Raw genomic sequence first — 49,942 nt, 5'->3', positions numbered from 1 at the left:
TCAACGAGTTATCTGCGTGACGCGCTGCGTGTTCAGTGGCGTTCCGCACGTGCGGAACGCCACTTGCGGAACGCCACTACACATTAGTTCTTCCGCCACTGATCTTTAGTTTTTTCGGGGCGCGCACGCGCTGGCCAGCGGCTCAGCGTGGCCTGCAGGAGCACACAGAACTTACGGCGAAAGGCTGGCGCTGAATCACCATGCAGCCTTGCGGGCTGTGCCCGAACCTCGCATCGAGGGCACCCCTGGCCGTGGGGCTAAGCGCACCCAGGATCAGCCAGCCGTGCAGAGTGACTGCCCTCGATCAGGCGCGAACGAGACCGAAGCCCCGGCTGGTGACCTCTGTGGAGTCAGGGAGGGAAGCTCCGCCTTCGTGGCGCGATGACGGGGGCCTGACCAGGTCGGGGACGGATGAGGAGCGGAGCCGCTGGCGATGACCTATGCGGCGTAGTTTCGAGTGATCGACCGCCCTGCCTCAGCGGCGCGATGAGGGGTGAGCATCGTTTGAATAGCTCAAATCGAGCCTGAGTGGCGCGCTCCCGGGGATGTCGCGGCCACCATGCCCCACGCTACAGGGAGGCTTATGCGCGACACCAGGGTCGCTTAGCGCTCCGTAGAAAGGCATGCCCTCGCACAAGGACAGCTGTCGGCTAGGAGCGGTCGGTCGAGGCGCCCGCCTGGCCGACAGCGTTAGGCTGTGAGCGGTCTGTCGCCGGACGGCAGACTTGATGGGGCAGCGCGACAAACATGAGGTACCTATCAGCGGTCGTTCGCGTTAGCTACGCCTGTCGCTCCACGGACGCTCCAGTTGGAAGCGTCCCAGCCTGTTTCGGTAAGGTGTGGCGTTTCCCGAAGTGTAGCCTTCGGGACGGATTACTAGAGATTTTTACTGATGCACCGGCACAGTGCACAGTTCAAAGTGGTTTCATGCTTTTGTGTATTTGGTCGCGGTGCCCGCTCTGTCAAGGGCGGTCCAGAGCCTATCTGCTGGACGGCGGCTCTCGGCGTCACTATTTCTGCCCCTCTTGTGGCGAGTTTGAGATGACGAGGGCTGCGCTGTCGGCCATCTGTCGTGCGGCCGCGCCCGTACGTGAGCAACTTTTGATCAAAATGAGAGCAGTTCATTGCAATCGCCTGGCCGATATCAGGCTGGCGGACGAGAGCGATTTTTTGGAGCGCTTGGAGGTGGCTGTCAAAAAGCGCCGCGCCTGAGGACGTGCTAGATCAGTGCCGAGAACCCACTACTGGACGCACGCGCGTGGTGAAGGCGTAGAGTGTTCTGGTCAGCACTGCTCCCATGTGTCGGGTGCACGGTCTGAGTGAGGTGCCAAATGCCAAAAAAGTACAAAGCTCTTCTCGAACGGAAGGCGGCCTTGGATGCTGAGATCAACGTGCTTGATGCCGGAAAGCCGAAGGCCATCCAAGCGGCTCGTCAGCTTGTACGTGATCACCACTTGGAGAACAGCGACTTGTTTGCCGCCGGCCAGCTGAGGCAAAACACCGCACGCTACCGCAACCCCAAGACTGGCGAGACATGGTCAGGCCGAGGGCGTCCGCCTCGCTGGATCGAGGGACGTGACCGCAAGCCGTTTGAGGCTTGAGCGGGAGGTGGCTACCTCAAATGCGCTCGCCAGCACTCCAGCTTTCTCTGGTGCATTGGGGAGCGTTGGGCGTGATCGGCAGAGATGCTTCTGCGGTGGACGATGCCATTCCAATAGTTCGGTGAGCCCGAAATGAGGCTTGCGGACGCTTGGAAATAAGCCATATAGCGGCAATGATGATCAGCGTTCCCAATAGCAAAAAACCCAACGTGGCATACGGACTCCAGGAAGATCCGACGTTTGGGCCGTAAGGGGCGTCTTCCAAATGGTCATCCTGCATTGGGAGGTGCCGCCCTAGCTATCGATGACCAAGGCTTCTGCCGCCCTGCCTGCTGACTGTAGGGTTGCGTCATAGTTGCCGCCGCTCATATCGTGGAAGTTAGCGGATGCTACGCTTGGTTGCCGCCTCCACCAATATGTAGCTTCTCCCAGGCTGTGAGGCCGTACAGGTGGCAAGCGACGTGCCCGCCATGACTAGGCCAACCCCCTATCTCGTCATTTCGTTTTGGACTGCATAGGTCGGGTACAACAGGTTCAGCGTTTCCCTCGCTCGGTCCTTCGTCAGGGTGCTGCCATGCCAGATTCATTCCAAGCCCCATGCCCCTTGTGCAACCTCCCCTGCACTGCGTTTCTTGAAGATTACGGGAAGTGGATGCACTTTTCCTGCCGATGTTGTCGCGAACTAAAGGTGAGCAAGATGGTGATCGGCAGGCTCCGCGCTGAATCTAATGACGTGCGCGAGCAGCTATCGCAGCAGGCTCGAGCGCTGGTTGAGGGGGAGTATTTGCACATTGCTGCTGCCGATCAGGGGTCCCTCCAACCAAGGGGGCTGTCAGCTTGGATTGAAGAGGTGCGGCGTTCCTTATGACTGAGAGCGTGCAACCCCACATTTTTGAATAAAATGAGATTCGGTAGCACACAACCAAACGAAACGCCATGACACTTGATTACAAGACGCTTCTGCAGCAAAAGGCAGAGATCGAAGCACGCATTGCGGAAGTCCTGAAAGCCGAAAAAGGCGGGGCCATCGCCAAGGTTCGCGAGCTCGTCCAGCAGTTCCAATTGACCGAAGAAGATTTGTTCAGAACGGGCAAGCGCAAGTCGCCCGTCGGTGCAGGCGTGGCCAAGTACCGCGATCCGTCCACCGGCGCGACGTGGACCGGCCGGGGCAAGCCGCCTGCGTGGATCAAAAGCGCAGTGGACCGAACGGCCTTCGAGATCTGACCAACAGCCCGCAATCGCGGGCTTTGTCTTTTCTGCCCCATCCTTTCACCAGTGGCTTCAGCACCCCCAGCAGAATCGAGAAAGCGGACGAGCTCACGGTAACGGTTGGGCTGGTGTCGTCATCAGGGAGTCATCCTAATCATGCTGACTCGCTTGCGTGAACATGACCAAATCGATTGGAGCCGGGCCAGCATTGATGGCTCCTCGGTACCAAGCCCCCGGGGGGCCAGGAAACGGGCCCAAACCCCACGGACAGAGGCAAGCTCGGCTCCAAGCGGCACATCGTCGTAGATGCCAGAGGCATCCCACTGGTGATCTTGGTCAGCGGCGCGAACCGGCACGACTCCAAGATGTTCGAGAGGTGCGTGGAAGCGATTCCTGCGATTGCTGGCCTGCCAGGACGTCCCCGTAGAAGACCGGCAAAGCTGCACGCCGACAAAGGCTACGACTTCAAGCGATGCCGAGCCCACCTGAGGCAGCGGGGCATCATTGGCCGGATTGCCAGACGAGGCATTGAGAGCAGCGAGCGGCTGGGCAAACACCGGTGGGTGGTGGAGAGGACGCACAGCTGGTTTGTAGGCTTTGGCAAGCTGCGAATCCGCTTTGAAAGACGACTGGATATCCACGAAGCGCTGCTGAAACTGGCAGCGGCGATCATCTGTGCGCGCTTCGTGGATCGGTGGTGTTAGCCACTCTTAGGGCAGGCATTCAACGGGTGCAGGCCGTCGCCAGTCGGCCATAAACGGTCGCCCGGCGCGAGGACTCGAACGGCAGGTTCAGGCTGGTTGCAGTCATCCGACGTTGCGCGGCTTGAAGTCCGGTCTTGCCCTAGAGCGAGGCGCTGCTTTTGGTAGGCCCAACGTATCGACGAGAACTTACTCTATGGCGCGTGCAATCTACAGGCCAAAGCTATCAGAGCTGCGATAACTGCATCGACCTGACTTTCTGCGCATGTCACCTCGGCGGAATCGCTCACCTATCCTATGAAGACGATGCACGGGTCGTTGCCGGGCGTCAAGATGGTCGTGCGAAGCTTGCCGCGAGTGATGCTCACCCGCAGGTTCTGTCGGGCCTGTTCATCCAGATTTTCCCTGGTGTTTCCACGAATGATCCTGTCCGGATTCCCGACGATCTGCTTTTTGAAGTAACGCGGCCAGCCTTCGAAAATGACGACTTCGTCGAACTGCTTTCCTTTAGCCTTGTGCATGTTCATGACGAAGACGCCTGAGGCAGGGCTCGCTTGAGTAGAAAAGTGCTCGCGAACGAACGCCTGACGCGTGATTTCCAGAGCGTTTTCGTAGTGGCCAAAGGTTCGCCATTCCTCCGAGAGTTCCAGACGTAGCTGGGTGCCGCGTTCAAGCAGGCGGATGTTTCTGGCTTCAAGCCCAACCTCCTTACATCGCGGACAAGGACTCGCATCGAGCACTTGTCTAATGGCGCGCCAATCCGCGTCAGGATCACCTGATAGAGCTACAACCCGGGCTTGCTCGTAGGTCTTCAATAGTCCGACCATGATGCTCTTGGCGGGCAGAGCCTTTCCGGCTGCCTTCCTCTGCGCCGACATCGCAAATGCCTTGCGGATGTTGTCCGCCTCCTGCAAATCACCTTTTGCAGGAGCGTCGCCGCCCTTGCCTTGGTAGAAGTTGCAGAGTAGATTGATGAAGCCGTCCAAGTGGAGCAGCGTTGTCGGCTGCATCAGATAGGAGACAACTTCGGCCGCCAGGATGGCAGCGTCGAGTTCGACCGCAGCGGTATGAGATATTTCGGTAAGTTTGCCTGGCGGCTGCCTGAAAAGATCCGACACATTACGCGTCATCTTCTTCGTTGGAACGAGCACTGCAAGGGACCAATCTGCCTTCTTCAAAGCGACCAAGCGTTTGCGGGCAGCGTAAGTCGTCGTGATGAGGGCGACGGCAGCTTCGTTCTCGTTTGCGGGGTAGCCTTTCAGCTCGATACCCGTATACCCGTCGGCCTTCCGGCTGAACTTGCCCTTGAGAACTTCGTTTGCAAACAGCAGGATGTCCGTGCCAGAACTGCGGTGGTTGTCCCCCGTCAGCGGGATCTCCTCCGCCTTGAACACTCCGAGGAACTGGTTGAGTCGCTCGGGGTCCGCGCCAATCCAGTCATAGATGCGTTGCTCCGGATCCGCCAGGGCGAGCAACGTGCTGGTACGACCAAGTTGTTGCACTACTGCCCACTGGTCGCTATTGGTATCTTGAAATTCATCTAAGACAATGAACGGATACCGCGTGGCAACGAGCTTACGCAGTCGCTCGCTGCGCGACAGAAGCCCGGCGACCAGGCTGGCGAACAGGTCGAAGCACACCCGTCCATCTTCCGTCGCGAGTCTTAGGCGCTCCTTGCTCTCTCGTCCTTTCTTTTGGGATCGTTCTTCATCCGTCAGCTTGCTGGCCGGCTTGTAATCCCTGCGGATTGTCGATAGCGCGATCGCTTCGTTGGCGGGCGTCAAAATGGACAGCTTTCGGGGTAGCCCCAATAGATAGCCGTGCGTCTTCAGGATGCGCCAGAAGAAAGAGTGATACGTCTCCACCGTAATCCGGGCACGGACATGCCGAGGAATGTCGTGCTCGTTCTCGATGGCTTCCATCACGCGACTGATGGTCGCGCGGGCGAAACTCAGAAACAGGACCTCCTGTCCCGGTCGCGCGGCCACGGCTACTTCGGCAGCTTTCAGAATCGAGATCGTCGTCTTCCCCGAGCCCGGCCCGCCCGTCACCAACAGGTGGCCGGAGGTCACGAGGACGTCCTTCTGCTTATTGGTGAGTTTCATCAAGCGGCGCCCGGGTCGGTCGCAAGTGCCGCGACCACCGTGGCTACAGCGGGCGCCGCAGCCGCCGGCTGGCACAGAGCTTTAAGGTGCACGCAGGCTTCCCTGATCCACTGAGGGACTTCGGCCTCATCGCATTGAGCGATGAACTCGGCGATCCCCATGTCTCCCTTCTTTTTCGCAAAGTAGGCCATCAATGCGTTGACGACGTCAGCCTTCGGATCCTTGAACTTGTCCAGCAGATCCTGAGGCCAATCAAGCAGATCCGAGAAACGATCCAGCGCCGCCTTGGATGTGTTCTTGAGTACCAGGTTTTCGATGCCCTTTTCGCCGTGCATGAACATATGCTCGACCTGGGCGTTGATCAGCGCTTGGGCTTCGGGTGATTGCAGGTCGCACAATGCGAAGGTGCGCTTGCCGATGCTCCGGTACATCTTGGCCATGTCCGGAATGCTCCCCTCGCCGCCAGCGTCTACTACGCAGACGCCCAGCGATTCGAGCGAGGCATATACAGCCGGGTTCAGTTCGGCTAGGCGCCGGCAAGCTGCGGGGAAAGCGGAAGCCTCGGTTGCACCCTCCGCGATCAGAATGCGGCGCGCCAAAAGGCCCTCGCAGAACCGTGTCCTGAACTCCTGTCTGTACCGCTTAAGTTTCACGCTGTCGGGAAGCGTGACGCCGCTTTGCTTCAATGACCCGGAGCCGTCCCTCGACAAGATGATGGTCTCCGGCAGCGAGAACTCCTCCAGCACATAAGGCGAGTGCGAAGTGAATAGCGTTTGCGATGCGAGCTTGCGAACCTCGTGAATGATGCGCTTCTGTGCGTAAGGAGGGATCGCCGTCTCGGGCTCCTCCATCGCAAAGATGACGTTCTGCTTATCTTCGGCGATCTGCGAGAGCATCGCCAACACCAACATGTTTATCGTCCCTGTGCCCTGACGGTAGAAGGGGGCGGCGTGCGTGCCGTCGCCGGTGGCGATGAACGCCGTGATTACCTTACGCAGATGCTCGCGCGTGAGGTTCGACACCTTCAGATGTGGCTCGATCCCCCACTCCTTAGGCACGTATTTCTTCAAAGCAGTATTGATGCTCTCCAGCACACCGGAGATGCCCAGGCTGGGGTCTTCGGCTACGGAGATCGCCGAGATTCGGCCGATGGCATCCTTCCACATCTTGGGCCGAACTTCCTTGAGGCGGAGGATGATGTCCAACAAGCTGCCGCGCTCCAGGCTCAACGCCCTGGAGCCCGTTCGCACTGAGCGTAGGTATAGCAATCCGCACACCTGTTTGTCCTTCTTCGTGAAGGGCACGGGGGCGTCATCAGAAAGGGTCAACGTGTAGAAGGTCTTTCCCTCAAAGTCATCCTCCTCGGGGTCGTATTGCCCGATGAACGTGACGCGCAAGGCCGGCGAGACGGTCGCTGCGTCAACACCTTCGGGAGCCGGGTCCTGATACAGCTTCTTCTCTTTGCTGTCCCAGAACTCGATGAAGTCGCCAAAGCGCCCCTGCTGTTCTTCCGACAGGTTAGTGATGGTGACTCCAATTCGGATTTGGGGCACATGCACGTCCGGTTCGCCGGTAGGTGCTCCCGCACCCTCAGTTTGATCCCCCGTGACCGGGATGCCCTGTTCCGGTACCTGTCCCGCTGCAACCTGTTGAATATCTCCAGTGTGGTCAACTAAGTCTTCACCAGCTTTGTCTTCCTCGCCTCCCACCGAAGACTGAGGTAGATATCGGCCAAGAAAGAAATCGTGTTCGTCTACTGGAGGCGTGCGATTAAGTCGGTCCGGTCCAAGCACGAGGTCCATCGCTTCCAACACCGTTGTCTTCCCGGTGTTGTTGTCACCGAGCAGTACGGCATGTTGAACGAGTTCCAGCGTGGCTTCCCTTATTCCGCGAAAGTTGTGGATCTCGATACGGGCTACTTGCATTGAATCCCCCTCTTGGGTCTATGGCTCTTGTCACGGAAGTTTTCAGCACTCGCGACTCAACTGTCAAGTGCACGCATAACGTGTTTCCTCATGGTCATTGAAGTCGTTCGGGCCAGAATAGCTGAATGACTGCTCCTAGACACACCGTACATTCCAGAGCGCACGGCGAACGGCCGCTCCCGCTGCGCAGCAGACAGGGGTGATGTCATGCAGCTTTGGTTCTTTGGGCTGTCGGTACGGAAGGTACGCGCAGAACCAGCCAAAGCGCCACAGCAATCAGGCCCCCGCCAACCCCATGGGCCCAGCCTACCGGCTCGTCAAGCACCAGCCATCCCCAAAAAAGGCCGAAGAGAGGGATCACGAAGGTCACTGTGAGCGCCTTCAATGCGCCCACATCGTAAGCGTTCCGCGAACGACACCCTTGCGCCGTCGATGACGGCGTGTTGAAGGATGGTTCTACGCGGCGGCGGCGAGCGCCGCGTTTGGCACGGCGATGTCGGTGGCAGGCCGCCAGTTGTGCGGCAGCAGCTGCGCGAGGTCGCGCTGCTTGAGCGTGGGCAGACGCTCGAAGACGTCCTTGAGGTAGGCCCAGGGATCGTGCCCGTTTAGTTTGGCCGACTCGATCAGGCTCATGACCACGCCAGCGCGCTCGCCGGCCTGCTGCGAGCCTACAAAAAGCCAATTCTTGCGGCCAACGCACAGCGGGCGCACCGCGTTCTCCGCCGCGTTGTTGTCGATTGGGACGTCGCCGTCGTCCAGGTAGCGCGTGAGCGCGCGCCAATTGCTCAGCGAATAATCGATCGCCTTGGCCGTCACGTCGGCATTGGCCAGCTTCTGGCGCTGCCCGGTCAGCCAGAGGTGCAGGGCCTGGACGATGGGCCTGGAGCGTTGCTGGCGCAGCAGCCACCGTGCCTGGGGTTCGAGTTCGCGCGCCTCGCGCTCGACCTCGTACAGCTTTGCGATCAGCGCCACCGCCTGGCCGGCGATCTGGCTGGCGTTGAACTCGTGCGCCTCGAACAGCTTGCGCCGCGCGTGGGCCCAGCATAGTGCGGCGCTGACGCCTTGCGCCTGAAGCCCAAAATAGCCGCTGTAATCGTCGCTGACCAGCGTGCCGCCGAAGCCTCGCAGCACGCGCCGCGGATGTTCGCCGGCGCGGCTGGCGGTGAAGTCGAACAGCACCGCGCGCTGGGCCACGAAGTTGGTCGTGCGGTAGACCCAGACGTAGGCCCGTTTGGTCTTGCCGCGCCCCGGCGCCAGCAGCGACACCGGCGTCTCGTCGGCGTGGATCACACCGTGGCTGAGGATGAAGCCCTTCAGTGCATCGGCCAGCGGTGCCAGACGCACCCCGCAGATGCCGATCCACTGGGCCATGCTCGAGCGCGGGATGTGCACGCCAGAGCGCGCGTAGATCTCTTCCTGCCGGTACAGCGGCAAGTGATCGTCGTGCTTGGCCACCACCACCTGCGCGAGCAGGCCCGGCGCGGGGATGCCTTTGTCGATGATCTGCGCGGGCATCGGCGCGGCCTGGATCGTCTGGCAGCACGTGCAGGCGTACTTGCCGCGGATATGGCGCAGCACGAAGAATTGGGCCGGCACGCAATCGAGCTGCTCGCTGACTTCTTGGCCGATGCGCTTGAAGGGCTGGCCGCACTCGCAGTGGGTCTGCTCGATCTCGTGATGGTGATCGATGCGCGGCAGGCTCGCCGGCAGCGCCTGGCGCACCGCCTGGCCTTTGGCCCGGGGTGGCGCTACCGGTGGCTTCTGGTCTTGCTGGGCGGCGCGGTCTTCCAGCGCCGTGTCGGCCAGGATCTGATCGAACAGCACCGCCTGCGTGCTCGTCTCCAGGCTCTCGCTGGAGGAGCCGAAGCGCCAGCGCTTCAGCCGCGCGATCTCGAAGTTCAGCGCCTCGATCCTGGTTTGCTTGAACTTCAGCTCGCCTTGCATGCGCCCGATCACATCGCGCAGCTCCTGCATCGAATCCAGTGCGCCCGGCGCATCGATCGTGTGGGTGTCCGGGCCTTCGAGCATGGCCGCCATCATGCCTCGCGCGCGCGTGCGCGCGAGGCATGACTTTCTCCAATAGACAAACGCGCAAATCCCGACCTCGAATCGAGCGCATTCAGACCACCGTGATCGACTGCGGCTGCGCGCTGCCCAGGCGCTGCCACGGCAGGCCCGCGACGAGCCAGTCGAACTGCTCGCGCGTGAGTTGAAGTGACCCCGTGTCCTGGCGCGGCCAGGCGAAGCTGCCCGCTTGCAGCCGCCGGGTGCACAGCCACATGCCCGCGCCGTCGTAGACCAGCACCTTGAGCCGGTCGGCGCGGCGGTTGGCAAACACGTAGGCGTGGTGGGCTTGCGCGCCCAGCGCGAAGCCGCGCACCACTTGGGCCAACAGCGTGTCGATGCCCCCGCGCAGGTCGGCCGCGCCAAGCGCCAGCCAGATGACGTCGATGCGAATCATCGGCCGAACTCCCGCAGCAGCGAAGCGAGTTCACGCGTGTGCGCCAGCGGCCAATGCAGATCGAGCCGGGTGCCTCCCACGTTCAATTCGACGCGCACCGATGTCGATGCGGCACCAGGCGCCACGCGGGCGGCCACGAAGCCGCTCGGCCTGGCGGCTGGCGAGGGCTCAGGGCTGACGCCGTCGAGCCGCGCCTGCCAGCGCCGCGCATGTGCGCACCAGCTTTGCAGCGTTCCCGCTGGCACCCCGTTGGCCTCGGCCCATACCTGCGCCTTCTGGCCAGAGGCACGATACGCCGCCACTTGCTCCAGGCACCGTTCCATCTGCTGTCGATCCATGTCCACCTCGTCTCGTTCGTTGATTGCGAAGACCCGAGGTTCGCAGCTTCAACGGTGAGATGAAAGATGGGTTCGCGGAACGCTTACAGCGCATCGACCGTGTCGCTGATGAAGTAGGCCAGGTGCCCCGCAGGCAGCCAGTCCTGCAGCGATGCGGACAGCAGCATCTCTTGTTGCGGTTCGTAGGGGCGGTAACTTATGGCCATGCAGCTTGAACGCTCACTCATGTGCGCAGGTCATCAGGGGATTCCCTGCTTCTGCCGCCCACGCTCCTAGCCTGCCGCGTGGCTCCTAGCGTTGCCGTAGGGCTCGAAGTGGCGGGGGGTGGTTGAAAAAACCATTGCATCACTCGCATTTTTGCGAATAGGTTTCGCATGTTTTTCCTTTCAGGTTCTCAGGAAATCAACATAATTTTGATCTGCGACAAAGATCAATTGGCAAATTTAATGCGTGCTGAACTGATCTGGTGGCAGATGGTTGGGTAATTCGTTAATTCTAAACAACCGGCATCTATGCCGGAAAACCCGGAGACAAAAATGAGCCAGAAATTCATTGATCGGCACGGCTTGTGGTCCGACGCCCAGAAGGCGGCGGCCGTTGAAGTGCTGAAGAAAATCGAGCAGGACGGCATTCAGATGATTCGCCTCTCATGGCCGGATCAATATGGTCTGCTGCGCGGGAAAATGCTGTCGGTGGCAGCCTTGCGCTCCGCATTCGGCAGCGGCTCGGAAATCACCATGGCGCCCTTTTTCTTCGACACGGTCAGCACCTTCGTGTTCAATCCCTTTTCCTCGGATGGCGGGTTTGGCAACCCGGAGTTGGCGGGCAGCCCTAACGTGGTGATGGTGCCCGACCCCACCACCTTCCGCGTGCTGCCCTGGGCTGATCGCACGGGCTGGATGCTGGCCGATCTGTACATGCGTAGCGGTCGGCCCTTCCCGCTGAGCCCGCGTGCCCTGTTGAAGAAAGCGCTGGGGCAGTTGGCGGATCTGGGCTATGACTTCCATGGTGGCCTGGAGGTGGAGTGGTACTTGACGCGCATCGTCGACCCCTGCCTGGAGCCCGAGACGCTGGGTGGCCCCGGCACACCGGCGGCACCGCCCAAGGTGATGCCGGTCGCCAAGGGCTACTCCTATCTGCTCGAAAATCACTTGGACGAGGTCGAACCCATCATGGCCGAGGTGCGCCAGCACCTGCTGACGCTGGGCATGCCGTTGCGCAGCATCGAGGATGAATTGGGGCCCAGCCAGATGGAGACCACCTTCGACGTCATGTCCGGCCTGGACATGGCCGACACCATGGTGTTGTTCCGCAACGCAGTCAAGCAAATCTGTCGGCGGCGCGGTTACCTTGCCAGTTTCATGTGCAAACCCAAGATTGAGGGTTTCATTGCCTCGGGCTGGCATCTGCACCAGTCGCTGGCGGCGCGCGACTCCGGCGTCAATGCCTTCGTTCCGCAGACGGGCGAGCCGCTGTCGGCGCTGGGCCGGGCCTATGTCGGTGGCCTGCTCAAACATGCCTGTGCGGCCTCCAGCTTCACCACCCCCACGGTTAACGGCTACCGACGCCGACGCCCGTTCTCTCTGGCCCCGGATCGGGTGACCTGGGCCGAGGACAACCGCGCCGCCATGGCGCGCGTGATCGCCGCCCCAGAAGACTCAGCCAGCCGTGTGGAAAACCGGGTCGGCGAGCCGGCGGCCAACCCCTACCTGTATCTGGCCTCGCAGCTCTTCTCGGGGATCGATGGCATTCGTCGCCAACTCGATCCCGGCCCTCTGCAGGAAACGCCCTATGCCGCCGACGTTCCGATCCTGCCGCGCAACCTGGCCGAGGCGCTGGACGTGCTGGAGGGCTCCAGCTTCTTCCGCGAAGCCTTCGGCGAAGAGTTCATCCACTACTGGCTGCACCTGCGGCGCAGCGAATGGGCGCGCTTCGTGGCCGCCGAAGGCGCCGACGTGGACATGGCGGGCGACCCCGTCACCGACTGGGAGCATCGCGAGTACTTCGAACTGTTCTGAACTGAACCAGGTAACGCTCATGCTCATAGACACCGTGAAGAAGAAATATGCCGTGCTCTGGTGCACTGAAGTACCCGGAGACGAGATCTTGCAGGAAAAAATGATCGCCACTTTCGGTCGCGCGGGCGAGCAGTGGGACGTGCTGGAACCCGCGCGCGACGGCTTCCTGGAGCGGGCGATGGGCTACGACGGCTACGTCATCAGCGGCAGCCCAATGTCGGTAGTGGACGATGCCGATTCGCTCCTGGTGAGCAACCTGCTGGCGCTGATTCGCCGCGTTAGCGACGAGGCAGGCTCACCCCTGATCGGGCTGTGCTTTGGCTCGCAGGCCATCGCGGCGGCCCTAGGTGGACGGGTTGCCAGGAACCCGTCAGGGCGCTTCAAGCTGGGGGTCGATGCCCTGCGCTGGGACCCCGTCGCCGTTGAGCTGCTGGGCGCGGCGCTGGCGCAAGCGCCCAGCGTGCTGGTGCAAAGCCACGGCGAATGCGTGGCGGCACTGCCGCCGGGCAGCGTCCTGCTGGCGTCGTCGCAGACCATCCCCCACGAGGTGTTCTTGGTGCAGGGCCGCATCTTGGGCATCCAGGGGCACCCCGAGGTGGACCGTCAGTTCCTGAAAGACAAGTTCATGGCCTACCACCGCGCGCTGTTCGACGACGAGCAGTGGGCGCACGTAGAACAGGAAGCCAGCCAGCCTCTGTCTCCCGACGCCGTCATCGCGCTGGGCCGCCGCTTACTGGACGAAGGCGCCCTGGCTCCCGCGGCTGTGCCCACGCTTACCGAAACAACATGAACTGAAGCCGCGATTTTCAGATTCAACCGAATTGCGAGAAAACGATGAAAGTAATTCATATTGCCGCCGTTCCGGCCGGGGAATCCGCCGCCGATGAATGGGACGACCTGGTGCAGCCAGACCGTGTACACCGCCGCGTCTATACCGACCCCGCCATCTTTGCCCGCGAAATGGACCATGTGTACGCCGCCAGCTGGGTGTACTTGGCCCATGAAAGCGAGATCCCCGAGCCCAACGATTTCCGGCAGGCCTGGCTGGGCACCCGCGAGGTCATCGTGACTCGCGACGAAGAGGGGCAAATTCGCGTGTTCTCCAACCGTTGCTCGCACCGCGGCGCAACCGTCTGCCGCGAGCACCAAGGAAACGCCGCCAACTTCACCTGCCCCTACCACGGCTGGCGTTTCGACAACCGAGGTCAGTTGTTCGGCATTCCCGGCAAGAACGCCTATGGCCCGGCCTTCAAGGCGCGCGACATGCACCTTGCGCGGCCTGCGCAGGTGGCGTCGTACAAGGGCTTCATCTTCGCTACCCTGAACTCCGAGGCGCCGCCCCTGGCCGAGCACCTCGGCAATGCCACACGCTATCTGGACGCCTGGATCGAGCACAATGGGGGCGCTCAGAACATCGTCTTGGCCGGCGCTCAGCGCTTTCGCGTCGGCTGCAACTGGAAACTGGTCTGGGACAACGCGGGCGACGGCTACCACGTGCCGTTCTCGCACCAGTCGCTGCTGGTGATGACCAAGGAACGCTACGGTGGCGGCGACATGGCCTACTTCGCCGACGCCGACCGCTCCCGCATGAGCAACAACGCGCTCGACAACGGGCATACGGTGATCGACCAGCGTCCCGAGATGCACGGCAACTCCGCCTGGCGCGAGCAGCGCCCGCAGCCGGGGCGTGAGCCCTACGAGGCCCACGTGGCCGCCACCCACAGCCGCGATCAGGCCCAACGCGTGCTCGACACCACTGTCGGGGCGGGCATGAACCTCAACATCTTTCCCAATCTGGCGCTGATCGGCAACCAGGTGCAGGTGATCCAGCCTCTGGCGGTGGGCGAAACCTCGGTAAGCTGGCATGCCACCCGGCGCAGAGACGTGGACGCAGAGGTCAACACCATGCGCCTGCGCACGCAGGAGGATTTCCCCGTCATGGGCGAGATGGACGACGCCGCCAACTTCGAAGAGTGCCAACGCGGCCTTATGAACAGCCCCGAGGACGAATGGGTGGACATGGGTCGCCACTGGGAGACCGGCAAGGATGTGCCCGGTCCCGATGGCGTGGTCAGCGGCCCGGTGACCACAGACATTCACATGCGCAACTACTACGCTCAGTGGAAGCGGCTGATGCAAGCCCGCCCGACGCTGCAAATGAACAAGGGGAAGCTGCCATGAACGCCGCCCAGGATCTGGCCCAAGCTGCCGCCGTTCCGGCCTACCGCCACCAGCCTCCCTCGCTCTACGTGGTGCCGGCGTTCTACGACTGGCTTCTCGCCGCTTCGGACGACCTGGCCCAGGCCGCCGTGCGCACCCAGGGCGCTGACGCCGCGCAAACGCAGCAGGTGGCACAACTACTGACACTGGAAGCTCGCCTGCTCGATCAGGGCTCGATGGACAAGACCGCCTACGAGCGCTGGCTGGCGTTGTATGGCGAGGAATGCGCCTATTGGGTGCCGGCGGGCGCGCCCGCGCCCGACCCGCGCCAATACGTCACCTTGGAATTCCACGACCGGCGCCGTCTGCTCGACCGTGTGAGCCGCCTGGGCACCGGGCTGGCCTTCTCGCAGTTCCCGACTTCGCGCACGGCGCGGCACTGGGGCGGACTGGAAGTGTGGCCCAGCCCGGACCGTGGCAATGAATGGCGCGCGCGCTACAGCTTCACTCTGGCCGAGTCACGCGAGGGCCACAACCGTGTGCTCGCGGGCTGGAACGGGTTCGTGCTGCGCCAGAGCGCCCAGGGGCTAGTCATCGTGCTCAAGCAGGTCAACCTGATCGACAGCGACTGCCTGCAGGGCAACAACTCGTTCTTTTTGTGAGGGGAGGTGGCAGCGCATGAAACTAGCACATTCTCTTACCGTCACCGCTGTTTCACCGCAAGGCAGCGACGCCATCCTGCTGAGCCTGGGCGTGGACGGCGGGCAGCGGCAGCATTTTTCCTTCCAGTCTGGCCAGTACCTGACGCTTGCCGTCCCCGTGCAAGGCGATGAACATTGGCGCTGCTATTCGATCACCAGTGCGCCCGAGGATGGGCAGGCGATCAGCGTGCTGGTGCGCCGCGTGGCGGGTGGGCGCGTCTCCAATTGGCTGTGCGACCACGCGCGAGCGGGCCAACGATTGCAGGTGCTTCCGCCCGCCGGGCGCTTCACACTGGCGCGGCATGGCCAACCAGTGCTGTTGTATGCCGGCGGCAGTGGCATTGCGCCCATCTTCGCGCTGGCGCGCGAAGCGTTGCTGCAAGGCGCGCCCCAGGTACGGCTGTTCTACGCCTGCCGCGACCGAGCCACGGCCATGCTACTGGCTGAGTTGCAGGCGCTACAGGCGGGTAGCGGGCAGCGGCTGGAGATACGCCACTGGTATGACGCCGAACAGGGCCTGCCCACGCAGGCGCTGCTGGAGGCGCAGACCCAGGGCCTTGAGGCTGCTGACGCCTACCTTTGCGGCCCCGAGGCCTTCATGCACTCCGTTCTGGCTGCGCTGGCAGCGGCTGGGATCGAGCCCAGTCGCGTCTACCGCGAGGACTTCGGCGCTGCGCTGGAGGGCGCGGTGGAAACGGGCGCCGAGGGTCCCGACGCCGAGCTGACGGTTCAGCTCAAGGGGCAGACGCATACCGTGTCGGTGCGCGGCGGGCAATTCCTGCTGGGCGCCATGCTCGACGCCGGGCTGGCCGTCCCGCACGCTTGCCGGGTTGGCGAATGCGCCTCCTGCATGTGCCGCCTGGTGGACGGCGAGGTGCTGCGGCTCGACAGCTCGGTGCTGGACGAAGACGATGCTGCAGAAGGCTGGCTGCTGGCCTGCCGCACGCGCGCCGCCAGCGCCCAGGTGCGGCTGCGCTTTTCCTGAACCTGCAAGCCCCAGAAAGCCTGAAGCCATCGATGAAAGCATGCACCATGACCCGAGACGGCACCACCACACCTCCATGGGACCTGATCCGCGCCTTCCTCGCGCTGGAGCGCCACGGGAGCTACGAAGTTGCAGCCGACATGGAAGGCATCGACGACTCCACCCTGCGCCGGCGCATCCGGGTGCTGGAGCAGCGCTTCGGTCGCACTCTGTTCGTGCGCAGCGAGGCCGGCTGGAAAGCCTCGGCCGACCTGCACGCGCTGGTCAGCGCTGCCCAGCACATGGAAGAGGCGGCGCGCAGCTTCTCTCAGAATCACCAGGAAGGCGCGGGCGTGGTGCGCATCAGCCTGATGGACGTGTTCGCCAAGCGCTTTGCGCCAGTATTCGTCGCGCTGGGGGAGAAATTTCCTCGGCTGCTGCTCAACATCACCACCGAGACGCACTTCGTCAATCTGGAGCAAGACCAGGTGGACATCGCCGTGCGGCTAGCACGGCCTGTGCGCAACAGCAATTCCCTGCGCGTACGCAAGATCGGTGCGGTGGCCGTGGGCGCTTACGCCAGCCGCGCGTACCTGGCGCGCCACGACACGAGTGCGTCAAATCCCGCGTTTGTCGACGACCACGACCTTCTGGCCATGAACTTGCAGTTCTTCCACCAGGATCACAACTTCACCTACGCCAACCTGGACTGGGCCAAGTTCGGCCTGACGGGCAAGGTGCGCGTGCAGTCGGACAGCTTCGTGCCCATGGCGCACCTGTGCGCGCTGGGCCACGGCGTGGCGCTGCTGCCCAAGTTCGTTGCCGCTGACTATCCCGAACTGGTGCCGTACCCCGAAAAGCTCTTCTTCGAAACGGAGCTGTGGCTGGTCAGCCGCTTTGACTTGCTGGCAGCTTGGCAGCGCGAATTGGCCGACAGGCTGCAGGAAGAAATGGCGACATGGCCTCAATGACCTCGCTCCCTGTCCTGACCACCAGCCCGCGCTTGGCGGCGCTGCCGGTCACTATCGCCAACGTTGGCCTCAGCTATGCCTGCGCCGGCAATGAAAGCCTGCTCACCGGCATGGTCCGCCTGGGCCGCAAGGGCATCCCGGTGGGTTGCGTCAACGGCGGCTGCGGGGTCTGCAAGGTCCGCATCGTCGAGGGACAGATCAAGGCCCTGGGGCCGATCAGCCGTGCACACGTGACGCTCGACGAAGAGAACCAGGGCTACACGCTGGCATGCCGCGTGGCACCCCAGACGCCGGTGAACCTCGAAGTGGCCGGCAAGTTGAGCAAACCGTTTTCCAAGGGGCGCGCAGAGTCTGCGACTGCCAGCCCTTCGATTCAGCAGCAGTAACCAACCACCAGGAGACACAACATGGGTGTGATGCGCATCGGGCACGCGAGCCTGAAAGTGATGGACATGGACGCCGCCGTCCGGCACTACGAGAACGTGCTGGGCATGAAGACCACCATGAAGGACAAGGCGGGCAACGTCTACCTCAAGTGCTGGGACGAATGGGACAAGTACTCGGTCATCCTGACCCCGTCGGACCAGGCCGGCATGAACCACCTGGCCTACAAGGTCGAGAAGGAAGCCGACCTTGAAGCGCTGCAGCAGAAGATCGAGGCCTGGGGTGTGAAGACCACCATGCTCGACGAAGGCACCTTGCCCTCGACCGGCCGCATGCTGCAGTTCAAACTGCCCAGCGGGCACGAAATGCGCCTGTATGCCAGCAAGGAGTTTGTCGGCACCGACGTGGGCAACATCAATCCCGACCCCTGGCCCGACGGCCTCAAGGGCGCGGGCGCCCACTGGCTGGACCACTGCCTGCTGATGTGCGAGATGAATCCCGAGGCCGGCATCAACACCGTGGCCGACAACACCCGCTTCATGACCGAGGCGCTGGACTTCTTCCTGACCGAGCAGGTGCTGGTCGGACCCGAAGGCAACATGCAGGCGGCGACCTGGATGGCCCGCACCACCACGCCGCACGACATCGCCTTCGTCGGTGGGCCGCGCAGCGGCCTGCACCACATCGCCTTCTTCCTGGACTCGTGGCACGACGTGCTCAAGTCCGCCGACGTGATGGCCAAGACCAAGACGCGCATCGACGTGGCCCCCACCCGCCACGGCATCACGCGCGGCGAGACGATCTACTTCTTCGACCCGAGCGGCAACCGCAACGAGACCTTCGCCGGCCTGGGCTATCTGGCCCAGCGCGACCGGCCGGTGACGACCTGGACCGAAGACCAACTGGGCAGCGGGATCTTCTATCACACGGGCTATCTGGTGCCGTCTTTCACCGAGGTGTACACGTGATCACCCCCCTGCGCCACTGACGCGGCTTCCCCCCTCTCTGGCGCGCCTTCGGCGCTTGGAGGGGGGACGGCACCTGAGGCCCGGCGGAGCCGGTTCCTCGGTGCCCCTCGAACTGGAGTCACCTTTCTCTCGCCGCTTCTTCTTATGACATCCGCTCTCTCTGTTCCATCTTCCGTCATCACCGCATCTGCGGCTTCGTTGGCCTGTCAGGCGGCGGTGGCGCATGCGGAGGCATCGGGCATTCGCATCAACGTGGCCGTGACCGATGCCTCGGGCACGCTGACCGCGTTTCTGCGCATGCCCCATGCGTTTCTGCATTCGATCGACATCGCGATCGACAAGGCCTACACCGCGGCCAGCTTTGGCTTCCCCACCTCGCAGTGGGGCGGCGTGATCGGCGACGACGAGCTGCTGCGCATCGGCCTGAACCAGCGCCAGCGCCTGGTGCTGTTCGGTGGCGGCCTGCCCATCGTGGCCGGTGGCCAGCGCATCGGCGGCATCGGCGTGTCCGGCGGCTCGGCCGAACAGGACGAAGCCTGTGCCCGCGCCGGCCTGAAGGCCCTGGGCCTCGACTGACTTTTCTTTTCCTTCCTCACGCACCATGAAACAGTTCCTGAACTTCATCAACGGCGATTTCGTCGCCACCGCCAAGACCTTCGAAAACCGCAACCCGGCCACCAACGAGGTCGTAGGTCTGGTGCACGAGGCCGGTCAGGCCGAGGTCGACGCGGCCGTGGCCGCGGGCCGCGCCGCGCTCAAGGGCGAGTGGGGCACGATGAGCGTGGTCAAGCGCGCCGAACTGCTGCACGCGGTGGCCGACGAGATCAACCGCCGCTTCGACGACTTCCTCGCCGCCGAACTGGCCGACACCGGCAAGCCGCGCTCGCTGGCTTCGCACATCGACATCCCGCGCGGCGCCGCCAACTTCAAGATCTTTGCGGACATCGTCAAGAACGTGCCGACCGAGAGCTTCCAGATGACCACGCCCGACGGCGGCACTGCCATCAGCTACGGCCTGCGCACACCCCTGGGCGTGGTCGGCGTGATCTGCCCCTGGAACCTGCCGCTGCTGCTGATGACCTGGAAGGTCGGCCCGGCCCTGGCCTGCGGCAACACCGTCATCGTCAAACCCTCGGAGGAAACCCCCGCCACCGCGACCCTGCTGGGCGAGGTGATGAACGCGGTCGGCGTGCCCAAGGGCGTGTACCAGGTGCTGCACGGCTTCGGCCCCGGCTCGGCCGGCGAATTCATCACCAAGCACCCGGGTGTCAACGGCATCACCTTCACCGGCGAGACCCGCACGGGTGAAGCCATCATGGCCGCCGCCGCCAAGGGTGTGCGCCCGGTGTCGTTCGAACTCGGCGGCAAGAACGCCGGCATCGTGTTCGCCGACGCCGACTTCGACAAGGCCATCGCCGGCATCACCCGCAGCGCCTTCGAGAACTGCGGCCAGGTCTGCCTGGGCACCGAACGCGTGTACGTGCAGCGCCCGATCTTCGACAAGTTCGTCGCCGCGCTGAAAGAAAAGGCTGAGGGCCTGAAGATCGGCGGCCCCGACATGCCGGGCGTGGGCATCGGCCCGCTGATCTCGGCCGAACACAAGCAGAAGGTCATGGGCTACTACGCCAAGGCCAGGGCCGAGGGGGCGACCGTCGTCACCGGCGGCGGTGAACCGGCCATGACGGGCGAGTACGCCAACGGCCACTTCGTGCAGCCCACTATCTGGACCGGCCTGCCCGAAAGCGCCAGCGTGATCCGCGAGGAGATCTTCGGCCCCTGCTGCCACATCGCCCCCTTCGACACCGAAGAGGAAGCGATTGCGCTGGCCAACGCCACCGACTACGGCCTGGCGACCACCGTGTGGACGCAGGATCTGGGCAAGGCGCACCGCATGGCCTCGGCCATCGAGGTCGGCCTGTGCTGGATCAACAGCTGGTTCCTGCGTGACCTGCGCACCGCCTTCGGCGGCAGCAAGGCCTCGGGCATCGGCCGCGAAGGCGGCGTGCACTCGCTGGAGTTCTACACGGAACTCCGCAACGTGATGGTGAAGCTGTGATCTCCCCCCTGCGCCGCTGCGCGGCTTCCCCCCTCCGTTGCGCGTCTTCGACGCTTCGAGGGGGACGCCGCCTGTGGCCCGGCATAGCCGGTTCCACGGCTGCCCTGGACGAACGGCCTCGTGCGCCGACAGCGAGTGGGCCGGGGCGACTGGTGCAGTGAAGTAAAGGAGGAGGCGAGCGCGCAGCGACCGACGGGGGACATGAACGGAACCAGTCGTCCCGGCCCACTCGCCGCCCCTTCAAAGCAAAGACCTCAAGGACAAGACACATGAATGCCCCACACAACCCTGAAATTGCGCTGAGCGTTCGCACAGGCAGCTTCAACACCAACGTGCACGACCTCGGCAGCTCCAAGCCGGGACAGCCTCCGGTGCTGTTCATCCACGGCTCCGGTCCGGGTGTAAGCGCCTGGGCCAACTGGCGCCTCGCCATGCCGGTCATCGCCAAGGATCGGCGAGTCATCGCGCCCGACATGGTGGGCTTCGGCTACACCGACCGCCCCGCCGGCATGACCTACAACATGGACACCTGGGTCCAGCAGGCGCTGGATGTCATGGACGCGATGGGCGTCGAGAAAGCCGACGTGGTCGGCAACAGCTTTGGCGGCGCGCTCTCGCTGGCGCTGGCGATCCGCGCGCCGCAGCGCGTGCGCCGCCTGGTGCTCATGGGCTCGGTCGGTGTGCCCTTCCCGATCACGCCGGGCCTGGACGCGGTCTGGGGCTACGAGCCCTCGCTGGCCACCATGAAGCGCCTGCTGGACATCTTCGCCCACAGCCGCGCGCTGGTCACCGACGAGCTGGCCGAGCTGCGCTACCAGGCCAGCATCCGCCCCGGCTTCCAGGAATCCTTCTCGGCCATGTTCCCGGCCCCGCGCCAGCGCTGGGTCGACGCCATGGCCAGCCCCGAATCGGCGATCCGCGCGCTGCCGCACGAGACGCTCATCGTCCACGGCCGCGAGGACCAGGTGATTCCGCTGCAGACCTCGCTCACGCTGAGCCAGTGGATTCCCAACAGCCAGCTGCACGTGTTCGGCCACTGCGGCCACTGGACGCAGATCGAACACGCCGCGCGCTTCGCCCAGCTGGTGTCGAACTTCCTCGCCGAAGCCGACGCGCAGGGCGCCGCGTCCGCCTGACCCCTTTTCCCACACAGAACACCATGGACAACTCCAAGATCCAGCACTACGGCGACGAGCTCTACCAGTCGCTGCTCGACCGCCAACCCGTCGCTCCGCTGACCGACCGCGAAGCGGACATCACCATCGAGGACGCCTACCAGATCCAGCTGCGCATGATCCAGCGCCGGCTGGACGCGGGCGAGCGCGTGGTGGGCAAGAAAATAGGCGTGACGAGCAAGGTCGTGATGGACATGCTCAAGGTCAACCAGCCCGACTTCGGCCACCTGCTCTCGGGCATGGTCTACAACGAAGGCCAGCCCATCCCGGTGAGCAGCATGATCGCGCCCAAGGCCGAGGCAGAGGTCGCCTTCATCCTGGCGCGCGACCTCGAAGGCCCCGGCGTCACCGCGGCCGACGTGCTGCGCGCCACCGACTGCGTGATGCCGTGCTTCGAGATCGTCGACTCGCGCATCAAGGACTGGAAGATCAAGATCCAGGACACCGTGGCCGACAACGCCTCCTGCGGCGTGCTCACGCTCGGCGGCCTGCGCAAGAGCCCGCGCGACCTCGACCTCGCGCTGGCCGGCATGGTGCTGGAAAAGAACGGCGAAATCATCAGCACGTCCTGCGGCGCATCGGTGCAGGGCTCGCCGGTCAACGCGGTGGCCTGGCTGGCCAACACGCTCGGCCGTCTGGGCATCGGCCTCAAGGCCGGCGACATCATCCTCTCTGGCTCGCAGTCGCCGCTGGTGCCGGTGGTCGCGGGCGACAGCCTGTATTGCAGCGTCGGCGGCCTGGGCGGCACGTCGGTGCGTTTCGTCGCCTGAGCGGGAAGGAAACAACCACATGAAACTCGACAAGAACACCCTCGCCCAGCTCGCCGAGCACCTGGAAAACGCCGAGCTGAAGGCGCACGACGTCACCAAGATCACCGACGACCACCCGGACATGGACTGGGACGACGCCTACGCGATCCAGGACCTGATCCGCGCGCGCAAGGAAAGCCGTGGCCACAAGACGGTGGGCCTCAAGTGCGGCCTGACCTCCTACGCCAAGATGAAGCAGATGGGCGTGGACACGCCGGTCTTCGGCTTCGTCAGCGACTACATGGCCTGCGCCGAAGGCAGCGACATCAAGACCTCCGAACTCATCCACCCCAAGGTCGAGGCCGAGATCTGCGTCGTCACCAAGGCGCCGCTCAAAGGTCCGGGCTGCCACGTCGGCGCCGTGATGGCCGCGATCGACTTCGTGATCCCCGGCGTGGAGATCATCGACAGCCGCTACCGCGACTTCAAGTTCGACCTCAAGAGCGTGATCGCCGACAACACCTCGGCCTCGCGCTTCGTGATCGGTGGCCGCGCCCGTCGTGTGGAAGACCTGGACCTGCGCACGCTGGGCGTGGTGCTGGAGAAGAACGGCCAGATCGTGGCCATGGCCGCCGGCGCCGCCGTGATGGGCCACCCGGCCGCCGCCATCGCCGCCCTGGCCAACCACCTGGGCGCGCGCGGTCAGGAGATCCCGACGGGCAGCTTCATCATGACCGGCGGCGTGACCGAAGCCATTGCGGTGCAGGCCGGCGACAGCGTGAACGTGCGCTTCCAGGACCTGGGCACGGTTGGCATGCGATTCGTCTGAGCGCCGCCCTGAGCCGCCTGCACCCATGAACGCACCCGCCACCCCGTCGCGCGCCGTGACCGTGCTGGTCACGCGCCGGGTCGCACCCCAAGGCGTGGCCGGCTTCGAGACGGCCATGGCCGGCATGATCGAGGCAGCGACCCACTTCCCCGGCCACCTGGGCGGCCACCTGGGCGGCCAGCTGGTGCGCCCTGGCGAGGCCGGCGGCGGCGACGAGCCCCTGCTCTACCACGTGGTCTTCGCCTTCGACAACGAGGCGCACCTGGCCGCCTGGCAGGACTCGCCCGAGCGGGCCCGCTGGCTCGCGCAAGTCGCACCCCACACCGTCGGTGCGCAGGAGATGCGCCGGGTCAGCGGGCTGGACTACTGGTTCGCGCCGGCGGGCAGCACCACCAAGGCGCCGCCGCGCTGGAAGGTGGCGATCGTGACTTGGCTGGGCATCTTCCCGACCGTGCTGCTGCTGTTCCTCACCGTGGCGCCGCTGCTGGCCGACTGGCCGCTGGTGCCGCGCACCATGGTCATCACCGTGCTGGTGGTGGTCCTCATGACCTGGGTGGTGGCGCCGCGCCTGACCCGCTGGCTGGCCGGCTGGCTGCACGCCCGTCCGCCCGTAGGAGGGCGCCCATGAGCCCGGCACCACGCCCCCTGGCGGGGCAGACCGCCTTCGTCTCGGGCTCGACCGCTGGCATCGGCCTGGCCATCGCCCAGGCCCTGCTGGCCGACGGCGCCCATGTGGTGCTCAACGGCCGCGGCGAGGCGTCGGTGCAGCGCGCCCTGCAGACCCTGCGCCAACAGCACCCGCAGGCCGAGGTGTCGGGCATCGCCGCCGACCTGGGCACCGCCGCCGGCTGCGAGCAGGTGGCGACCCGGCTGGCCGATGTGGACATCCTGGTCAACAACCTCGGCATCTTCGAGCCCAAGCCCTTCGAGCAGATCGCCGACGCCGACTGGCAGCACCTGTTCGAGGTCAACGTGATGAGCGGCGTGCGCCTCGCCCGCGCCGCGCTGCCCGGCATGCTGACGCGCAACCGCGGCCGCATCGTCTTCATCTCCAGCGAGTCGGGCATCTGCCCGCCGGCCGAGATGGTGCATTACGGCATGAGCAAGTCGGCCCAGCTGTCCGTGGCACGCGGCCTGGCCGAGTGCTGCGCCGGCACCGCCGTCACGGTCAACAGCGTGCTGCCCGGCCCCACGCTGACCGAAGGCGCACGCGCTTTCTTCGACACGCTCGCCGCGCAGCAGGGCCTGAGCTTCGACGAAGCCGCGGCCCGCTTCTTCCGCGACGCGCGCCCCACCTCGCTGCTGCGCCGCTTCATCCGCCCCGACGAGGTGGCGGCCATGGTGGCCTACGTCTGCAGCCCGCAGGCCAGCGCCACCACCGGCGCCGCGCTGCGGGTGGACGGTGGCGTGGTGCGCACGCTCACCTGAACCTTTTTTCTTCTTCCCCCAGGAGTCAACCCATGACCAAAAAAATCAAGTGCGCCCTGATCGGGCCCGGCAACATCGGCACCGACCTGCTGGCCAAGCTGCAGCGCAGCCCCTTGCTCGAACCCGTGTGGATGGTGGGCATCGATCCCAACTCCGACGGTCTCAAGCGCGCCAAGGAGATGGGCATCAAGACCACCGCCGAGGGTGTGGACGGCCTGATCCCGCACATGAAGGCCGACGGTGTGCAGATCGTGTTCGACGCCACCAGCGCCTACGTGCACGCCGAGAACTCGCGCAAGGTCAATGAGCAGGGCGCGATGATGATCGACCTCACGCCCGCCGCCATCGGCCCCTACTGCGTGCCGCCGGTCAACCTCAAGCAGCACGTCGGCCAGCGCGAGATGAATGTGAACATGGTCACCTGCGGCGGCCAGGCCACCATCCCCATGGTCTACGCGGTCAGCCGCGTGCAGCCGGTGAGCTACGGCGAGATCGTCGCCACCGTGTCCAGCAAATCGGTCGGTCCCGGCACGCGCAAGAACATCGACGAGTTCACCCGCACCACGGCCGGCGCGGTCGAGAAGGTGGGCGGCGCCAAGAAGGGCAAGGCCATCATCGTGATCAACCCGGCCGAGCCGCCGCTGATCATGCGCGACACGGTGCACTGCCTGGTCGAAGGCACGCCCGACGAGGCCGCGATCACGAAGTCGGTGCACGACATGATCAAGGAAGTGCAGAAGTACGTGCCGGGCTACAAGCTGGTCAACGGCCCCGTCTTCGACGGCAACCGCGTCTCGGTCTTCATGGAGGTCGAGGGCCTGGGCGACTACCTGCCCAAGTACGCCGGCAACCTGGACATCATGACCGCCGCCGCCGCGCGCACCGCCGAGATGTTTGCCGAAGAAATCCTGAAGGGCGAGCTCGTGCTCGAACCCGTCGCCGCCTGATCCGGAGCACCCCATGAGCCAGCAAAAAATCACCCTGCACGACATGACCCTGCGCGACGGGATGCACCCCAAGCGCCACCTGATGACGCTCGAACAGATGAAGAGCATCGCCTGCGGCCTCGACGCCGCCGGTGTGCCGCTGATCGAGGTCACCCACGGCGACGGCCTGGGCGGCTCCAGCGTCAACTACGGCTTCCCGGCCCACTCCGACGAGGAGTACCTGGGCACCGTGATCCCGCTGATGAAGCAGGCCAAGGTCTCGGCCCTGCTGCTGCCCGGCATCGGCACCGTCGACCACCTGAAGATGGCGCACGGCCTGGGCGTGCACACCATCCGCGTGGCCACGCACTGCACCGAAGCCGACGTGAGCGAGCAGCACATCACCTTCGCCCGAAAGCTCGACATGGACACCGTGGGCTTCCTGATGATGGCCCACATGAACAGCCCCGAAGGCCTGGTGAAACAGGCCAAGCTGATGGAGGGCTATGGCGCCAACTGCATCTACATCACCGACTCGGCCGGCTACATGCTGCCCGCCGACGTGAAGGCCCGCCTGCAGGCCGTGCGCGACGCGCTCAAGCCCGAGACCGAGCTGGGCTTCCACGGCCACCACAACCTGGCCATGGGCGTGGCCAACTCGGTCGCCGCCATTGAATGTGGCGCCACCCGCATCGACGCTGCCGCCGCCGGCCTGGGCGCGGGCGCAGGCAACACGCCGATGGAAGTGCTGGTCGCCGTGCTCGACCGCATGGACGTGCAGACCGGTGTGGACGTCTGGAAGATCCAGGACGTGGCCGAAGACCTGGTCACGCCCATCATGGACTTCCCGATCCGCATCGACCGCGACGCGCTCACGCTGGGCTACGCCGGCGTGTACGGCAGCTTCCTGCTGTTCGCCAAACGCGCCGCCGTCAAGTACGGCCTGTCGGCGCGCGACATCCTGGTCGAACTGGGCCGCAAGAAGATGGTCGGTGGCCAGGAAGACATGATCGAAGACACGGCCATGACCATGGCTCGCGCGCGAGATGCGCGCGAGCAGAAAAAAGCGGCCTGAGGAACGCACCCTATGCAACGCAGAGATTTCATCGCCTCCGTGGGGGCCGGCCTGGCCCTGGCACCCGCCGCTGGTTGGTCGCAGGACGCCTACCCCGCCCGTCCCGTCAAGCTCATCGTGCCCTTCCCACCGGGTGGACCCACCGACATCATGGGCCGCACCGCCGCCAAGGCCATGGGCGACGCGCTGGGCCAGTCCTTCGTGGTCGAGAACAAGGCCGGCGCCGGCGGCAACATCGGCACCGACGCGGTGGCCAAGGCCGCACCGGACGGCTACACCATCGGGCTGTCGGCCATCAGCAGCCTGGCCATCGCGCCCTACCTCTACGACAAGCTGCCGTTCCAGGTGGAAAAGGACTTCGCCCCGATCTCGCTGGTGGGCACCACGCCCTGCGTGATCGTCGTGCACCCGAGCGCACCGTTCGCCGACCTCAAGGGTCTGGTGGCCTACGCCAAGGCCAACCCGGGCAAGCTCGGCTACGCCACGTCCGGCATCGGCACCAGCAACCACCTGGCGGCCGAGCTGCTGCAGTCGGTGGCCGGCATCGAACTCACCAACATCCCCTACAAGGGGTCGAGCCAGATCGTGCCGGACCTGCTCTCGGGCACGGTGATCATGAGCATGGAAAGCTCGCTGGCCACCACCTTGCAGCACATCCGCAGCGGCAAGCTCAAGGCGCTGGCCGTCACCTCGCCCACGCGCGCCAAGGCCCTGCCGGACGTACCGACCGTGGCCGAGTCCGGTTACCCCGGCTTCGCGGTGGAGACCTGGTTCGGCCTGGTCGCCCCCGCCGCCACCCCGGCCGCCGTCGTGCAGAAGCTGCACGACGCCTGGGCCAAAGGCGCCAAGACCGCCGAGGCCCAGGCCGCGTTCGACAACATCTCCGGCAACCTGCGCGTCACCACGCCCCAGGAGTTCGACGCCTTCATCAAGGCCGAGAACAACCGCTGGGGTGCCCTGATCCGCAAGCTGGACATCAAAGCCAACTGACCCAGGAGACCACCACCATGCCGTTCGCACAGATCTACATACTCGAAGGCCGCACGCCCGAGCAGAAGAAGGCCGTGATCGAGAAGGTCACCCAGGCGCTGCACGAGGCCATCGACGCGAAGAAGGAAACCATCCGCGTCTGGATCCACGAAATGCCCAAGGAGAACTGGGGCATCGCGGGCGTCAGCGCCAAAGACCTCGGCCGCTGACCAGGACCGGAATCGCCGCCCAGCGCTACCAGGGGCGCGTGGTGCAGGCGGCCCTGCAGGCCCATGGCCGCGTCGACGCGTCGGTGCACAACGTGGGCGGCACCATCTGGGTGCGTCTCGCCCGGTGCCATCGACAACGGCCAGCGCATCGTGCCGCGCAACCCGCAGCCGCTGAGCGAGGCCGAGACCGGCTGGATGAAAGCCATCTACACCCAGTTGCTGCGCGACACGCCGATGAACCGCCTGGGCACACCAGAAGAGATCGCCGCGGACTTGGCGGCCGGGTGGTGACAATGGGACACACCCTGTTCACCACACCCCGAGGAGAAGGCCCTTGAACGCTGCCCACCTGTCGCTGGCCGAGCACGCCGCCCGCCTGCGCCGCCGCGAACTGACGGCGGTGGCCCTGATCGACACCTGCGCGCAACACCACGCGCGCATGGAACCCCGGCTCAACGCCTACAAGACCTGGGACGGCGCGCGCGCCCGCAGCGCCGCCGCTGCGGTCGACACCCTGCTGGACCAGGGCCAGGACCTGGGCCCGCTGATGGGCTTGCCGGTGTCGGTGAAGGACCTGTACGGCGTGCCCGGCCTGCCGGTGTTTGCGGGCAGCGACGAGGCCCTGCCCGAAGCCTGGCAGGCGGCCGGCCCGCTGGTCGCGCGGCTGCAGCGGCAACTGGGCATCGTGGTCGGCAAGACGCACACGGTCGAGTTCGCGTTCGGGGGTCTTGGCGTCAACGCCCACTGGGGCACGCCCCGGAACCCCTGGTCACCCCACGAGCACCGCGTGCCAGGCGGGTCCAGCGCGGGCGCGGGCGTCTCGCTGGTGCAGGGCAGCGCCCTGCTGGCGCTGGGCACCGACACCGCCGGTTCGGTGCGCGTGCCCGCGTCCATGACCGGACAGGTGGGCCTGAAGACCACCGTGGGGCGCTGGCCGGTCGAAGGCATCGTGCCCCTGTCGTCCTCGCTCGACACCGCGGGCGTGCTCACCCGCACGGTGGAAGACCTGGCCTACGCGTTCGCCGCCCTCGACACAGAGAGCCAGGGCCTGCCCGCGCCTGCCCCGGTGCGCGTGCAAGGACTGCGCGTCGGCGTGCCGACCAACCACTTCTGGGACGACATCGACCCGAGCATCGCCGCCGCCGTGGAAGCGGCCGTTCAGCGCCTCGCCCAGGCCGGCGCGCAGGTGGTCCGGTTCCCGCTGCCGCACTGCGAGGAAGCCTTCGACATCTTCCGCCGCGGCGGCCTCGCAGCGTCCGAACTCGCGGCCTACCTCGACCAGCACTTCCCGCACAAGGTGGAGCGGCTGGACCCGGTGGTGCGCGACCGCGTGCGCTGGGCCGAGCAGGTGTCTTCCGTCGAGTACCTGCGGCGCAAGGCCGTGCTGCAGCGCTGCGGCGCGGGCGCGGCCCGGTTGTTCGACGACGTCGACGTCCTGCTCACGCCCACCGTGCCCGCCTCGCCGCCGCGGCTGGCCGACATCGGCACGGTGGAGACCTACGCGCCGGCCAACATGAAGGCCATGCGCAACACCGCCATCAGCAACCTGTTCGGCTGGTGCGCGCTGACGATGCCCGTGGGCCTCGACGCCAACCGGATGCCGGTGGGCCTGCAGCTGATGGGGCCGCCGCGCGCCGAAGCGCGGCTGATCGGCATCGCGCTCGGCATCGAGGCCCTCATCGGCCAGGGCCACGCGCTGCTGGGCGCGCCCGACCTGCCATAGCCGGCGCGCCCCACCCTCAACCTTTCCAGGCGGAGCCCCCCCATGACCCAGACGCCCAACCAACTCGCCGAAGCGATCTGGGCCGCCCGCCAGGCCGGTCGGACACTGGACGCCGCAGCCACCATCGGCACGCCCGACCTCGCCACCGCCTACGCCATCCAGCGCGCGCTGCTCGGCCTGCGCCTGGCCGCCGGCGAGCGCGTGGTCGGGTGGAAGCTGGGTTACACGTCGGAAGTGATGCGCCGCCAGATGGGCATAGCCCGGCCCAACATCGGGCCGCTGACCGACCGGATGCTGCTGAACTCGGGCGACGCGGTGCACGAGCGCCTGGTGCAGCCGCGGGTCGAACCCGAGATCGGGCTGCGCCTCCAAACCGCCCTCGACGCGCGGCACGCGCCCGTCGACCGCCACACCGTGGTCGCCGCCGTGGAGGGCGCCTACGCCTGCCTCGAAGTCGTGCACTCCACCTGGACAGGCTACCGCTTCAACCTCGAACAGAACACCGCCGACAACTCGTCCGCCGGCCAGGTCGGGGTCTCCTCGTTTTCAGTGCAATAAGTGACGGTACGAAAAGCTAGCACTGGCGCGGAGGTGGTGTTGGTAGATCGTTGATTTCATTGACTTTCCTGTTCACTTTCAAATCTGCGATTCGTGGCGTCAAACCGTGGTCGGTTTCATCCATTGGTGCCAGTTATCGATGCATTTGGCCGCGAAGGCAGGATTTGGTCAGCATAGCGGTCAACCGGGAAGCGAAACACACCCCGCAAGTTGATGCTCTCCAGCCTGGTGGGCGCAATCTGGGGTCGCCTCAGAAAACGGAAAATAAAGCACGCTAAGCCGGTTGCAACGGTCGTAGCGGCCTGAACTTGCCCGCGCCGATCTTGGCGCTGCTGCGCCAGAGGTAATCGCCGGTCAGGTTGATGTGTTCCCAGCCGAGCGGCGACAGGTATTGCAATAGCGCGTCATCGACAGCATGCCCGTTGCCACGCAACGCATGTGCTGCGCGCTCCAGATAGACCGTGTTCCACAACACGACGGCCGCCGTCACCAGGTTGAGGCCGCTGGCCCGGTAGCGCTGCTGCTCGAAGCTGCGGTCGCGGATTTCGCCCAGACGGTTGAAGAATACGGCGCGGGCCAGCGCGTTGCGCGCTTCGCCCTTGTTCAGTCCAGCGTGGACGCGGCGGCGCAGCTCCACGCTTTGCAACCAGTCCAGGATGAACAGCGTGCGTTCGATGCGCCCCAGCTCGCGCAGGGCGATGGCTAAGCCGTTCTGGCGCGGATAGCTGCCGAGTTTCCGAAGCATCAGCGAGGCTGTCACCGTGCCCTGCTTGATCGAGGTCGCCAGCCGCAGAATTTCATCCCAGTGGGCACGAATAGCCTTGATGTTCAGCCTGTCGCTGCTAATCATCGGTTTGAGCGCGTCATAGGCGGTATCCCCCTTGGGGATGAACAGCTTGGTGTCGCCCAGGTCACGGATGCGCGGCGCAAAGCGGAAGCCCAGGAGATGCATCAGGGCAAAGACGTGATCGGTGAAGCCTGCCGTGTCGGTGTAGTGTTCCTCGATGCGCAGGTCGGACTCGTGGTACAGCAGGCCGTCAAGTACATAGGTCGAGTCGCGCACGCCGACATTGACCACCTTGGTGTGGAACGGCGCGTACTGGTCGGATATATGGGTGTAGAAGGTTCGCCCAGGGCTGCTGCCATATTTCGGGTTGATGTGACCGGTACTCTCGGCCTTGCTCCCGGTTCGGAAGTTCTGGCCGTCCGACGATGACGTGGTGCCGTCGCCCCAGTGTTCGGCGAAGGGATGCCGGAATTGGGCGTTCACCAACTCGGCCAGCGCTGTCGAATAGGTTTCGTCGCGGGTATGCCAGGCTTGTAGCCAGGCGAGCTTGGCGTAGGTCGTGCCGGGGCAGGACTCGGCCATCTTGGTCAGGCCCAGGTTGATCGCGTCGGCCAGGATGGTGGTCAACAGCAGATTTTTGTCCTTGGCCAGATCGCCCGATTTCAGGTGCGTGAAGTGGCGGGTGAAGCCCGTCCACTCATCGACCTCCATCAGCAGCTCGGTAATCTTGACGTGCGGCAGAATCATGGCCGTCTGGTCGATCAATGCCTGCGCGGTGTCGGGCACCGCAGCATCCAGCGGCGTGATCTTCAAGCCCGATTCGGTGATGATGGCGTCCGGTAGGTCGTTGGCCGCCGCCATGCGATTGACCGTGGCAAGTTGCGCTTCCAGCAACTCCAAGCGCTCGCTCAGGTACTGGTCGCAATCGGTGGCCACGGCCAGCGGCAATTCGCTGGACTGCTTGAGGCTGGCGAACTTCTCGGGTGGCACCAGGTAGTCCTCGAAGTCCTTGAACTGACGTGAACCCTGTACCCAGATGTCGCCCGAGCGCAACGCGTTCTTAAGTTCCGACAGTGCGCACAACTCGTAATAGCGTCGGTCGATGCCGGCGTCGGTCATCACCAGCTTCTGCCAGCGCGGCTTGATGAAGTTGGTCGGTGCATCAGCGGGCACCTTGCGGGTGTTGTCGATGTTCATGCCGCGCAGCACCTCGATGGCGTCGAGCACGTCCTTGGCGGCGGGCGCTGCTCGCAGCTTGAGCACGTCGAGGAATTCCGGCGCGTAGCGGCGCAAGGTGGCGTAACTTTCGCCGATGCGGTGCAGGAAATCGAAGTCATCGGGCTGAGCGAGCTTCTGCGCCTCGGTGACGCTTTCGGCGAAGGCATCCCAGGACATGACGGCCTCGATGGCGGCGAACGGATCGCGGCCAGCTTGCTTGGCCTCGATCAGCGCCTGGCCGATGCGCCCGAACAGCCGCACCTTGGCGTTGATCGCCTTGCCGGATGCCTGAAACTGCTGCTGATGCTTGTTCTTGGCGGCGTTGAACAGCTTGCCCAGGATGCGGTCGTGCAAGTCGATGATTTCGTCGGTGACCGTGGCCATGCCCTCGATGGCCAGCGCCACGAGGGTGGCGTAGCGCCGTTGCGGCTCGAACTTGGCTAAGTCGGCGGGCGTCATCTGGCCACCCTCACGGGCGATCTTGAGCAGGCGGTTCTGGTGCACCGACCGCTCGATACCGGAAGGCAGATCGAGCGCCTGCCACGCCTTGAGGCGTTCGATGTGTTCCAGCATGTGCCGCGAGTTCGGTTTAACCGGCGACTGGCGCAGCCAGGCCAGCCAGGTCGTCTTGCCGTTGTCCCGGCGCCTGAGCAGATCGTCGAGGCGGCGGCGATGCGTGTCCGACAGTGGTTCGGCCAAGGCGTCATAGATGCGCCGGTTGGCGCGAGTGATGGCCTCGGCGCTAGCGCGCTCGATGGCGTTGAGCGCGGGCAGGATGATCGACTGTCGCCGCAGATGCTCAACCAAGGTGCTAGCCAGCACGATGCCTTTGTCGGTTTGCATGGCCAGGTCGGTCAGCGTGTGCACGGCCTGCCGGTAGTGGCTCATGGTGAACGGCTGGAAGCCAAACACCGTTTGCAGCTCGACCAGGTGCTCGCGCCGGGTCTGCTCCCGCTGCCCGTAGTCGTCCCAGCTTTCGACGCCGACCTTGAGCTGGTCGGCGACCAGTTTCAGTAGGGGCAAAGACGGCGCCTGATCGACACCAAGGAAGATTCCGGGAAAGCGCAGGTAGCAGAGCTGCACGGCAAAGCCCAAGCGATTCGCAGGCCCGCGCCGCTGGCGGATGATGGAGAGATCGGTATCGCTGAACGTGTAATGTCGAATTAGGTCGTCCTTGGTGTCCGGCAACGCCAACAGGCTTTCCCGCTCGGCGGCGGACAGTATGGAACGACGAGGCATATTTATTGATCCAATTTCAAGTATTGATACAGGGTCTCCCGGCTGACACCAAATTCACGGGCCAGCTTCGCTTTTTGCTCGCCCGCCGTGACGCGCCGTTTCAGTTCAGCAATCTGTTCACCGCTCAGAGACTTCTTTCGGCCTCGGTAGGCTCCGCGTTGCTTAGCGAGCGCGATGCCTTCGCGCTGCCGCTCACGGATCAAGGCCCGCTCGAATTCGGCGAATGCCCCCATGACCGACAGCATCAGGTTCGCCATCGGTGAATCCTCGCCGGTGAAGGTCAGGCTTTCCTTGACGAACTCGATGCGCACGCCGCGCTTGGTCAGCTTTTGTACGAGGCGGCGCAAGTCATCGAGGTTGCGCGCCAAGCGATCCATGCTGTGAACCACCACGGTGTCGCCTTCGCGCACGAAGGCCAGCAGCGAATCAAGCTCGGGCCGCTGGGTGTCCTTGCCCGACGCCTTGTCGGTGAACACCCTGCCGACTTCGACATGCTCCAGTTGCCGCTCCGGGTTCTGGTCGAAGCTGCTGACCCGGACGTAGCCGATGCGTTGACCCTGCAAGATACCTCCAAATACGAAAGTGTCAGGAAGAAATCTATGACCTTTCGCCGCAGGTGTCAAGAAACACAAAAGTTAACTCTATTCTGACGTTGCTGGGTGGCTTCTCCTGACATCAGGATAGGGTATGCCTCAGTCTGACAGTGATGAGTCGCAGGCGTTCGGATCGGCATCGGTTTCGCTCCCGGTCTTGGCGCGCGCCTGGAAGCGCTGATAGCACTCCAGCCCGCAGAAGTGCTCGACGTATTCCGCGCCTTCCGGGGTGAAGGCGGCATCGAGCGGGATTTCCTTGCAGCACACGCAGCAACTGGTGGCAGTCGGATCATTTGCATTCATGGTGGCACCCCTCCATTGACTGACGAAGACGGCGAATGCCGCCGCCGGCATCGGCTTGGCGAACAGGAAGCCTTGTCCTGTGTCGCAGTCCGCTTGTCGCAACAAATCAAGACTCGCCGATGTTTCCACGCCTTCGGCCACTACTTCCATGCCAAGCCCATGCGCAAGCTGAATCACGGTGCGCACGATGGTCTGGTCGCGGTGGTCGTTGGCGAGTCCGGCGACAAACGATTGGTCGATCTTGAGCGTGCTGATGGGGCAGCATTTCAGGTGTTGCAGGCAGGAATAGCCGGTGCCGAAGTCGTCGGCGGCGAAGCGCACACCGATCTGTCGCAAAGCTTCCAGGGCGGGGAAGATCGCCGGATCACCGAACGCAACCGATTCGGTCAGCTCAATTTCAAGATACGCGGCGGGCAACCCGGCATCGGCCAGCACGCCCTTTACCCACTTGTCGAAATCTGGCCCCACTTGGCTCGCCGAAACATTGACGGCCAGCCGGAACGGTTGCCATGCCAGCACCCGCCAGTCGCGCATTTGACGGCAGGCTGCGCCCAGCACCCATGCGCCGATTTCCGGCATCAGGCCGGACGATTCGATCACGGGCAGGAACTGGCCCGGCGGCAACAGTCCGAGCGTCGGATGACGCCAGCGCAACAGGGCTTCCGCGCCGACAATCTGCTCACTGCGCAAATCGACAATCGGCTGGTAGTGCAGCTCAAGCTGCCCGCGCTCGACCGCCTGCGCCAGTTGCGCCACTGTCCATTCAATTGGCTGGGAAGCGCTCATGATCGACCTCTGAAGGCCCGCAGCAGCCGCGTCACAGACAGGACAAACAAGCCGGTCAGCGTGAGGGCTGCAATACCCCAGTGCTCGCCGATGAACGCGCCGGCCGTCGTGCCGGCCAGCACAATGGCGAGAATCGGCAAATGACAGGGACAGGTGAGCACCGCCAGCGCACCCCACAGGTAGCCGGTGAACGGCTTGTGTGTCTCGGTCGGCAAGCGCTCGGGGCTGTTCATGGCAGACTCTCCGCTTGCTGGGCCGGCGCGGTCGGCATCGCGGCCAACTGCACTTCCAGATCGGCCAACGCTTCGCGTCGGCGTTCGACGAACTGACTCAGCACGGCAAGCTGTGCGGCTGTTTCATCGCAGTCCGCCGCATCCAGCGCCCGGCACAACCGCGCCAATGCGTCCAGGCCGATGCCCGCCTCAAAAGCGGCCCGCACAAAGCACAGCCGCTGCAAGGCGGCGTCATCGAACAAGCCGTAGCCGCCCGTGGTGCAGGCGACTGGCCGCAGCAATCCGCGCAGCAGGTAGTCGCGCACGATATGCACGCTCACCCCGGCCTCAAGGGCCAGTCGGGACACTGTGTAGGCGTTCATCGAACACCTCCTTTTCCTTATCCGGCGCAGCAGGACAGTTGCTTCACGTCCTTGCTGAAGGTCTGCGCCGCGAGCTTCAAGCCCTCGACCATCGTTAGGTAGGGGAACAACTGGTCGGCTAGTTCCTGCACCGTCATGCGGTTGCGAATGGCGAGAACAGCCGTCTGGATCAGTTCGCCCGCTTCCGGGGCCACCACCTGTACGCCAATCAGCCGTCCGCTGCCTTCCTCGATGACCAGCTTGATGAAGCCGCGGGTATCGAAGTTGGCGAGCGCACGCGGCACGTTGTCGAGCGTCAGCGTGCGGCTGTCGGTTTCGATGCCATCGTGGTGCGCTTCCGCCTCGCTGTAGCCCACGGTCGCCACTTGCGGGTCGGTGAACACCACGGCCGGCATCGCGGTCAGATTGATGGCGGCGTCGCCGCCGGTCATGTTAATGGCCGCACGAGTGCCGGCCGCTGCCGCCACATAGACGAACTGCGGCTGGTCGGTGCAGTCGCCGGCCGCGTAGATGTTCGGGCTACTGGTGCGCATGCCCTTGTCGATGACGATGGCCCCCTGCGCATTGACGGCTACCCCCGCCGCTTCCAATGCCAGGCTGCGCGTGTTCGGTGTCCGGCCGGTGGCGACCAGCAGCTTGTCGGCGCGCACTTCGCCCTGTCCAGTGGTCAGCACGAATTCGCCGTCCACATGGGCGACTTGGCTGGCTTGCGTATGTTCCAGTACCTTGATTCCTTCGGCACGGAAGGCGGCTGTGACGGCCTCGCCGATGGCAGGGTCTTCGCGGAAGAACAGCGTGCTGCGCGCAAGGATCGTGACCTGGCTACCCAGCCGGGCGAAGGCTTGCGCCAGTTCCAGCGCCACCACCGACGAGCCGATGACGGCCAGGCGTTCGGGAATGGTGTCGCTGACCAAGGCCTCGGTCGAAGTCCAGTAGGGTGACTCTTTCAGGCCCGGAATCGGCGGCATGGCCGGACTGGCACCCGTGGCGACCAGGCAGCGGTCGAACATCACGACGCGCTCACCACCCTCGTTCAAACTAACGATAAGGCTCTGGTCGTCCTTGAAACGCGCTTCACCGTGCAGAACGGTGATGGCTGAATTGCCGTCCAGGATGCCTTCGTACTTGGCATGACGGAGTTCTTCGACACGGGCCTGCTGCTGGGCCAGCAGCCGCTCGCGCAAGATCGTCGGCGGTGTGGGTGGCATGCCGCCGTCGAATGGGCTTTCCCGGCGCAGATGGGCGATGTGGGCGGCGCGGATCATGATCTTGGACGGCACACAACCGACGTTGACGCAGGTGCCGCCGATGGTGCCGCGCTCAATCAGCGTGACCTGCGCGCCTTGCTCGACGGCCTTCAGTGCTGCCGCCATCGCGGCTCCACCGCTGCCGATCACGGCGACTTGCAACGGGCGCTCGCCGCCGCTGCCCTTGTCGGCGGCACCCATCCAGCCGCGCACCTTGTCGAACAGCCCAGTGCGGTTGTCGGTCGGCGGGGCATCGGCGAGCATCGCTTTGTAGCCCAGGCCAGCCACGGCGGCAGTCAGCGCGTCCGGTGACGTGCCCGGCAGAGTGGCGAGTTGCGCTGTGCCCTTCGGATAGGACACCAACGCCGACTGCACGCCGGGCACTTTCTCCAGCGCGTCCTTGACGTGCGCCGCGCACGAGTCGCAGGTCATACCGGTGATTTTTAGATGGGTCATGCGACAAATCCTTTATCGTTTGTGGCGCCAGCCAATGGCGTCAGATGTGCTGCGGTGCCGTTTTCAGTGACTTACTGCTTGACGCTGGACGGATAGCCCGCGTCTCCGGTTGCCTTGGTCAGCTTCTGCACGCTGGTCTTGGCATCATCAAAGGTGACAACCGCTTCGCGTGGCTCGAAGGTCACGTCAACTTTGCTGACGCCTTCGACCTTGGAAATCGCCTTTTTGACGGTGATCGGGCAGGTGGAGCAGGTCATGCCCGGTACGGACAGCGTGACGGTCTGGGTGGCGGCCCACACGGGGGCAACAACGGCAGCGATGGCGAGAGAGGCAAACAGTTTTTTCATGATGAACTCCTGTGATTAATAGAAAAATGGCATGACGTAGGGAAATCCGAGCGCGACCAGGACCAGCGCGGCCACGATCCAGAAAATGAGCTTGTAAGTAGCTCGCACTTGGGGAATCGCGCAGACCTCACCCGGTTTGCAGGCTTGCGCCGGGCGGTAGATGCGCCGCCAGGCGAAAAACAGCGCGACCAGCGCTGCGCCGATGAAGATCGGGCGATAGGGTTCCAGCACCGTCAGGTTGCCGATCCATGCCCCGCTGAACCCCAAGGCGATCAAAACCAGCGGCCCCAGGCAGCAGGCCGACGCAAGAATGGCGGCCAGCCCACCGGCGAAGAGCGCGCCGCGCCCGTTTTGTGGTTCAGACATACGCTTGTCCTTTCAAATCTGGATTGGATAGCTTAAGCTTACTTCCGTACCAATGTACGGAGTCAAGCGATATGGAAAAAAATTTGGAGAATCTGACTATTGGCGTTTTCGCCAAGGCGGCCGGGGTCAACGTGGAAACAATCCGGTTCTATCAGCGCAAGGGCTTGTTGCCGGAGCCGGACAAGCCCTATGGCAGCATCCGCCGCTATGGCGAGGCGGATGTGACGCGGGTGCGCTTCGTGAAATCAGCCCAGCGGCTCGGATTCAGCCTCGACGAGATCGCAGAGCTGCTGAGGCTGGATGACGGCACCCACTGCGAGGAAGCCAGCAGCCTGGCCGAGCACAAGCTTCAGGACGTGCGCGAAAAAATGACCGACCTGGCGCGCATGGAAACCGTGCTATCCGAACTTGTGTTCGCCTGCCATGCGCGGCAAGGGAACGTTTCTTGCCCGCTGATTGCTTCGCTGCAAGGGGAGAAAGAGCCGCGTGGTGCCGACGCGGTGTAGCCGAGGGTAGTTACGCCTTAGCGTGCTTTATTTTCCGTTTTCTGAGACGACCCCATAGGGATCAATCTCGGTCGGCAGCCAGGTCGCGCCGGCGTCCGGCGTGAACAGCTTGACCACGGGCGCCGGATCGAAGTCCGGGTTCTCCAAAGATTCGCGGCCGTTGGCCAGCAGCACGATGCGCTGCTCGTCAGTGATGAGTGCGTTGTTCATGGTGAACTCCTGAAAGGTTGCCGGGCGGAATTGCCCGACCCTTTCGGGGCACGGCGCAGCGCAAGCAGTCAAGGGTCAACGACGGCCGCAGGCCGCAAGCGTGCGAGCACGCGCCGCCCTTGCACGGCGAGAACGCCGTGGCACGATGGAGAAGCAGCAAGCCGCCACACCCCGCCACCCAGGCACACCCGGTATTAGCAAGCGCAGCGCGCAGGCCCGGATCTGCGATCAGGGCCGCAGTTGCGTGAAGGATCGACGCCGCATGGCCGTGATTCGGCACGAAGCACGGGGCAACGCCCGAGAGCCTGACGGCGCCGCGCGCCGACACGCCCCAGCGCGGGGTGCAAATCTTCTGAACCCAGTAGCAGTTATTTTGTAGAGATCGCTACATCATTGCAACGACCGTGACATGGATTTAAGCTGTTGCCATGACTCTCACCTCCGACTCTTGGCTGACCCTCATCGTCAGCCTCCCCTCCGCGAGCGCCACGGCACGCATGCGGATTTGGCGCGCGGTCAAGACGCTCGGCTGTGCCGCCTTGCGCGACGGCGCCTATCTACTGCCCGCCCAAGCCGAACAGGCTGCGCAACTGCAGGTATTGGCCGACGAGGCGCTGCAGGAAGGCGGGCAAGCCTGGCTGCTGCAGGTGCAAGCCCGGAACATGACCGAACAGGCCACCTTTCAGGCGTTGTTCGACCGGGCGGCCGATTACACCCCCTGGCTAGAGGAACTGGCGCAAGCACGCCAGACGCTCTCCGCCCTGAGCGCAGCCGAACTCCAGCGTACACAGCGCAAGCATGCGCGTGCCTATGAGGTCATCCGCAAAATCGACTTCTTTCCCGGTGAGACGTCGATCCGCGCCGACGCCCAGTGGCGCGATTTCGCCAACGCCCTCGAAGCCATGCAGTCACCCGGTGAGCCGCAGCCAACAGCGGGCAACATTGCTCGGCGTGATCGCATGCAGTACCAGGGACGAGTCTGGGCCACGCGCCGCCATCTCTGGGTGGACCGCGTGGCGAGCGCCTGGCTGATCCAGCGCTTTATCGACCCGCATGCGCGCTTTCTGTGGCTGGACGCCCCGGCCGACAGCCCAGCCGATGCACTGGGGTTCGACTTCGACGGTGCGACCTTCTCGCACGTGGGCGAGCGGGTGACGTTCGAGGTACTGCTGGCGAGCTTCGGCCTGGAGAACGATCGCGGCCTCTCGCGCCTGAGCGCGATGGTGCATGCGCTCGATGTGGGCGGGACGGCCACGCCGGAGGCCAGCGGCTTCGAGGCCGTTCTGGCCGGCGCACGCCGACGCTGGCCAGACGACGACGCACTACTGGCCGACATCGGCGGGGTACTGGATTCGCTCCACGCCCACTTCTCCAGCAGCCGCAAAACTTGACGGCTCACCTCAGATCACTTTTTTGTAGAAAGAATCGTCATGAATGAAACCATTCCAGCCGCAGCCATCAGCAGTGGGGCGCCTCGCAGCTATACGCTGTGGCAATTGGTTGCCTATTTCCTACGGCTCGGAGCACTGGGCTTCGGCGGACCCGTGGCCCTGGCTGGCTACATGGACCGCGACTTGGTGGAGCGGCGCCAATGGTTCACCGAGGCAGACTACAAGGAAGGGCTGGCCTTGGCGCAGCTCGCGCCAGGACCGTTAGCCGCGCAGTTGGCCATCTACCTGGGCTTTGTTCACTACAGCTTCCTAGGGGCCACCCTGGTGGGCCTCGCTTTTGTGCTGCCCTCGTTTCTGATGATGATCGGACTGGGTTGGGCCTATACGCATTTCGGCGGTCTGGGTTGGATGCAGGCCGTGTTTTATGGCGTGAGTTCCGCTGTCATTGGGATCATTGCTATCAGCACCTGGAAGCTCTCTACCAAGAACATCGGCAAAGACAAACTGCAATGGGCCATCTTTGCAGTAGCGGCGGCGGTGACGATCATCACCCAATCCGAGGAACTGTGGCTGTTCCTGGGCGCAGGCGTTCTCGTGTGGTTGTTGCGCGCGCCGCCGAAATTTATTAAGCCGTCCAGCACGCTGCACAGCAGTGCTATTCCTTTGCTGGCCTTGCTTGGCTTGTCCAACGTCGACTGGACCAAGCTGTGGCAGATCACCAAGTATTTCTTCTACGCGGGCAGTTTTGTTTTTGGTAGCGGCCTAGCTATCGTCCCGTTTCTGTATAGCGGAGTAGTCAAAGAGTACGGATGGTTGACCGATCACCAGTTCCTAGACGCTGTCGCAGTCGCCATGATCACTCCCGGTCCTGTCGTCATCACTACCGGGTTCATCGGCTTTCTGGTCGCGGACTTCTGGGGCGCGGTTGCTGCGGCGCTGGCAACCTTCCTGCCGTGCTATCTCTTCACAGTCCTGCCAGCCCCGTACTTCAAGAAATACGGAAAGAAACCGGGAATCGTGGCATTCGTCGATGGCGTGACGGCAGCCGCCATCGGATCGTTGGCCGGAGCCGTGGTAGTTATCGGGGTGCGCTCGATCAAGGACGTTCCCACGGCGCTACTCGCCCTGGGGACTGCTGCCTTGCTTTGGAAATTCAAGAAGTTGCCGGAGCCGATCGTTGTCGCTGCCGCGGCACTGATTGGGCTGGTCGTCTACCCGCTGGTGACCCACAGCTGAATAGAAGCGAGAGGAGTCCACGCCTTAACCCATGACTTGCCACATTTCTAGGAACACTCCAATGGATTTACAACTACGCCCCCTTACCATCAACCTCGCTGCCCTCAACGGGCTGTCCGAGGAACTCATCCTCAGCCATCACGCGAACAACTACACCGGTGCAGTCAAGCGCCTGGATGCTATTCGCCAGCAACTGGCGCACCTGGATTGGCCGACCGCTCCGGTCTTCATGATCAATGGCCTGAAGCGCGAAGAGCTGATCGCCGCCAATTCCGCTTGGCTCCACGAGCTGTACTTCGACACGCTGGGAGGCGACGGTGCATTGCCGGACTCCGGCCTGGCAGTTGCCTTGGCCCGCGACTTTGGCAGCGTTGACCGCTGGCGCACGGAATTCTCCGCACTGGCCAAGGCCATGGGCGGCGGCTCGGGGTGGGCGCTGCTGTCATGGTCCACACGCGAGGCGCGGCTGATCAACCATTGGGCGGCTGACCATACGAACCTGCTGGCCGGCGCCACACCGCTGCTGGCACTGGACATGTACGAGCACGCCTACCACATGGATTTCGGTGCCAAGGCGGCCGCGTATGTTGACGCATTCATGCAAAACATCCGCTGGAATGCCGTGATGCAGCGCTACGCTGCCGCCATCGAGGCTGATGCACTGCCCTGGTCGGCCGCACCAGAGAAAGTCGGCGGTGACCTCCAACTGATCGACGTGCGACGCACGGCAGGCTACGCACAAGCGCCTGATCGCATCGCCGGGGCCATTCGGCGCGATCCCGTGCAGTTGGCAAATTGGAGCCGTGAAATCGATTCCTCTAAACCCGTCCTTGTGTATTGCGTGCACGGCCATGAAGTCAGCCAGTCGGTGGCGCTCGCGCTACGAGCGCATGGCCTCGATGCACGCTTCGTGGCCGGAGGCATCGAAGCCTGTCGCGCTGCTGGCGTGACATTTGAAGCAAAGGAGTAGCACCATGAAGTGGATTACACGCGAACGCCCCAAGATCGACCGCATCGCCTGTCCCTGGCTGGTTGCGCGCTTCATCGACCAGCAGGCGGAATTTCTCTATGTGCCGGCCAGCGAGGTGCTGAAAACCGCCAACGCTACCGGCGCCATCCCCTACGACATCCCGAATGTCGAACTAAGCCATGTGGGTGAGCTGTGCAGTTTCGATGCCTTCCTGTCGAAGTACCACCTGGACGACCCAGCGCTGCGCCAGTTAGCCGAGATCGTGCGCGGCGCCGACACCTCCCGGCTTGACCTGACGCCGCAATCAGCAGGGCTCTATGCGCTCTCGCTCGGGCTGTCGCACAACTTTAGCGACGACCACGAAATGCTCCAGCACGGCATGGTGATGTACGACGCCCTCTATGCGTGGTGCCGCGCATGCCAGGCCGAGACACACAACTGGCCGCCGGTCATGCCAGCCTGATCCGCCCAATTGAAAATGCACTAAATGTCCGCAATCCCCCGTCTTGCCTTCGCCACACTCATTCAGTCCCTGAGCCTGGTGGCGACATCGGCAGCGCCCGGCCCCAGCGAACTCACCGGCGCGCAGATCAAGACAGTCTTCGTCGGCAATGTCATATCCGAAGGCGCGCACTGGTCCGCTTACCTCCTTCCCGATGGACGCACGAAGTCCATTGAACTGGGGCGGCCGCACCAGGGGCATTGGAAGATCGTGGGCAAGGAATTGTGCGTAAGCATCAGCACGGGTGTAGAGCCCGAATGCTGGACGGTACTGCGCAAAGGCAAGGCCTATCTGCTGCGCGCCCACGGCCAAGACCTCTACGAGGTCACTCCGGAACCTCTGTCGTCGAAATATCCGTTCGATTGACCGGCACCTGCCTCGATTACCCGCTCCGGCCAGCCCCCGGAGCTGCATCCCGCCAACTACCAAGGAAACACCATGCTGCGTCTAACCCTCTCCACACTGGCCCTGGCCGCGGGCCTGCTTACTACAGGCGCCCCGGCCATGGCCCAGGCCATCGACACGGCTGCCATCGAAACGGCCACCGGCCTCAAGGGCAGCTACAACCGGGCGGAAAACGTCTTCAAGGTCAGCAAGCCACGCGACGACGTGAAGATCAATGTCGATCGCTGGACCATGCCACCGTTCATGGGGCTCACCTCCTGGGCCGCGTTCACGCCAATGGGCTCGTCCACCATGATGATGGGCGATACGGTGCTGTTCGAGGATGAAGTCAACCCGGCGATGAGCGCCGCGCTGGACAACGGCCTGGAAGTGACTGCGCTGCACAACCACTTCTTCTTCGACCAACCCAAGGTCTTCTTCATGCACATCGGCGGCATGGGGGATGCACGCAAGCTCGCCACAGGCGTGAAGGCGGTGTACGACCGCATCGCGCAGGTGCGCGCCGCCCAAGGCACGCCGGCCAGCAGCTTCGCGGGTGACATCGCATCGCCAAGCCATGTGACTGCTGCACCCATCGAGGAGATTCTGGGCAGCAAGGCGCAGGTCAAGGATGGCATGGTGAAAGTAACCCTTGGCCGCACAGCCAAGATGCATGGAACCACCGTCGGCAATGAAATGGGCATCAATACCTGGGCGGCCTTTGCCGGCGACGATGAGCATGCGGTGGTTGATGGCGACTTCGCCATGCATGAAAACGAACTGCAGACGGTCCTGAAGACCATGCGTGGCCAGAGCATCAACATCGTGGCAATCCACCAGCACATGACCCACGAGGAACCGCGCTACGTCTTTCTGCATTACTGGGGCAAGGGCAAAGCCGTGGATCTGGCCCTGGCGGTAAAGAAGGCATTGGACGCGCAGAAGGCTGCGAAATGACGAAGAAAACCTTCAGCTCGGTGCCGCAGCGCCTCCCAAGCAGCCCCACCCGGCACCTCGCGCGCCTCACCGCCGCCGGAGCCGTGTTCTGCGCACTTGCCGCGACTGCCAAGGAGGTGCCGCTGACTGGCCCGCAGATCCGTGCCGCCATCAGCGGCAAGTACGTGACTGATGAACACCATTGGGGGCACAAGTATTTCGCGGACGGGCGCGTCGAACGGTTAGAGAACGGCCGCCAGCGGTCTGCGCGCTGGTCCGTCAAAGGCAATCAGCTATGCCTGCTGCAGCCGGAAATCAGCAAGGACGAACCGATCTGCTACCAAGTCCTGCGCGACGGACAGAAGCTGCAATACAAGGACGATGCGCAGTTCGTTGTGTATCGGGGGCTGGTGCGGCCCATGCCCAAACGAGAGCCGTGAACGGTTAGGGATTGCATGCACGCAGGCGACTGACATGGCGCACTACCTCTGGACACTGCGTCCCTACTACCGGCAGACCGCCGGGCAGCTTGTCCTCGGCTCCCTGGCAGGCGTCGTCATGAACACAGCCGTGGTCCTGCCCGCCGTGTGCCTCGGGCGCGCGATCGACGCCGCGACGCACTTCGCGCATGGCCAGGCGACGCGCGCGACGCTGCTGCAGGCCGTCGCGTTGTTCGCCGCGGCAACCCTCGCCACAGAACTGCCTCGACTGGGCAAGCGCTGGTGGTTGATGACGGCCAACGCGCGCATCCGCGCCAATCTGCGCGCGGATGCGCTGCGCGGGGTGCTCGCCTGGCCGATGGCAAAGCTGACTGCCACGCCTGTTGGCGACACCATGGCGCGCGTCATCGGTGACGTCGAGGTGCTGGGCATCGGCATCCGCGAGGTGATCGTCGAGACCTGGGACACGCTCCTGTTCTTGATGTCGTTCTTCGTCGCCATGCTGGTGCTGGACTGGTCGTTGACCCTGCAGGCGCTGATTCCCGTGCCCTTCGCGATGGTGCTGGCCTGGGCCGCCGGACGCTTTATTCACCAACGTACGACGGCGGCTCGACAAGCCAACGGCGCGTTGACCGCGGGACTGCAGGAGCAACTGTCCGGCATCCGCGTCGCGAGGCTACTGGGGATGAAGCAGGCCGCACAGACGCGGATCGAGCGGCTCGCAGATGCACAGGCGCACACCAATCTCGCGGTGGCGCGGCCCCGCGCCGGCCTGCCCGCGGTCTACACCACGCTGATGGCGGCCGGCATCGTGCTGGTGTTGTGGCAAGGCGGCGAAAAAGTCATCGCAGGCGCGTGGACGCTGGGGGCGTTCGTGACCTATCTGGACCTTTTTCTGCGCTTCACCGGGCGCGGATTTCGGGTGCCGCAGCTGGTGAACTCGGTGCAAGCAGGCGGCGCAGCCTACGCGCGGCTCGCCCCCTTGCTCGCTGCGGCCGTGCCTGCTCGCGTGGAGCATCGGTTCGCGTCGTTTCGCGCCGGCTACCTGGCCGGAACGACTCCGCGCTCGACCCTCACCCAGCCGGCGTCACGAGCCGAACGAGGGATCGCCGTCTCCCTGCACGACGTGAGCTTCTCTCACGGCAACGCCGACGCCACCCTCACTGCGCTGAACCAGGTCTCGCTCGAGATTCCGGCAGGCGCGTTCGTGGCGGTAACCGGGCCGGTCGGCTCGGGCAAGAGTGCGCTGGCGAAGGCTCTGTTGGGGCTGTACCCGCTCGCCGGCGGTACCGTTTCCCTGGACGGCGACGCGCCCGCACGACATCGCGGTGACATCGGCTACCTGCCGCAGGAGCCCTTCCTGTTCTCGGGCACGGTGCGCGAGAACATCGCCATGGGACGTGAGCAGGCCGACCTCGCCACGATGAGCACCCTGGAAATCGCCGCGCTTGCGAAGGACGTAGCGGGCTTCGAGCACGGCGTCGATGCCGAGATCGGCGAGCGCGGCATCCGCATTTCCGGCGGGCAGCGCCAGCGCGTTGCGCTGGCGCGCGCGGCGGCGGCGGGGCCCCGGCTGCTGGTGCTGGACGATCCGTTCTCGGCGGTCGACGTCGCGACGGAAGCACAGATCATTGCCAGCCTGCGCTCGGAGTTCGGCCGCGGGGCGCCGGCCGCGCGACAGGCCACCATCGTCCTGTGCTCGCACCGGCTGGCGGCCTTCCCGCAGGCGGATCTCGTCGTCGTGCTGGATGGAGGACGCATCGTCGAACGAGGCTCGCATGAACAGCTGATGCTGGCGGGCGGCCTGTATGCGCGGATCTACGCGGCGCAGGCCGCGATGGCGCAGCCGGAGGAGGCATGACGGCAACACAGTCATCGCGGGCACCGACAGCACGCCAAGGACTCACGACCGCCCAGGTGGGCTCGCTGCTGGCGCCGCAGAGACGCCTGCTCGTGGCCATCGCAGCCTGCGTGCTCGCCGGTGCGGCGCTGGAGGTGCTGCCGCCGCTCCTCGTACGGCAGGCCGTGGACGCGCACTTGGCCGGGGGCCGTGGCGACGGCCTGATGCTGCTGGGCGTGCTCTACCTGCTGGTCGTAGCCGGGCAGCAGGCGTTGGGCTTCGCGTCTGCGTACGGCACCGCGATCGCAGCCCAACGGGCGTTGCGCGACCTGCGCGCGCGCCTGTTCGGCCATCTGCAACGGCTGCCTGCGCGCTACTTCGACACGACCCCGTTGGGCGACACCGTCAGTCGCTGCACCGCCGACATCGACACCATCGACCGCCTTTTCTCGTCGGGCATCGCGAGCCTTGTTGCCGACCTCGTGCGACTGGTCACGATCACGGTGACGATGCTCGTGCTCAGTCCCTCGCTGACGCTGCTCTGCGGCCTGGCCGCGCCGCCTCTGCTGTGGTTCACGCGCCGGTTCCAACTGCGGGTATTGGCCGCTGAACGGGCCAGCCGGGAGGCCGTTGGAAGCGTCAACACCGCACTCGTGGAGACCCTCGGTGGCGCGGAGGTCATTCGTGCATTCGGGCAAACGGAATTCTTCGAGCACCGCTTCCGTGGCGCCCTGCAGGCCACGCAATACGCCTATCTCGCGGCCACACGCTATTCGGCGGTCTACACGCCGTTGATGGCCGTGCTGGCGTCGCTGATCGTCTGCGGCCTGCTGTGGGCAGGTGCCGAGGGCGCGCTGACGGACTCGGGTGTCTCCATCGGTACGCTCACGGCCTTCGTGCTGCTGTTTCGCCGTTTCTTCGCGCCGATAACGACGCTGGGCGAGGAATGGCAGACCGTGCAGAGCGCGCTGTCCGGGGCTGAGCGCGTGTTCCAGGTCTTGGCGCTGCCGGTCGAGGAAACACCGGCCGCCCATTCCGTGCAACAGGCCAGGAGCGAACCCGAGCCGTTGATCCAGTTGAAGGATGTGATCTTCGGCTACGTCGCCGATCGCCTCGTGCTGAAAGGCGTCTCCTTGAGCGTTCGCGCAGGCGAGCACGTCGCGCTGGTCGGACGCACCGGCGCTGGCAAGAGCAGCCTGATGCACCTCGCCGGTGGCCTGTATGCGCCCTGGTCCGGTGACATTCACGTGGCGGGCGCGGATCCACGCGCCATGACGGACGAGGAACGCCGTCAGCGCCTGGGCGTCGTGCCGCAGACGCTGCAACTGTTCAGCGGCAGCGTGCTCGACAACCTCACGATGGGCGACGTCCTCGTGACCCGGACTGCTTGCGAAGCCGCGGCCAAGGCAACGGGCGCGCATGCGTTCATCCGGGCACTGCCGCAGGGCTACGACACGCCCCTGGACGCGGGTGAGGCCGGCGCCGCGTTGTCCGCGGGCCAACGGCAATTGCTCGCGCTCACGCGCGCGCTGGTGCGCCAGCCTCGCGTGCTGCTGCTCGACGAAGCGACAGCCGCGATCGACCACGCCAGCGACGCTGCGTTCCGCGCCGCTCTTCGCCGCGACGCGCACGACTCGAGCCGTGCCGTTCTGATCGTGGCGCATCGGCTGTCAACGGCGCTGGAGGCCGATCGCATCATCGTGATCGAGGACGGTCGCATCCTCGAACAAGGCGCGCCGGACGAGTTGATTCGGTGCCGGGGTCGCTTCGCCGCGCTGCTGGCCATGGAGACGGCAGGCTGGGATTGGCATCAACGTTGACGTTGGAGGACAGACATGGGCAAGGACTTCTACATACAACCCGACGCGGCCGACCCGGTGCTCGATCCCGACGCGGTGCTCGCGATCGTGCGCTTGCATGCGGCGGGCGCGAAGGCCGTCAGGGCCGTCGACGAGAGCGGCGGCGAAGCGCGCGCCTATGCCATCGACAACGGCCTGATCCTGAAGGTTCAGCGACCACAACAGCTGCGCGCGCGAACGAGCCTGGCGAAGGAGCGTTTCCTTTTGGAGCAGTTGGCAGGCCTGGAGGGCGTATGCGTTCCACGAGTCCTCGGTGGGGGCGTTGCCAAGCCCGGGATCGAGTACACCTTGATGACGCGCATGCCCGGCGAGCCGATACACTCGGCAAGGCTCGACGGTGACCTCCGCCGGCGTACGCTGGTTGACCTGGGGCGCATGTTGCGTCGCATTCACGCAATCCCTCAGCAACCCGTGTTCGAGGCGCGCCTGATCCCCGGCGACCACACGGCGGCCGACGTTCGCACACGGTTCGGCGGCCTCTTCGACGACGCTGTCGCAGCCGTGGCTCGGGCGGCCCAGCCCTGGCCATTTGCGGTCGACCCGTTGCAGTTGGCGCGCCTCGCGATGCGCGCCTTGCCGGACGCAGACGCCTGGGTGGCCTTGCACAGCAACCCCGGCCTCGAGCACGTCTTCGTCGATCCGCAGACCGGGCAGTTGACTGGCATCATCGACTTCGGCGATGCGTATTTCAGCCACCCGGCGCTCGATCTGCGCCGATGGCCTCGGCCCATCGATCGGGCCGCAGTTCACGCTGGGTACTGCAGCGAGGCGGAGATGAGCGAGAGCTTCAATCAGACATGGCGCGTGGCCTGCGTGCTCACCGACATGCTCGCCATTGCGCAGGATCTGGAATGCCGCGCTGCAGGGCTCGTCGAGTTGGAAGAGCTTGTCGAGCAGTTGCACTGACGGCTTACGTGATGGCTGTCTTGGCGCCGGCCGATCACCCGCGAAAGAGTAGTACCCCCATCCTCTGGAGACACGGGGAGCCGCTACAACGCCGCGGTATTCGCTTTCAGCGTGCGATCCAGCTTGCGGTGAATGAGTGATACCAGTGTCAGGATGTCCAGGGCATCTTGTTCGGACATCGGCCAGTTTGTCTTGGGGGCATGGGCGAGTGGGTTGCGCACGGCGCCGAAGAGGCCTACCAGCAGATGGGCGAAGCCTTTTTGCTCGCTCTTCTCAGATTCGGTGGCGAGAGAACCGAGAACCAGGATCGGGTTTTGCGTCGAAAACGTCCGGTTCACCAACTCGGCTCCATCCATGGTCAGGCCCGACATGGAACGGATGCGCTCGGCGACGCCTTTGGTCGACTCGAAGACGGCATGGAAGTAGTTTTCATCCAGCAGTTCGGCGCGGCAGTAGTTGAGCACTTCGACATGGACGTTGCGGTTTTCCAGTGATGCCTTCAGCCGACCGGCGCGGGCACGCGCTGCGTCCAGGGTCGTGGCCTTGTCAGCGTAACCCACGCGGCCATCGTCGCGCACGAAGGGGTCTCCTCGTTTTCAGT

At 64.4% G+C, this 49,942-nt stretch carries 50 protein-coding genes and 3 pseudogenes; 36 read left to right on the top strand and 17 right to left on the bottom strand.

The window, feature by feature from the left end; all coding sequences use genetic code 11:
• The first annotated feature begins 1,331 nt into the window (after window positions 1-1,331).
• The 3 genes and pseudogenes from KDK82_RS31190 to KDK82_RS31175 form a co-directional block, all read left to right on the top strand.
• Window positions 1,332-1,601 carry an H-NS histone family protein gene (locus tag KDK82_RS31190; RefSeq protein WP_088167161.1) on the top strand — a complete coding sequence of 90 codons (270 nt, stop codon included), beginning with the start codon at window positions 1,332-1,334 and terminating at the stop codon, window positions 1,599-1,601.
• Window positions 1,602-2,537: 936 nt separating this feature from the next.
• Complete coding sequence (locus tag KDK82_RS31180; RefSeq protein WP_088167159.1) at window positions 2,538-2,825, top strand: H-NS histone family protein; 288 nt, start codon at window positions 2,538-2,540, stop codon at window positions 2,823-2,825.
• Window positions 2,826-2,966: 141 nt separating this feature from the next.
• Window positions 2,967-3,514, top strand: a pseudogene (locus KDK82_RS31175) (IS5 family transposase); the annotation flags it as partial.
• A 287-nt stretch (window positions 3,515-3,801) separates the two neighbouring features.
• On the opposite strand, the gene KDK82_RS31170 reads toward KDK82_RS31175, so the two are convergent.
• The 7 genes and pseudogenes from KDK82_RS31170 to KDK82_RS32940 all read right to left on the bottom strand — a co-directional run bounded on the left by KDK82_RS31170 (window position 3,802) and on the right by KDK82_RS32940 (window position 10,567).
• Window positions 3,802-5,616: a UvrD-helicase domain-containing protein gene (locus KDK82_RS31170; protein ID WP_179218025.1), complete on the bottom strand. Its 1,815-nt coding sequence runs from the start codon at window positions 5,614-5,616 to the stop codon at window positions 3,802-3,804.
• A complete protein-coding gene (locus KDK82_RS31165) occupies window positions 5,616-7,541 on the bottom strand; it encodes an ATP-dependent endonuclease (protein ID WP_088167157.1) in 1,926 nt (641 codons plus the stop codon). The genes KDK82_RS31170 and KDK82_RS31165 overlap by 1 nt, the downstream gene beginning before the upstream one ends.
• Window positions 7,542-7,746: 205 nt before the next feature.
• Window positions 7,747-7,938 (bottom strand): annotated as a pseudogene (locus KDK82_RS33335) (EamA family transporter); the annotation flags it as partial.
• A gap of 59 nt (window positions 7,939-7,997) precedes the next feature.
• The gene (locus tag KDK82_RS31155) at window positions 7,998-9,515 is read right to left on the bottom strand and encodes an IS66 family transposase (protein WP_059153614.1); all 1,518 of its coding nucleotides are present in this window, start codon (window positions 9,513-9,515) and stop codon (window positions 7,998-8,000) included.
• Window positions 9,516-9,660: 145 nt separating this feature from the next.
• Window positions 9,661-10,002 carry an IS66 family insertion sequence element accessory protein TnpB gene (gene tnpB / locus KDK82_RS31150; RefSeq protein ID WP_014386445.1) on the bottom strand — a complete coding sequence of 114 codons (342 nt, stop codon included), beginning with the start codon at window positions 10,000-10,002 and terminating at the stop codon, window positions 9,661-9,663.
• Window positions 9,999-10,340 carry a hypothetical protein gene (locus KDK82_RS31145; protein ID WP_014386446.1) on the bottom strand — a complete coding sequence of 114 codons (342 nt, stop codon included), beginning with the start codon at window positions 10,338-10,340 and terminating at the stop codon, window positions 9,999-10,001. Before KDK82_RS31145 ends, tnpB begins: the two co-directional genes overlap by 4 nt.
• A gap of 83 nt (window positions 10,341-10,423) precedes the next feature.
• The gene (locus KDK82_RS32940; RefSeq protein ID WP_014386447.1) at window positions 10,424-10,567 is read right to left on the bottom strand and encodes a hypothetical protein; all 144 of its coding nucleotides are present in this window, start codon (window positions 10,565-10,567) and stop codon (window positions 10,424-10,426) included.
• Between the two features lie 309 nt (window positions 10,568-10,876).
• Between KDK82_RS32940 and KDK82_RS31140 the strand changes: the two genes are divergently transcribed.
• The 22 genes from KDK82_RS31140 (at window position 10,877) to KDK82_RS31035 (ending at window position 30,224) form a co-directional block, all read left to right on the top strand.
• Window positions 10,877-12,358: a glutamine synthetase family protein gene (locus tag KDK82_RS31140; RefSeq protein ID WP_088167156.1), complete on the top strand. Its 1,482-nt coding sequence runs from the start codon at window positions 10,877-10,879 to the stop codon at window positions 12,356-12,358.
• A 19-nt stretch (window positions 12,359-12,377) separates the two neighbouring features.
• Window positions 12,378-13,148, top strand: a complete 771-nt coding sequence (locus KDK82_RS31135) for a type 1 glutamine amidotransferase (RefSeq protein WP_088167155.1) — start codon at window positions 12,378-12,380, stop codon at window positions 13,146-13,148.
• A 44-nt stretch (window positions 13,149-13,192) separates the two neighbouring features.
• On the top strand, window positions 13,193-14,539 hold the full coding sequence (locus tag KDK82_RS31130; RefSeq protein ID WP_051705517.1) for a Rieske 2Fe-2S domain-containing protein: 1,347 nt from the start codon (window positions 13,193-13,195) through the stop codon (window positions 14,537-14,539).
• Window positions 14,536-15,180, top strand: a complete 645-nt coding sequence (locus tag KDK82_RS31125) for an aromatic-ring-hydroxylating dioxygenase subunit beta (RefSeq protein WP_014386451.1) — start codon at window positions 14,536-14,538, stop codon at window positions 15,178-15,180. Before KDK82_RS31130 ends, KDK82_RS31125 begins: the two co-directional genes overlap by 4 nt.
• Before the next feature lie 16 nt (window positions 15,181-15,196).
• Window positions 15,197-16,204: a ferredoxin--NADP reductase gene (locus KDK82_RS31120; RefSeq protein WP_035884258.1), complete on the top strand. Its 1,008-nt coding sequence runs from the start codon at window positions 15,197-15,199 to the stop codon at window positions 16,202-16,204.
• A gap of 47 nt (window positions 16,205-16,251) precedes the next feature.
• The gene (locus tag KDK82_RS31115; RefSeq protein ID WP_029310294.1) at window positions 16,252-17,154 is read left to right on the top strand and encodes a LysR family transcriptional regulator; all 903 of its coding nucleotides are present in this window, start codon (window positions 16,252-16,254) and stop codon (window positions 17,152-17,154) included.
• On the top strand, window positions 17,142-17,540 hold the full coding sequence (locus tag KDK82_RS31110) for a 2Fe-2S iron-sulfur cluster binding domain-containing protein (RefSeq protein WP_014386454.1): 399 nt from the start codon (window positions 17,142-17,144) through the stop codon (window positions 17,538-17,540). Before KDK82_RS31115 ends, KDK82_RS31110 begins: the two co-directional genes overlap by 13 nt.
• Before the next feature lie 21 nt (window positions 17,541-17,561).
• The gene (locus tag KDK82_RS31105; RefSeq protein ID WP_008328854.1) at window positions 17,562-18,506 is read left to right on the top strand and encodes a catechol 2,3-dioxygenase; all 945 of its coding nucleotides are present in this window, start codon (window positions 17,562-17,564) and stop codon (window positions 18,504-18,506) included.
• A gap of 144 nt (window positions 18,507-18,650) precedes the next feature.
• A complete protein-coding gene (locus tag KDK82_RS31100; RefSeq protein WP_034350336.1) occupies window positions 18,651-19,082 on the top strand; it encodes a heme-binding protein in 432 nt (143 codons plus the stop codon).
• 25 nt (window positions 19,083-19,107) lie between these two features.
• A complete protein-coding gene (locus tag KDK82_RS31095) occupies window positions 19,108-20,562 on the top strand; it encodes a 2-hydroxymuconic semialdehyde dehydrogenase (RefSeq protein WP_035884259.1) in 1,455 nt (484 codons plus the stop codon).
• A 269-nt stretch (window positions 20,563-20,831) separates the two neighbouring features.
• Window positions 20,832-21,698 carry an alpha/beta fold hydrolase gene (locus KDK82_RS31090; RefSeq protein WP_008328861.1) on the top strand — a complete coding sequence of 289 codons (867 nt, stop codon included), beginning with the start codon at window positions 20,832-20,834 and terminating at the stop codon, window positions 21,696-21,698.
• A 23-nt stretch (window positions 21,699-21,721) separates the two neighbouring features.
• Window positions 21,722-22,507, top strand: a complete 786-nt coding sequence (gene dmpE / locus KDK82_RS31085; protein ID WP_008328863.1) for a 2-oxopent-4-enoate hydratase — start codon at window positions 21,722-21,724, stop codon at window positions 22,505-22,507.
• A 19-nt stretch (window positions 22,508-22,526) separates the two neighbouring features.
• A complete protein-coding gene (gene dmpH / locus KDK82_RS31080) occupies window positions 22,527-23,315 on the top strand; it encodes a 2-oxo-3-hexenedioate decarboxylase (RefSeq protein ID WP_008328869.1) in 789 nt (262 codons plus the stop codon).
• A gap of 25 nt (window positions 23,316-23,340) precedes the next feature.
• Window positions 23,341-23,943 (top strand): hypothetical protein, encoded by a 603-nt coding sequence (locus tag KDK82_RS31075; protein ID WP_008328872.1) that lies wholly within the window; start codon window positions 23,341-23,343, stop codon window positions 23,941-23,943.
• Entirely contained in the window at window positions 23,940-24,743 is an 804-nt protein-coding gene (locus KDK82_RS31070; protein WP_008328873.1) for an SDR family NAD(P)-dependent oxidoreductase, read from the top strand. Before KDK82_RS31075 ends, KDK82_RS31070 begins: the two co-directional genes overlap by 4 nt.
• A gap of 32 nt (window positions 24,744-24,775) precedes the next feature.
• The gene (locus KDK82_RS31065; RefSeq protein WP_008328875.1) at window positions 24,776-25,690 is read left to right on the top strand and encodes an acetaldehyde dehydrogenase (acetylating); all 915 of its coding nucleotides are present in this window, start codon (window positions 24,776-24,778) and stop codon (window positions 25,688-25,690) included.
• A gap of 13 nt (window positions 25,691-25,703) precedes the next feature.
• Window positions 25,704-26,744: a 4-hydroxy-2-oxovalerate aldolase gene (dmpG, locus tag KDK82_RS31060; RefSeq protein ID WP_008328878.1), complete on the top strand. Its 1,041-nt coding sequence runs from the start codon at window positions 25,704-25,706 to the stop codon at window positions 26,742-26,744.
• 12 nt (window positions 26,745-26,756) lie between these two features.
• Complete coding sequence (locus KDK82_RS31055) at window positions 26,757-27,734, top strand: tripartite tricarboxylate transporter substrate binding protein (RefSeq protein WP_008328880.1); 978 nt, start codon at window positions 26,757-26,759, stop codon at window positions 27,732-27,734.
• Window positions 27,692-27,943, top strand: a complete 252-nt coding sequence (locus KDK82_RS31050; protein ID WP_256974595.1) for a 2-hydroxymuconate tautomerase — start codon at window positions 27,692-27,694, stop codon at window positions 27,941-27,943. Before KDK82_RS31055 ends, KDK82_RS31050 begins: the two co-directional genes overlap by 43 nt.
• A 63-nt stretch (window positions 27,944-28,006) precedes the next feature.
• Entirely contained in the window at window positions 28,007-28,234 is a 228-nt protein-coding gene (locus KDK82_RS31045; RefSeq protein ID WP_008328886.1) for a cis-(methyl)benzoate dihydrodiol dehydrogenase, read from the top strand.
• Window positions 28,235-28,277: 43 nt separating this feature from the next.
• Window positions 28,278-29,666 carry an amidase gene (locus KDK82_RS31040; RefSeq protein ID WP_008328889.1) on the top strand — a complete coding sequence of 463 codons (1,389 nt, stop codon included), beginning with the start codon at window positions 28,278-28,280 and terminating at the stop codon, window positions 29,664-29,666.
• Between the two features lie 42 nt (window positions 29,667-29,708).
• Complete coding sequence (locus tag KDK82_RS31035) at window positions 29,709-30,224, top strand: 2-keto-4-pentenoate hydratase (RefSeq protein ID WP_012478197.1); 516 nt, start codon at window positions 29,709-29,711, stop codon at window positions 30,222-30,224.
• Window positions 30,225-30,498: 274 nt separating this feature from the next.
• On the opposite strand, the gene KDK82_RS31030 is transcribed toward KDK82_RS31035, so the two are convergent.
• The 8 genes from KDK82_RS31030 to KDK82_RS30995 form a co-directional block, all read right to left on the bottom strand.
• Entirely contained in the window at window positions 30,499-33,468 is a 2,970-nt protein-coding gene (locus KDK82_RS31030; RefSeq protein ID WP_088167154.1) for a Tn3 family transposase, read from the bottom strand.
• 2 nt (window positions 33,469-33,470) lie between these two features.
• The gene (locus KDK82_RS31025; protein ID WP_003055107.1) at window positions 33,471-34,031 is read right to left on the bottom strand and encodes a recombinase family protein; all 561 of its coding nucleotides are present in this window, start codon (window positions 34,029-34,031) and stop codon (window positions 33,471-33,473) included.
• 129 nt (window positions 34,032-34,160) lie between these two features.
• Window positions 34,161-35,150, bottom strand: coding sequence for a DUF3330 domain-containing protein (locus tag KDK82_RS31020; protein WP_001276635.1), 990 nt, complete (start codon window positions 35,148-35,150; stop codon window positions 34,161-34,163).
• Window positions 35,147-35,383 (bottom strand): broad-spectrum mercury transporter MerE, encoded by a 237-nt coding sequence (gene merE / locus KDK82_RS31015; RefSeq protein WP_003090697.1) that lies wholly within the window; start codon window positions 35,381-35,383, stop codon window positions 35,147-35,149. The genes KDK82_RS31020 and merE overlap by 4 nt, the downstream gene beginning before the upstream one ends.
• The gene (gene merD / locus KDK82_RS31010; protein ID WP_003090698.1) at window positions 35,380-35,745 is read right to left on the bottom strand and encodes a mercury resistance co-regulator MerD; all 366 of its coding nucleotides are present in this window, start codon (window positions 35,743-35,745) and stop codon (window positions 35,380-35,382) included. Before merD ends, merE begins: the two co-directional genes overlap by 4 nt.
• Before the next feature lie 17 nt (window positions 35,746-35,762).
• The gene (gene merA / locus KDK82_RS31005; protein WP_088167153.1) at window positions 35,763-37,448 is read right to left on the bottom strand and encodes a mercury(II) reductase; all 1,686 of its coding nucleotides are present in this window, start codon (window positions 37,446-37,448) and stop codon (window positions 35,763-35,765) included.
• Between the two features lie 71 nt (window positions 37,449-37,519).
• Entirely contained in the window at window positions 37,520-37,795 is a 276-nt protein-coding gene (merP, locus tag KDK82_RS31000) for a mercury resistance system periplasmic binding protein MerP (protein WP_045218228.1), read from the bottom strand.
• A gap of 15 nt (window positions 37,796-37,810) precedes the next feature.
• Window positions 37,811-38,161, bottom strand: coding sequence for a mercuric transport protein MerT (locus KDK82_RS30995; protein WP_001294660.1), 351 nt, complete (start codon window positions 38,159-38,161; stop codon window positions 37,811-37,813).
• Window positions 38,162-38,232: 71 nt separating this feature from the next.
• On the opposite strand from KDK82_RS30995, the gene KDK82_RS30990 reads away from it, so the two are divergent.
• Window positions 38,233-38,667, top strand: coding sequence for a mercury resistance transcriptional regulator MerR (locus tag KDK82_RS30990; RefSeq protein WP_000414383.1), 435 nt, complete (start codon window positions 38,233-38,235; stop codon window positions 38,665-38,667).
• A gap of 57 nt (window positions 38,668-38,724) precedes the next feature.
• Here the strand turns inward: KDK82_RS30990 and KDK82_RS30985 are convergent.
• A pseudogene (locus KDK82_RS30985) lies at window positions 38,725-38,877 on the bottom strand (DUF2958 domain-containing protein); the annotation flags it as partial.
• 428 nt (window positions 38,878-39,305) lie between these two features.
• On the opposite strand from KDK82_RS30985, the gene KDK82_RS30980 reads away from it, so the two are divergent.
• The 10 genes from KDK82_RS30980 to KDK82_RS30935 all read left to right on the top strand — a co-directional run bounded on the left by KDK82_RS30980 (window position 39,306) and on the right by KDK82_RS30935 (window position 49,341).
• Complete coding sequence (locus tag KDK82_RS30980) at window positions 39,306-40,268, top strand: chromate resistance protein ChrB domain-containing protein (RefSeq protein WP_017406218.1); 963 nt, start codon at window positions 39,306-39,308, stop codon at window positions 40,266-40,268.
• 39 nt (window positions 40,269-40,307) lie between these two features.
• Window positions 40,308-41,504 (top strand): chromate transporter, encoded by a 1,197-nt coding sequence (locus KDK82_RS30975; protein WP_088167152.1) that lies wholly within the window; start codon window positions 40,308-40,310, stop codon window positions 41,502-41,504.
• A gap of 61 nt (window positions 41,505-41,565) precedes the next feature.
• A complete protein-coding gene (locus KDK82_RS30970; RefSeq protein ID WP_046987170.1) occupies window positions 41,566-42,474 on the top strand; it encodes a Fe-Mn family superoxide dismutase in 909 nt (302 codons plus the stop codon).
• Window positions 42,475-42,478: 4 nt separating this feature from the next.
• Window positions 42,479-42,937: a chromate resistance protein ChrB domain-containing protein gene (locus tag KDK82_RS30965; RefSeq protein ID WP_046987171.1), complete on the top strand. Its 459-nt coding sequence runs from the start codon at window positions 42,479-42,481 to the stop codon at window positions 42,935-42,937.
• A gap of 24 nt (window positions 42,938-42,961) precedes the next feature.
• Entirely contained in the window at window positions 42,962-43,342 is a 381-nt protein-coding gene (locus KDK82_RS30960; protein ID WP_046987172.1) for a hypothetical protein, read from the top strand.
• Window positions 43,343-43,414: 72 nt separating this feature from the next.
• Window positions 43,415-44,317, top strand: coding sequence for a DUF1259 domain-containing protein (locus KDK82_RS30955; protein WP_046987173.1), 903 nt, complete (start codon window positions 43,415-43,417; stop codon window positions 44,315-44,317).
• Entirely contained in the window at window positions 44,314-44,736 is a 423-nt protein-coding gene (locus KDK82_RS30950) for a hypothetical protein (RefSeq protein ID WP_239009612.1), read from the top strand. Before KDK82_RS30955 ends, KDK82_RS30950 begins: the two co-directional genes overlap by 4 nt.
• Window positions 44,737-44,770: 34 nt before the next feature.
• Complete coding sequence (locus KDK82_RS30945) at window positions 44,771-46,597, top strand: ABC transporter ATP-binding protein (protein WP_054470671.1); 1,827 nt, start codon at window positions 44,771-44,773, stop codon at window positions 46,595-46,597.
• Entirely contained in the window at window positions 46,594-48,396 is a 1,803-nt protein-coding gene (locus KDK82_RS30940) for an ABC transporter ATP-binding protein (protein WP_054470672.1), read from the top strand. The genes KDK82_RS30945 and KDK82_RS30940 overlap by 4 nt, the downstream gene beginning before the upstream one ends.
• Before the next feature lie 15 nt (window positions 48,397-48,411).
• Window positions 48,412-49,341 (top strand): phosphotransferase family protein, encoded by a 930-nt coding sequence (locus KDK82_RS30935; protein WP_047219835.1) that lies wholly within the window; start codon window positions 48,412-48,414, stop codon window positions 49,339-49,341.
• Between the two features lie 83 nt (window positions 49,342-49,424).
• Here KDK82_RS30935 and KDK82_RS30930 read toward each other — a convergent pair whose 3' ends face one another.
• Window positions 49,425-49,919, bottom strand: coding sequence for a TIGR02391 family protein (locus KDK82_RS30930; protein ID WP_239009614.1), 495 nt, complete (start codon window positions 49,917-49,919; stop codon window positions 49,425-49,427).
• Between the last annotated feature and the right edge of the window lie 23 nt (window positions 49,920-49,942).

This window comes from Delftia sp. K82 (assembly GCF_002193035.1).
Lineage (GTDB): Bacteria > Pseudomonadota > Gammaproteobacteria > Burkholderiales > Burkholderiaceae_C > Comamonas > Comamonas acidovorans.
Note: the sequence above shows the minus strand (reverse complement) of the source record. Positions and strands in the feature narration are given on the sequence as shown.

Excerpts from the sequence above, each read along its gene's own strand:
- KDK82_RS31190 (WP_088167161.1), top strand. The coding sequence starts at position 1,332 with ATGCCAAAAAAGTACAAAGCTCTTCTCGAACGGAAGGCGGCCTTGGAT.
- KDK82_RS31180 (WP_088167159.1), top strand. The coding sequence starts at position 2,538 with ATGACACTTGATTACAAGACGCTTCTGCAGCAAAAGGCAGAGATCGAA.
- KDK82_RS31170 (WP_179218025.1), bottom strand. The coding sequence starts at position 5,616 with ATGAAACTCACCAATAAGCAGAAGGACGTCCTCGTGACCTCCGGCCAC.
- KDK82_RS31165 (WP_088167157.1), bottom strand. The coding sequence starts at position 7,541 with ATGCAAGTAGCCCGTATCGAGATCCACAACTTTCGCGGAATAAGGGAA.
- KDK82_RS31155 (WP_059153614.1), bottom strand. The coding sequence starts at position 9,515 with ATGCAGGAGCTGCGCGATGTGATCGGGCGCATGCAAGGCGAGCTGAAG.
- tnpB (WP_014386445.1), bottom strand. The coding sequence starts at position 10,002 with ATGATTCGCATCGACGTCATCTGGCTGGCGCTTGGCGCGGCCGACCTG.
- KDK82_RS31145 (WP_014386446.1), bottom strand. The coding sequence starts at position 10,340 with ATGGATCGACAGCAGATGGAACGGTGCCTGGAGCAAGTGGCGGCGTAT.
- KDK82_RS32940 (WP_014386447.1), bottom strand. The coding sequence starts at position 10,567 with ATGAGTGAGCGTTCAAGCTGCATGGCCATAAGTTACCGCCCCTACGAA.
- KDK82_RS31140 (WP_088167156.1), top strand. The coding sequence starts at position 10,877 with ATGAGCCAGAAATTCATTGATCGGCACGGCTTGTGGTCCGACGCCCAG.
- KDK82_RS31135 (WP_088167155.1), top strand. The coding sequence starts at position 12,378 with ATGCTCATAGACACCGTGAAGAAGAAATATGCCGTGCTCTGGTGCACT.
- KDK82_RS31130 (WP_051705517.1), top strand. The coding sequence starts at position 13,193 with ATGAAAGTAATTCATATTGCCGCCGTTCCGGCCGGGGAATCCGCCGCC.
- KDK82_RS31125 (WP_014386451.1), top strand. The coding sequence starts at position 14,536 with ATGAACGCCGCCCAGGATCTGGCCCAAGCTGCCGCCGTTCCGGCCTAC.
- KDK82_RS31120 (WP_035884258.1), top strand. The coding sequence starts at position 15,197 with ATGAAACTAGCACATTCTCTTACCGTCACCGCTGTTTCACCGCAAGGC.
- KDK82_RS31115 (WP_029310294.1), top strand. The coding sequence starts at position 16,252 with ATGACCCGAGACGGCACCACCACACCTCCATGGGACCTGATCCGCGCC.
- KDK82_RS31110 (WP_014386454.1), top strand. The coding sequence starts at position 17,142 with ATGGCCTCAATGACCTCGCTCCCTGTCCTGACCACCAGCCCGCGCTTG.
- KDK82_RS31105 (WP_008328854.1), top strand. The coding sequence starts at position 17,562 with ATGGGTGTGATGCGCATCGGGCACGCGAGCCTGAAAGTGATGGACATG.
- KDK82_RS31100 (WP_034350336.1), top strand. The coding sequence starts at position 18,651 with ATGACATCCGCTCTCTCTGTTCCATCTTCCGTCATCACCGCATCTGCG.
- KDK82_RS31095 (WP_035884259.1), top strand. The coding sequence starts at position 19,108 with ATGAAACAGTTCCTGAACTTCATCAACGGCGATTTCGTCGCCACCGCC.
- KDK82_RS31090 (WP_008328861.1), top strand. The coding sequence starts at position 20,832 with ATGAATGCCCCACACAACCCTGAAATTGCGCTGAGCGTTCGCACAGGC.
- dmpE (WP_008328863.1), top strand. The coding sequence starts at position 21,722 with ATGGACAACTCCAAGATCCAGCACTACGGCGACGAGCTCTACCAGTCG.
- dmpH (WP_008328869.1), top strand. The coding sequence starts at position 22,527 with ATGAAACTCGACAAGAACACCCTCGCCCAGCTCGCCGAGCACCTGGAA.
- KDK82_RS31075 (WP_008328872.1), top strand. The coding sequence starts at position 23,341 with ATGAACGCACCCGCCACCCCGTCGCGCGCCGTGACCGTGCTGGTCACG.
- KDK82_RS31070 (WP_008328873.1), top strand. The coding sequence starts at position 23,940 with ATGAGCCCGGCACCACGCCCCCTGGCGGGGCAGACCGCCTTCGTCTCG.
- KDK82_RS31065 (WP_008328875.1), top strand. The coding sequence starts at position 24,776 with ATGACCAAAAAAATCAAGTGCGCCCTGATCGGGCCCGGCAACATCGGC.
- dmpG (WP_008328878.1), top strand. The coding sequence starts at position 25,704 with ATGAGCCAGCAAAAAATCACCCTGCACGACATGACCCTGCGCGACGGG.
- KDK82_RS31055 (WP_008328880.1), top strand. The coding sequence starts at position 26,757 with ATGCAACGCAGAGATTTCATCGCCTCCGTGGGGGCCGGCCTGGCCCTG.
- KDK82_RS31045 (WP_008328886.1), top strand. The coding sequence starts at position 28,007 with ATGGCCGCGTCGACGCGTCGGTGCACAACGTGGGCGGCACCATCTGGG.
- KDK82_RS31035 (WP_012478197.1), top strand. The coding sequence starts at position 29,709 with ATGACCCAGACGCCCAACCAACTCGCCGAAGCGATCTGGGCCGCCCGC.
- KDK82_RS31030 (WP_088167154.1), bottom strand. The coding sequence starts at position 33,468 with ATGCCTCGTCGTTCCATACTGTCCGCCGCCGAGCGGGAAAGCCTGTTG.
- KDK82_RS31020 (WP_001276635.1), bottom strand. The coding sequence starts at position 35,150 with ATGAGCGCTTCCCAGCCAATTGAATGGACAGTGGCGCAACTGGCGCAG.
- merE (WP_003090697.1), bottom strand. The coding sequence starts at position 35,383 with ATGAACAGCCCCGAGCGCTTGCCGACCGAGACACACAAGCCGTTCACC.
- merD (WP_003090698.1), bottom strand. The coding sequence starts at position 35,745 with ATGAACGCCTACACAGTGTCCCGACTGGCCCTTGAGGCCGGGGTGAGC.
- merA (WP_088167153.1), bottom strand. The coding sequence starts at position 37,448 with ATGACCCATCTAAAAATCACCGGTATGACCTGCGACTCGTGCGCGGCG.
- merP (WP_045218228.1), bottom strand. The coding sequence starts at position 37,795 with ATGAAAAAACTGTTTGCCTCTCTCGCCATCGCTGCCGTTGTTGCCCCC.
- KDK82_RS30995 (WP_001294660.1), bottom strand. The coding sequence starts at position 38,161 with ATGTCTGAACCACAAAACGGGCGCGGCGCGCTCTTCGCCGGTGGGCTG.
- KDK82_RS30990 (WP_000414383.1), top strand. The coding sequence starts at position 38,233 with ATGGAAAAAAATTTGGAGAATCTGACTATTGGCGTTTTCGCCAAGGCG.
- KDK82_RS30980 (WP_017406218.1), top strand. The coding sequence starts at position 39,306 with ATGACTCTCACCTCCGACTCTTGGCTGACCCTCATCGTCAGCCTCCCC.
- KDK82_RS30975 (WP_088167152.1), top strand. The coding sequence starts at position 40,308 with ATGAATGAAACCATTCCAGCCGCAGCCATCAGCAGTGGGGCGCCTCGC.
- KDK82_RS30970 (WP_046987170.1), top strand. The coding sequence starts at position 41,566 with ATGGATTTACAACTACGCCCCCTTACCATCAACCTCGCTGCCCTCAAC.
- KDK82_RS30965 (WP_046987171.1), top strand. The coding sequence starts at position 42,479 with ATGAAGTGGATTACACGCGAACGCCCCAAGATCGACCGCATCGCCTGT.
- KDK82_RS30960 (WP_046987172.1), top strand. The coding sequence starts at position 42,962 with ATGTCCGCAATCCCCCGTCTTGCCTTCGCCACACTCATTCAGTCCCTG.
- KDK82_RS30955 (WP_046987173.1), top strand. The coding sequence starts at position 43,415 with ATGCTGCGTCTAACCCTCTCCACACTGGCCCTGGCCGCGGGCCTGCTT.
- KDK82_RS30950 (WP_239009612.1), top strand. The coding sequence starts at position 44,314 with ATGACGAAGAAAACCTTCAGCTCGGTGCCGCAGCGCCTCCCAAGCAGC.
- KDK82_RS30945 (WP_054470671.1), top strand. The coding sequence starts at position 44,771 with ATGGCGCACTACCTCTGGACACTGCGTCCCTACTACCGGCAGACCGCC.
- KDK82_RS30940 (WP_054470672.1), top strand. The coding sequence starts at position 46,594 with ATGACGGCAACACAGTCATCGCGGGCACCGACAGCACGCCAAGGACTC.
- KDK82_RS30935 (WP_047219835.1), top strand. The coding sequence starts at position 48,412 with ATGGGCAAGGACTTCTACATACAACCCGACGCGGCCGACCCGGTGCTC.